This window comes from Streptomyces sp. NPDC003042 (genome assembly GCF_053591315.1).
Map to the genome: position 1 here is coordinate 1 of NZ_JBSFTP010000044.1, position 55,216 is coordinate 55,216.

Sequence of the window (55,216 nt, forward strand, 5' to 3'; positions counted from 1 at the left end):
GCGGCGTCCTCGGAGAGGTCGTAGCGGGCGAGTTCGGTGCCGCCCGCCTGGTTGACGACGCGGATGAAGGCGTTGCGGACCTGGCCGAAGCTGTGCCCGCGGCTCTCGGCCTCGTGGATCGAGACGGGGAAGACGATCTTCGTGACCTCCGCGGGGACGGGGGCGAGGTTGACCTTGATGACCTCGTCGTCGCCCTCACCCTCTCCGGTGAGGTTGTCACCGGTGTGCTCGACCGAGCCGTCCGAGCTCTTGAGGTTGTTGTAGAAGACGAAATTGCCGCTGGAGGCGACCTTGCCGGACTCGCCGACGAGCAGCGCGCTGGCGTCGAGGTCGTAGTCAGTGCCGGTGGTCGTGCGGACGTCCCAGCCCAGGCCGACCAGTACGGCGGTCAGTCCCGGAGCCTCCTTGCTCAGCGAGACATTGCCGCCCTTGGAAAGACTCACACCCATGTCGCATCGCTCTCGTGTCCGGGCACCGGAACGCGGTGGTCCCGGGGTGCCAGGTGTCGGAGCCTGAAATCTACATTAGTGTAGAAATATCCCGCGGCTGCCCCACGCTGATACGGATCAGTACGATGAACCGCCCGGCGACAGTCGGCGGGGCCAGAGAGCGGGAGGGCGACGGCATGGCGGACCAGATCAAGGGCGGCGCCGAGCAGCATTCCCGCAGGCGGGGCCAGGGCGAGCTGGAGGCCCAGGTACTGGCCGCTCTACATGCGGCGCCGGGGCCGGCCAACGCGGCCTGGGTGCAGGAGCACCTCGGCGGTGGCCTCGCGTACACGACGGTGATGACCATCCTGACCCGCCTGCATGCCAAGGGTGCTGTCGCCCGGAAGCGCGCGGGCCGGTCCTTCGAGTGGACGCCGGTCGCGGACGAGTCGGGTCTGGCCGCGCTGCGGATGCGCAAGGTCCTGGACGGGGAGCCGGACCGCGAAGCGGTACTGGCCAGCTTCGTCACCGCCTTGTCGCCGGGCGACGAGCGTGTACTGCGGGACCTGCTGGCCCAAACGACCGACGAAGGGGAAGACTGACGGGCATGGGGGTCTTCGTCTTCCTGCCACTGGTACTGCCCTTGACCGCTTGGCCTGTCGCGCGTCTGGCCGAGCATCACCTTCACCCGCGCGCGGCCACCTGGCTGCTGACGGGCGTTGCCTCCGTGCTCGCGATCTGCAGCACGCTGTGCCTGGCCCTGCTGATGGTGGTCGGCACCGCCCAGCTGCCGGGGAACCCGCTGCCTGACGGCTGGTCGGATCCGGAAGTCCGCGAGGCGGTGCCGTACGACGAGATCGCGGGCAAAGCCGCAATCCCCGCGCTGATCGCGGTCGTGGCCGCATGCGCCCGGGCCGCCTGGCGGCACCACCGGGTGCTCCGCCGAGCCGGGCGTGCACTGGCCGGACTGCCCGCAACGCCGGTCGCGGTACTGCCCGACGAGGCCCCGTACGCGTACGCGCTGCCGGGCAAGCGGGACCGAATCGTGGTCACGACGGGGATGCTGGCCTCTCTCAGTGCGCCCGAGCGCCGGGCTCTGTTCGCCCACGAGCGTGTCCATCTGACCGCGCGTCATCACCGGTTCCTGCTGGCCGTGCAGCTCGCTGCCCGGGCGAACCCGTTCCTGCGCCCGCTGCGGACGGCCGTGATGTACACCGCCGAGCGGTGGGCGGACGAGGAGGCGGCCGCTCGCGTGGGCAGCCGCCGCACCGTGGCCCGGGCAGTCGGCAAGGCCGCTCTGGTCTCACGCGGCACCCCGATCCCCACCCTCGCCACCCTCGCCGCCTCCGGCCCGGTACCGCGAAGGGTGGCGGCTCTGCTCGGCCCCGCACCGGCCGCATCCCTGTGGCCGCCCGCCTTCACCGCAGTGGGCCTGGCCACCTGGGGAGCGGCTGCCGGCACCACCGTCTCGGCGCTGTCCTCAGCGAATTCGGCGGTCACCCTGTTCTTCATCCTTCAAGCCGCCACCCCGCTCTAGCAGAGCCGGAGAGGGCCTGCCGCATGGGCGGCAGACCCTCTCCGTGCTCATGTGGCTCAGAGGTCGAACTCGTGGGGCGGCAGGTCGAGGGTGAAGCAGGCTTCGCGGACAACGGCCTGCTCGGTCTTGTCGAAGTCGCCGTCGGCGCCGCCGATCACGATGCCGATCTGGATGACGGCACGGGCCTCGGCCGGCTTCTTCTTCGCCTTGGCGACCTCCTGGAGGACGCTGACCTTGCCGAAGTCGAAGTCGGCGGTGAGCTTGTTCAGGTTCTCGTCGAAGCGGCGCTGAAGGTCGGTGGCGTCGAAGTTCTGCAGCACCTCGTTGGTGGCGATCAGCTGGGCGACCCGCTGCCGCTCGGAGGGGTCGATGGTGCCGTCGGCGGCGGCGACGAGGGCGCACATCGCCATGCTGGCGTCGCGGAATGCGCCGCTCTTCAGGTCGTTCTTCTTGGAGTTGAGCTGGGTCTGCATCGTCGATGCGGATTCCTTGATGCGATCCCACAGGGCCACGAGAACTCCATGTGCGTCAGGGGGCGGTCCAGCTGGGGTAGCTCTCGAACCGCCACGATTTCTACAGTTATGTAGAAACTACCAGGGCGACCTCTGGCGCCTCAGGCCTCTTCGTCCGTTTCGCTCTCTTCGTCGTCGCCCTCGAAGAAGTCGCCGACCTCGTCGACGACTTCTGCCGCGACCATTCCGCCGACGACTCCGACCGCCAGGCCGGCAGCGCCTGCGGCGACGACGGTTCCCATGCCGGGGCCCGAACGGTGGTGGCCGTGGCCGTGGCCGTGCTCGTCCTTGTGTGCGTGACTGCCGTACGCGTCGCCGGGTTCGTGCGGCGCGGGGACGGTGCGAGTGCCATGACCGGCCGCCAGCTGGCGCATCCAGCCGTCGACTTCGGCGTTCCAGTCACGGCCTTCGACACCCGCGTGGCTGATGGTGAAGTGGGTGAGGGCGTCATGTCCGGACGAGAAGAGGCCGCGGGGCTTGTCGGCTTCCAGCACGACCTCCATGCCGCCCGGGTTCGCCAGGAAGCTCAGCTCGATCTCCCGCATGGCGTGAGCGTACTGCGGGGCCGGCGTGAGCTCGATCTCCTGATAGAAGGGCAGTTGCTGCCCCGTGCCGCCGATGCGGCCGTATTCGAGGTCGGCGGACTTGAAACCGAAGCCGAGCTGCCCGAGGGCTTCCAGGATGGCCTCCTGCACGGGCAGGGGGGCGACCGTGAGCGGGTCGAGGTCGCCCTTGTCCTTCGCGCCGGCCACGCCGAGCTCGGTCCGCACGCCCAGGGCGATGCCGAGCGGCTGCCCGTAGAGCTCGGTGACGGGGGTCTCCCAGGGCAGCGTGAGCGCGAACGGCACGCTGCACTCTTCGCCTTCACCGAGGCGGAAGCCGCCGCCGACGTTGAAGCGGTCGAAGATGACGGCGCCTTCGTGTTCGCCGTCGCTGGTCTCGGCCTCGACGCGGGCGACGAGTTCGAGGGTGATGTGCTCGATGTCGAAGGCGGCTTTGCCGCCCTTGAGTCGTACTTCACCGGCGAGGTGGCCGCCGGGCAGGACCGCGCCGGGGGCCAGGACCGTGTCCACGGTCGGGCCGCCGACGCCGATCGAACCGAGCAGTCGCTTGAACACCATCGTGGCGTTCACTCCTTCATGGTGCGGATGGATCCGTGAAGCGAGGCCGCCGTGTCCCGTGCGGGATACGGCGGCCTCGACTGGTCTTACTTCGCGGTGCCCTCCAGGGCGGCGAGCGCCTGGGCCCAGCGGACATACTTCAGGTCGGCGAGGTCGGCGACGGTCTTGACGCCGAACGCCTTCTGAAGGTGCTCACCCTCTTTTTCCGAGACGCCCTTGAGCGCGGACACGGGCGCGGCAAGGATCTCGGGCAGGGTCTTCTCCGCCCACGCCTTGTCCAGCACCTTGGTCAGATCGATCGAAGCCATCTCTTTCCCCTCCCGGAACTGCACAACAGATCTGCGCACAGCTCCGCCAGGGCAGCACGGAATGACCCAGCCCGCTCTGGCGTTATCTACACGCATGTAGAAGCATAGGAGCATCGAGGCGATCTCAGGGAGCGCATGCGCAAGGTTGGCCGGGAAGGGCCGGAAGGCGCCTCCGTGCAGAGCTCCAGGCCCCGACTAGCCAGGGGCTTTACTTATCCTTTACCGTGGTCTAGCGGATACTGTCCCGCCCACGACCAGCAGACCGGACCCACCTGGGGCCGCCGATTGAAGAAGGAGCAGCAGACCCGCAATGGGTGAACCTCCCAGTACGAGCCGTGCCACGCCTTGCCCGCAGATTCTGAGCCGGGGAGCGGGGGTGGCACGGTGACCGAAGTCCTCCTGCTGCTTCTCGCGCTGGGTCTGACGCTGGCGTGCGCGGTGTTCGTCGCCGCCGAGTTCTCTCTCACCACGGTCGAGCGCAGTGAGCTCGAACGAGCCGCTGCGGCCGGTGAGCGGGGCGCCGAGGGCGCGCTGAAGGCCGCCAAGCGCCTGACTTTCCAGCTGTCCGGTGCCCAGCTGGGCATCACCGTGACCTCGCTGGTGATCGGCATGCTCGCCGAGCCGTCCGTATCCGCCCTCCTGCGCGGCCCGCTGCAAGCCGCCGGGCTGCCCGCCGGGGCCATCTCCACCACCGCGACCCTGCTGGGCGTGGCCCTGTCCACGGTCGTCCTGATGGTGGTCGGCGAGCTGGTCCCGAAGAACTGGGCCATCTCGCACCCGCTGGCCGTCGCGAAGGTCGTCGCCGGCCCGCAGCGCGGCTTCACCGCCGCGTTCACGCCGCTGATCCGACACCTGAACAACACCGCGAACCGCCTGGTACGCCGCTTCGGCCTGGAGCCCGCCGAGGAGCTGGCCTCCGCCCGGACCCCGGAGGAGCTGGTCGCGCTCGTCCAGCACTCCGCCCGCCAAGGCGCCATCGAGGCCGACTCGGCCGAGCTGTTCGTCAAGACCGTGCACTTGGCGGAGCTGACGGCGGAGAACGTGATGACCCCACGGGTGGACGTACAGGCCCTGGAGGCCCACGCCACCGCGGCCGACGCCGCGAACCTGACGCTGGCCACCGGCATCTCCCGCTTCCCGGTCTACCGCGACACCCTGGACCACGTGATCGGCACCCTCCACATCCGCGACGTCCTCGCCCTGGAGGAGGAGAAGCGCGACGGGATCCCGGTCACCGACCTGATCACGGCGCCTCTGCTCGTGCCGCACTCCCTGACCGTGGACCGGCTGCTCGGACGGCTGCGCAAGGCCCGCACCATGGCCGTGATCATCGACGAGTACGGCGGCACCGCGGGTGTCGCCACCGTCGAGGACATCATCGAAGAGGTCGTCGGCGAGGTCCGCGACGAACACGACCCGATCGAGGTTCCCGACCTCCTCAAAGGCCCCGAGCAGGACGGCCGCAAGGTGTGGGAGGCCGACGGGAGCGTCCGTCTCGACGAGCTGGAGGAGATCGGTCTGTCCGCGCCGGAGGGCCCGTACGAGACCCTGGCCGGCCTGATCGCCACCCGCCTGGAGCGCATCCCCGCCGAGGGCGACACCGTCACCGTCGACGGCTGGGAGCTGTCCGTACTCGACATAGAGCACCACCGGGCCGACCGGGTGTCGATCACCGCGCCCGCCGGTTCCACCACCACCAAGGAGCAGGGCCGATGACCGCGATCCAGTTGCTGATCGGCGCCTTCACCCTGATCACCAATGCCTTCTTCGTCGGCGCCGAGTTCGCCCTGATCTCCGTACGGCGCAGCCAGATCGAACCGGCCGCGCTGAAGGGCGACCGGCGGGCGAAGGCCACCCTGTGGGGACTTGAGCACCTCTCCGCGATGATGGCGACCGCCCAGCTCGGCATCACCGTCTCCTCCCTCGTCCTCGGCGCGGTCGCCGAACCGGCCATCGCGCACCTGCTGGAACCCCCGTTCCACTCCATCGGCGTGCCCGAGGTGCTGATCCACCCGATCGCCTTCGTCATCGCGCTCACCCTGGCGACCTACCTGCACATGCTGGTCGGCGAGATGGTGCCGAAGAACATCGCGCTCGCCGCCCCGGCGCCGACCGCACTGCGCCTCGGCCCGCCCCTGGTGGCCCTCACGCGCGCCCTGCGCCCGTTCGTCTTCGGCATCAACGCCTTCGCCAACGCCCTGCTGCGGCTGATGAAGGTCGAGCCGAAGGACGAAGTCGGATCCGTGTTCACCGACGACGAACTCGCCCGCCTGATCAAGGACTCCAGCGCCGCCGGCCTCCTCGCTCCGGAAGACGGCGAACGCCTTCAAGACGCCCTGGAGCTCGGCACCCGCCCCGTCGGCGACGTCATGACCCCCCTCGACCGGGTGGTCACCGTCGCACACGACATCACCCCCCAGGGACTGGAACGGACGGCCGCCAGCCACGGCTTCTCCCGCCTGCCGGTCACCGGACCCGGCGACGAGATCCTCGGCTACCTCCACATCAAGGACGCCCTCGGCGCCGCCGACCGTACCGTCCCCTTCCCCCGCTCCTCCCTGCATCCGATCACCAAGGTCGCCCTCGACACCCCGCTCGACGACACCATGACCGCCATGCGCGCGGCCGGAACCCACCTGGCCGCAGTCACCGGCAACAAGGGCACCGTCATCGGCTTCGTCACCATGGAAGATGTACTCGAAGAACTCGTCGGATCCGCCCACGCCCCCGACGCCTGACCCGCCCAAGCACGATGGCCGGCACCCACACGGGGTGCCGGCCATCGGCCTGTCTCACCTTCGGGCTCAGCCCAACGACAACCACGATCCGCACCGCGCACGCCGCGAGCACCGTGCCGGAGGCGGCCATGCCGATGACCAGCCCACGCGTGCTCTTGGGAAGACGCTCCGGGAGAGTCACCTCCTGAGGGCGCCTCGGATCGTAGATCACCTCAAGACGGCCCCCGACCCGCACCGGCGGGAAGACGAACGGGCCCACCGTGTACTGCCGCGCGGGACCACCCTGGGGCGTGTACTCCAACAGCAGCATCGAACCCTGCGCGACCTGGCCCACGTTCACACAGACGGCAGAGGTTCGTACCCCCCGCTTCAGCAGCGGGCTCGAGTGGACGTAGATACCCAGCGAGATCCCGAAAACCACGAGCCCTAGACACCGGGATGCCTCCGAACAGATGCCCAGGCTAGTACGGACACTCGTTCGCCCGGCGGCCGCCTCCTCGGGTGATCGCGAAACGACCAGCAGCCGTCACACGCCGACGGGCAAGCGCCCACAGCGGCCACCAACGAACGACTGCGAGCGTAGCCACCACAAGCAGCCATGCCTACCGCTGTCCGAATCTTCATCGCTGCCCGCCAACCGCTTGAACCCCCTCCAGCCCCGCAAGGCGAGGGCCGATTGAGAGCATGCCGGAGGGGCCTTCGCACGGTGGGGAGTTCAGGTGCCGCAACAGCTAAACGAACGTCAACAACAGGTGCTGCAATGGGTCGGCCGAGGATGCCCTGACGACGTATGGGAAGGAACCGTGCACAAGCTCAGCTGCCAAGCCCTACGAAGCCGGGGACTGGTTGGCAGCGCGCCCGCCGCCGCAATCAGCGACGGCGGAACGGACCGATTTTCTTCAAGTCTCCGCAAAGTCAGACCTCGGATACTGCGCTCAGCACCCAGCGCGACCTGCGCGATCGCCTACCTGACCCTGCGTCAGGACGAGCGTCATTTCAGCGTCAAGATATCGCCCGTAACGCCCACAGCGCACATAATGCGCACCGGCAAACCTGCAGGTCAGGCGGCCTTTGCAAGGGGTTCGAGGATCGCCACGCACTCCACGTGGTGCGTCATCGCAAACATGTCAACAGAAAACAGGTCGAGGAAAACAGCAGGTCAGCGACGCGTGCGACGCAAATCGGATTCAAGATCAATGTGCATTGCGTGCGCTATGCGCGCTACGCGCACACTCTCGACGCACGCCAGGCCCCCGCAGGGGGCCTCCGGGATCGACCGGCAAAGAGCTCGCCGTATAGCATTTGAAATGCTATATATGTCCCATGGCTGACGACGACACCGACTTTCCGCCCGGCGACGGCCCCACCAGCGGCATCTCCGTCTCCCTCACGGCCGGCACCCTGCAAGCGATCCGTAAGCGGGTCGGCAAGCGGGGTGTGTCCGCGTTCTTGGAGAAAGCCGCGCAGCGGCAGATCGAGCGGGACAACCTGGACGAGCTGATCGCCGACTTTGACAAGAACCTCGGCCCCGCCGACCCGGAGGCAGTAGCCGCCAAGCGGGCGAAGCTCACCGGCGGCACCTCCTCCGATGCCGGGGCGGCCGCGTGAGCGGCACTCTGATCCTGGACAGTGAGGGCCTGGCCAAGGCCGTGCAGCGCGACCGCGAAGTCCACGAGTGGCTCACCGCCGCCCGCGACGCCGACCTTCCGGTGATCACCTCGGCCGCGGTCCTCGTCGAGGTGATCCATCCCCGCATCAACGACGCCGCGCTGAAGTGGACGCTGTCCCGGCTGCGAGTCGAGTCGGTCACCCAGGCCCTCGCCCAGTCCGCCGCCGGCCTGCTGCGCACGGCCGGGCTGCACGGTCATAAGTACGCCATCGACGCCATGCTCTGCGCCACCGCAATCGCCCAGCCGGGCCGCGTCACCATCCTGACGTCCGACGTCGAGGACATCACCATGCTCACCACCGACCACATCCGTGTGACCGCCGAGAAGATCTGATCCCCGCCGCTGCACCCGCGTGGTTCGGCGGCGGGCCAGCAGCTCGCCGATCTCTGCCTTGAGCGCTTCTGCCTCGGGCTTCGTCCTGTGCACGAGCACGATGAAGTCGTCGGCGTAACGCACGAGCCGGAAGTTCGGCCGCCCCATCCTGCGCCGGTATCGCCGACGCCAGGGCGGAGTCATCTCTGCGTCCCAGATCCGCGAGAAATGCCGGTCCAGGACCGAGAGATAGATGTTGGCCAGCAGCGGGGAGGCGACTCCTCCTTGCGGAGTGCCCGTGAGGGTCTCCGCGAATCCGCCATGCATCTCGACAACCCCGGCCCGCAGAAACGCGCTGACCAGCCGCAGAACCTTGCGGTCCTTGACGTGCTCGGCCACCAGGTCCATCAGGACGTGATGGTCGACGTTGATGCCCCTATGGATGTCAAGCGGCGTCTTGGGCTGGTCCCGTGCGGTCTGCCACGGTGGTCTTGGGGACGATGATTTGGTAGATCTCGCGTGCGACGTACCGCTTGAGGCAGCGGATGATCTCGCGACGCGTCTTGCCCTCCGCGAGGCGTCGCCGCATGTATTCCTGGGAACGATGCCGGTGCCCGGAGCGACTGGACAGGCGAAATGGGGCGTATGAGCGAGGACGCGTTAGAAGCAGCACACCAGGCCTACCAGTCGGCGCATGAGGCGCTGCACGCCGCCCGCCGAAAACTGGCCCAGGCCGTCCTGGACGCCTACGCGAACGGCGAGCCGGTCGGCCGGATCGCCGAACGCACCGGCCAGAGCACCACCACTGTCTGGAACACCCTCGCCGCCCACGACATCACACACCACACCCGCATCAACGGCTCCACCTGACAGCCGCCGGTTCCTTCCGAGCTCGGCGCACAGGCCGCCGGACGAAGTCCGCGGCCTGTGAAGCCGGTTTGCTGGTGTTCGGTCAGAAGAGCGCCAGGCCTTCGCCGCTGGTGTCAGCTATGACGGGCCGGGGTTCGGCAGGGAGGCCGTCCAGGCGGTCGGGACCGGCTTCGGCCGCCACAGCAGGGGCGGTCTCGGCCAGCCAGGTGCCGAACCGCTCGACGGCCTCCCGGTAGGGCACCCGTGCCAGGACGCGGTGCTCACCAGAGGGGCAGAAGTCGACGGAGACGGTGAGCAGGCAGGAGCGAGGTGTGTTCTGACTGCCCGTCCACGAGACGCGCAGCACTCCGCAGGGCTTCCGCCCGCGGGACCCAGGGTGGGTGGGGCGCAGGGTGCGGGTGGCTGTGTGGGCGGTCCATGCGGCGAGGTGAGGCAGAGGCAGAGTAGTGCGGGTGCGGCAGCCCGGACAGCGGTGCCAGTGGCGCAGCCAGCCGACCGCGTCGGTCTCGAAGAGGCGATGGTAGCGGCTGGCGACGCGGATGTCGTTGTCGTACAGGTGGTCGGGGCGCTCCAGTGTGTTGCAGGACGGGCAGATCGGGGCGCGGACGTAGCCGTGTTCATGGCAGTGATCCAGCACAGCAGCCGGCACCGTACCGCAGACGGCACACACCCACCCGGCCACCTGGCGGGACATACCCGGCTTGCGGCTCAGCACCGAGTACAACTGACCCCGCAGCTCCCCCGTATACGGGCGCTGCGGGATGGCTGGACCGTTCACGCCCGGCGCGGACTGGCTGTCGGTGGCTCGGGGACCCCGGCGGTCCTGTTCGGTGACAGCTGTCTCCGCCTTGCCGACCCGCGTGGTGTGCAGCCACTCGGCTTCGGTGTGCTCGGCCGTGTCCAGCAGCCTGACCACGGCACGCGGAAGCCACCACGACCGCTCCACCCTGTCACGGGACCGCTGCACCAGCAGCCGCCGCCAGTCGACCCCCGCCAGATGAGACCACGGTCCGGGCTCGTGGCCGGCCTGCCGTCCGGGATGATCTGCCTCTTGCAGTTCCCAACTGATGCGCCGGCGCCAACCACGCAGCGTTCCACCCGGGCGCTCCTGCTCTGGCACACCACGGAACGGACCGATGCGGACCAGATCCAGGGCGTCCACCTCCACCGCGTTCCAGGCCGCCGCCGCCCGGCGCACCTCAGCCGCCGGAACACTCCACCAGCCGTCCTCCGCCATCACCAGCTCCACCACACACGCACCGAGCAAGACATACCGCCCCGGCCGGACATCAGAAGGAAAGCAGGTGAATACTGCGGAAGTCGTCGGTACCGCGCTACCGGCCGTCAGGCTGGCCCACACACTGTCGGCGGCGGCCGGAGTGACCAGATGATCTGCCCGGCCCGGGGCAACACGCTCGGCCATACCGAAAGACTAACGACCGGCACCAGCACACCGACAGCCAGTGCCTGGTTCTGGTGCCGGGAGAGCCGCCTGGCTAGCGGCGGGTGCCCAGTGCTGACGGATGATCTTCTCCGTGGACTTCCGCCCACGACCAGCATGAGCACTCCGAGCAACAATCACACCAGCCCTTTGACCTGCGACTTCAGGTTGGCGGAGGCTCCATGAACCGCGAACACATAGACGAGCAAGGACTCCGTACCGGATGGGCGCGAAGGCCGACCGCTTCCAGGGCCACGATCCCCCGGCCGGTCGAGGCCGCAACCGCCCGGTCGTCAGGCAGCAGCTGCGGCCCGTGCTCGCCGCTCAGCTCCGAACCCTGGCTGCCTCCGGGATCACTGGAGGTCGTCGAGAGCAGTGCCAGTGTGCACAGGCCCGGGTCGGCCACCTCCCCGCGCTGCGGAGGCGTACGCTCCACCGCTCGCAGCAGCAGGCCGTCGGCTTGCACCACCTTGCTGGTACCGGCCACCGCCGACGCCGCGAGTGCGGGCGCGGCGGTGTCCGCGTCGGACAGCACGGTCGTCGAGGAGTCCAGCCCGCGCAGGTCGATGCCCGGTTCGGCGACGATCGCCGCCTGGTCCAGCAGCTCCTCCAGGTGCTGTCCCAGTTTGCGGTTTGTAGAGCCGGATCACCAGCCGCAGCCTGGGATTGAGCCGTCGCGCCAGCAGAGCCGCCCGCAGGTTGGTGTCGTCGTCCTCGTAGACCAGCGCCAGTGCGGCGGCCTCGGTCACTCCGGCGGCGGTGAGCACGTCCTCGGCCGGTGCCGCGGCCTCCACCACGCGCAGCTCATTGACCGCGGAGGGCGGCTCGCCGGGTGCCGCGGGCTGTGGCCTGGCTGTCGGCAGTCGGCAGTCGGCCCAGCAGCCCGAAGCCCAGCCCGTGAGCGGGACTCCGTACGGAAACGGGCTGACCCGGTACGGATTCGCCGGCCGCGGGCACCACGAGGGTGACGTGCTCGCCGTACACGTTGCGCAGCTCGGCCGCGAGCCGGTGGGCGAGCCCGTCGTCGCCGCAGACGACCATCTGGCCCGGCGTGTCCGCACGGGGGTGGGGCAAGGGAGTCGAAGGCACGCCCCAAGGATGCACCCTGAAGCCCTCCCATCGGATATCCAACTGCGCTCCCCACCCTAGTGTTTGGGTCGCCTGCTCTCTTGGCCGCGATGCTGTCGTGCCGGTGTCCTTCGAGAGCTCCTGCCTGACCCTGGCACTGTGGCCTCTGGAAGGATCGTGTCTGGTCATACCTGGGCCGATCCTGCCCGTGCTGAGATCCCCGTGCATTGCCGGGTTCCAGCAGCCCTGATGCCGGTTGCCGCCTCACCAGACCGGCATGCCACCCTGGTCCGGCATCGAAGGCGCGTCAGGGGCGCGTCAGGATCGGGGTGGGGTCATGGCAGGGCTGACGGCTGCGGAGCAGTATCTGACCGGGTATGCACGAATTCTTCGTGACGCCTGTGCCACCGGCCGGCGGCTCAGCCGCAGCGAGCGGGACGCCCGCCGGTCGCAGGGCGAACGGGCGGCGGAGGAAGGCGCGGGCCTGCGGGAGCTCGTGCGCGCCCATCTGGCTGAGGCCCAGGTTGTGCAGGTCACGCTGACGGCTTCCGGGGCGCGGCAGTTGCTCGCTGTCGTGGAGCAGGCGGTGGACGCCTTCGCGGAAGGCTTCGAGCGGGCCCAGCGCCTGGCCGTGCGCCAAGAGGAGGCCGCGCGAAGGGAGTTCATCGACGACCTGCTGTACGGTCGCAGCGACCTGGGCCGGCTGGCCGAGCGAGCGGAACGCTTCGGGCTGCGCCTTTCGCAGAGCCATGCGGTCGCCGTCGCCATCGGACCCGAGCCCTATGGGGACGGCTATCCCGTAGCCCGCGGCATAGAAGCGGCTGTCCTGGCCCGCTTCGGGAACCGGCATACCCTGCTCACGACGAAGGACGGCCGGCTGATCTGCGTGGCCCCCGGTGATCAGGGTGACGTGCTGGCCTTCTTCGCGAAGCAGGCGTACGCGGCCACCGACGGCGGCCGGGTCGCCATCGGCCGCGCCCACCCCGGCCCCGGCGGCGTTGTCCACTCCTACGAGGAGGCGCTCAACGCCCTGGATCTGGCCCACCGGATGGAACTTGAGGAGCCGGTGCTGCACGCCGCCGACCTGCTCGTCTACCCAGTCCTGACGAGGGACCGGCAGGCCATGGCCGACCTGGTGGAGAGCACGCTGGGACCCCTGCGGCAGGCCCGTGGCGGCGCGCAGCCGCTGATCGACACCCTCAACGCGTATTTCGACAGCGGCTGCGTGGCGACCGACGCGGCCCGCCGGCTCTCTTTGAGCGTGCGCGCGCTGACGTACCGACTGGAGCGCATCCACTCCCTCACCCACGCCGATCCCGCTGACCCCCGCCACCGCTACACGCTCCAGACCGCCGTGATCGGAGCCCGGCTCCTGGGCTGGCCCGGCACCTCGGCCTGACCGTCACGGCTCTCGGCGTCCCCTCCTCGACCGGGCTGCGGACCAGCGCCTGCGCAGCCAGTCGCCGACCTCACCGAGACAGGTCAGCAGAGCGGCGCTCGCCGCACACGCCGCGAGGGAAGCGGTCCGGTCAGCAATCAAGCTGATGACCCAGAGGAGCACGGTGACCATGGCCCACCACGCCGTCAGTGAGATGACCTGGGAACGTGCTTCGTGCCGGTTCACGGCTCTCCTCCGCTCCGCTCGCGGTGCTGGACGGCGAGGACCGCGAGCACGGGGAAGGCCACTGTGGACCAGACGATCGGGTGCAGCCAGTAGGGCCCGTCGAGCCAGATCAGCATCCACAAGGCGGCGAACGCGTCCGCGATCAAGCCCATGGCGATCCACCACGACACCCGCAGTGCCCGGGGGTGGCCAGTCAGACAGCGGTCAGTACGGCGGAGCCACCACCAGGCCGCCGCCAGGCCGAGCCCACCCATCACAGAGCACACGAGCCCCAAGGCGATGGCGTAGAGGGGCGCCCCTTGAGGGCTGTCGCCGGTCACCTGGACGAGTTCCCGGCCGGAAACGGCCGTGATCTCACCGCGCCAGACGTGGGCGGTGACCTGGTCGCCGACGCGCAGCCGCCGCAGGAGCGGCTCGTCGCTGTCGAGGTCCACGTGCCTCCTGCCATGGGCCTGGTCCTGACCTTGGCCCAGTAGCTGGCCCCGCGCCCGCCTTGGGTATGGATCTCCACCACGGTGTACGGCGCGGTCCGTACGCATTCCTCTTCAGGGAGCGCCTGGGGCGTGGTGCACGGGCGGGCCGATGCATAGGCGTGCTCGTCCGCGACGGTTCCGGGAAGCACGGCGAAAAGGACGGCGGCCACCGCGACACCGCCCAGCCCGCCGAGGAAGGCCAACACCCCCCTGGCGTGCAGGCGCCGTCGGCGGCGGGCGCGTGTCCGCTCGCCGCGACTCCTCTTACGGCCGGACACGGCTCGTCTCCCGGCCGGTGGTGACCGGAGGGTGGGAGGGCCGGGGCGAGCCGGCTGCGGGGATGCCGGCGAGGTCGTCGACGTGGAAGAGGCGGGCGATGGGGACGTCGGTGCTGCTGTGGGCGATGATCGAGAAGGCGATGCAGATCGCGATGAGGGTGTACGCCTCCTTGCCCTGCGGGATGCCGGCCTGCAGGACCAGCAGGCCGTAGACGACGGATGCGAAGCCCTTGGGGCCGAACCAGGCGGCGACGAGCTTCTCCCGCCGGTCCAGCCGGGTGCCGAGCAGAGACAGGAGCAGCGAGGCCGGGCGGATCAGCACGATCGCCAGAACCACGGCCACGTAGCCTCCCCACGGCAGGTCGCCGAACAACTGCGGTGTGAGCAGGGCGCCGAAGACGAGCAGGGCGGCGAACTTCGCCAGTTCCGCCAGGGCCTCGCCGAGCGGCTCGAAGACCGTCTTGGCCTCCGGGGATACGGCGGCCAGGACGGCGCCGGCGGAGAAGGCGGCCAGGTAGGGGTTGGCGTGCGTGAGGTGGCACAGCCCGTACAGGATGATCCCCGTCGCCAGCGGCAGCAGCGGCTGGAGCTTCGGCTCCGCCCCCAGCAGCCGCAGTCGCACCAGACCTGCGACCGCCAGCGGGAGCACGATCCCGAAGACGAGCCCCAGCCCGAGCTCCATGCCGATCACGGGAATGGAGGCCTGCACCTGGCCGGAGGTCGGTCCCGCTACGGCGATGAGGATGAGGACCACCGGCAGGGCGAGGCCGTCGTTGATGCCGCTCTCCACGTTGAGCAGCTGGCGCAGCTTCGCGGGCACTTCCTTGCGGCCCACGATGGCCGAGGCGAACACCGGGTCCGTCGGCGCCAGTACCGCACCCACCAGGAAGGACGTAGTCCAGTCCAGCCCGACGAGGTAGTGGGTGATCAGCGCCATGCCGGCCATGGCCAGCGGCATCCCCAGCCCCAACGCGCGGGCCGGGTTCTTCCAGTTCTCCCGCAGCTTCGGGAACGAGACATGCATGCCGTCGGTGAACAGCACCGCGAACAGGGCCAGATCGGCGGTGACCGCCACGATCGGGCTGTCGGCGGTGATGTGGATCAGCCCGAGGAACCCGTCGCTCACGAGCGCCCCGCCCACCAGGAACAAGAGCGAGGTCGAGAGCACGGTGCGGGCGGCGAGTCCGGAGAACAGTACGGCGATCAACAGCGCCACACCGAAGACAGCGACGAGCACCATGGCAGAAGCCCCCGATTCGAGAAGAGATGTGTCCTGCGATCGCCGCCCGGACTTACGGGCGCCCCACCGGTTACTTTACGTATCCCTTACGCCGTCTTGACGGGTCTCTGACGGCAGTCCGGACGTCCATACATTGCCGGACTCCGGCATGAACGCGTCACTTACCGGCTGCCTATCTTGGGCGTACGCATCAGAGAGGTGTCAATGAACGGAAATCCGCTGTACCACGGCATCGCCCTCGCGGTGGGCACACTGCTCGTGCTTCCCTTTCCGCTGGCGATGCTCAACGGCTGGACGCCGCGCGGGTTTCGGGGGCGGCGGCTCGCGATGCGTCCCTACGCCTGGGCCGTCCTCTGTGTGTATGCCCTCATGCCGCTGAACGCCGTCCCGCGCATGCTCGACGCGCCCTCGGGCGTCGTAACGGTCTGCACGGGTCTCGGCTTTGCCTTCATCGTGGCGGCCGGAGCGTGCTTCCTCCGCGCCGAGTGGACCTCTCGCCGTACGAACTCGAGAGCGGAGGGCTGACCGCGATGCCCGGCGACAGACTCCTCTCATGGGCACGGCGCAATCTCACGGAATCCCGTCTCGCGGCCGCTCTGGTGATCGTGGGTGCCCCCACGACGCTGGCCGGCGCCGTGCTGTACGTCCTGCCCGGCCCCGGCTTCCCAGTACTGATCATCGGCCTTGCCGCCCTCATCACGGGCCTGGTCATGCTGGGCTCACGAACCGGCCGCGGCTGAGCCGACAGGAAGACGACCTCGGTGCTCCTGTCGGTCGCGCGCGGTCGTTCGGCACGGTGCCGCTCCGTCGCACGAGGGGACGACCTCGGACGGTCGCAGGCCCGGTTCTGCATCACCGGGGGCGGGTAGACCACCAGTAGCAGGACCACCTCGAGACCCCGGCGAGGGCCAAGGAGGTACTGCGGTATGCCGAGAAGCCGCTCGCCGTCATGGGCCCGGGGCTGCGCCGAGGCGCTCCTGGTTGCTCTGGCCTGCCTTCTCGCTCTTCCAGCTACAGGATGGCGCAACCGCAGACGACCGTACTGGCGACTCGCGTCGACGGCGCGGTCACGCCGGTCGTCGCCGATCACCTCGAAGAAGGAGTGGGTCGGGCTGAGCGTGAGGGTCACGCCGCTCTCCTGATCGAGATGGACACCCCTGGCGGGCTGCTGCAGTCCACCAGGGAGATCGTCCAGGACTTCTACGGCTCCGACGTACCGGTCGTCGTCTATGTCAGCCCCTCGGGTGCGCGGGCGGCTTCGGCCGGCGCCTACATCACGATGGCCGCGCACATCGCCGCCATGGCGCCGGGCACTCATATCGGCGCGGGTACGCCGGTGACGGGCGAGGGTTAGACGGCGAGCGACAAGGTGGTGAACGACTCGGCTGCCTTCGCGGTCTCGATCGCCGAGCGGCGCGGGCGGAGCGCCGCCTTCGCCGAGGACATGGTGCGCAAGGGTACGGCGGTCTCCGACCGCCAGGCTCTGGCCGGCAAGGTGATCGATCTCCTCGCGCCTTCGCGTGACGTCCTACTCGCTGACCTGGATGGCCGTCGGGTGGTGATGGGCCCCGGGCAGGAAGTGACGCTGCGGACAGCCGGGGCACAGGTCGTCTCGCACGATCTGGGGTTCTTCGGTGAGCTGCGGCAGCTGCTGGCGAGCCCCGAGCTGGCCTTTCTCTTCCTGTCGATCGGCACACTGGCCGTGATCTACGAGTTGGCCAGCCCGGGGATGGGGTTCGCCGGGGTCACGGGGGCGATTTTGCTCGTTCTCGGATTCGTCGCGCTCAGCGTGCTGCCGTTCAACGTCGGAGGGCTCCTGCTCCTCGCACTCGCGGCCGCTCTGTTCATCGCCGAGGTCTTCACCCCGGGGGTCGGGGTCTTCGCCGCGGGAGGCACCGTTGCGCTGATCTTCGCGGGGGTGCTGCTCTTCCGCGGCGAGCTCGCTGTCGATGCGGCCGTTGTGTGGCCCACCGCCCTGGTGGTCGGAGGCGGCTCGCTCCTCGCCGGTCGTCTCGCCTGGCGGGCCCGCAGGGCACCGCCTTCGACCGGAGACGACCTGCTCCTGAGCCGCGAGGCGGTCGTACGACGCGCGGCCGACGGCATCGGCCAGGTCCTGCTCGAGGGCGCCTGGTGGACGGTCCGTGGCAGGGAAGCGCCGGTAGCCGAGGGGCAGCGCGTCCGGGTCGTGGCCCGGGACGGCCTGGATCTGATCGTCGAGAATGCCGAGCCCGACGCCGACCCGCACACTGAAGAGGAGGGCCTGCCATGAACGCGACACTGATCGGAATTGTTGCCGCCGCGGCGATCGCGCTTCTGCTGGTGATGGCCGCTGTGAAGATCGTGCCCGAGTACGAACGAGGTGTGGTCTTCCGGCTCGGCCGCATCATCGGCGCCAAGGGGCCGGGACTGTTCCTGATCATTCCCGTAGTGGACCGCATGTTCCGCGTCTCGCTGCGCACGGTGACCATGGACATCCCGCCGCAGGACGTCATCACCAAGGACAACGTCACCGTGCGGGTGAACGCGGTGACGTACTTCAACGTCGTCGACCCCAACCGCTCCGTCCTGGCGATCGAGGACCACATCAAGGGAACTTCTCAGATCGCCCAGACAACGCTGCGCAGCATCCTCGGCCAGGTCGACCTGGACGAACTCCTGATCAACCGGGACGAGATCAACCAACGGCTCCAGCAGATCATCGACGACGTGACCAACCCCTGGGGCGTGAAGGTGACCCTGGTCGAGGTCAAGGACGTCGAGCTGCCCGAGGCGATGCGGCGCGCCATGGCACGGCAGGCGGAGGCCGAGCGTGACCGCCGCGCCAAGGTCATCCACGCCAAGGGCGAGTTCGAGGCCGCCGAGACGCTGGCCCAGGCCGCCCAACGGCTGGAAGGCCACCCCGCCGCCATGCACCTGCGGATCCTGTCCACCATGGCCGAGGTCTCGGCCGAGCGGAACTCCACGCTGATCTTCCCGCTCCCCATGGAGATCCTCCGCCTCGTCGACATGCTGCGACCGGCGGACAGCACACCGCCCAACGCCCCGGCAGTGCCATGACTCCCTTACCCGGTGAGTCTCTTCCGTAGCGCCCCGTCCCCATCCGAGCGATTGCGGTGATCGGTATGACTCATCCGATGGATGACCGGCGCATCCTCGCCGAGATCGAACAAGGACTGGCCGAGGAAGACCCGCGCCTCGCCGCGCTGATGGACGAGCTCAATCAACAGTTCGCCGACGGTCCGGACAGAGGCAGGCACAGGGACAGTCACGAAAGCGCGCCGCGGCGGCGTGACTGGCGGGTGGTGGCCGGGGTCATCTTCCTCGTCGTCGCCGTGCTCGGCTTGTTCCTCACCGCTGCCCTCCAGGGGACGTCGCAACCGGCCGACGTGGACGATAGACGACCGCCCGTCCGCGCGGCGGCCGCGCTCTTCGACCCCGCGCCGTGACCGCGGTGTCGCGGTCGGCCAGCCGGACGAGAACATGTCACGGGTGTGGTTGTACCTCGGTGCGACGGGCATGGTGGTGGGGAACACCCCTCTATGGGAGGAGCACCGATGCGCGCCCGTGATCTGGCCGTCCCGTGGGCCACCGTGCCCCTGGACGCAGACGCCGCGTCAGCGGCACGCCTGCTCATCGCCGAACGCCTTCCAGGCGTGCTGGTCCTGGACAGCCAGGGGCAGCCGTACGCCGTCCTCACCGGCGACCGGATGGTCAGGATGCTCGTCCCCGGATACGTGCAGTCCGACCAGATTCTGGCCGCGGTGATCGATGAACCCCACGCAGACCGGCTCGGCGAGGGACTTGCCGGGAGGCAGATCGCGGACTGCCTGCCCTATGGCCCGCCCTTCCTTCCGGAGGTCGAGCCCGACGCCACGGCAGTCGAGATCGCCGATGCGATCGCCCGTACGCGCAGCCCGCTCGTCGCCGTGATCGAGCACGGACCAGGCCGACGCCGGCTGCACGGGGTGATCACGGCGGCGCAGCTGCTTGAACGCCTCCTCACGGCAGCCGAAACCGTCTGACGCCGACGGGCGCGCGAGGTTCAGCCTGCGGGCGGTCGGCCGCCGATGGTGAACGCGACCAAGACCCCCGCCACCAATGCCCAGGGCAGGGCCAGTGCCCCGGCCGACCGCCAGCCGGCCAGAGCGAGGACAAACGCCACCGCCGCCCCGACCCCCAGGGCGCGACGATCTCGCAGAAAGAGCCACTGCCGACGCCCGGCCCCGGGATCTCGCAGCTCGGCGACCGCCGTCCTGATGACCAGGGCGGGGATGACGATCGCCAGCCCGAGGAGCGTCGTGCCCACCGGCCCTCGCCTTCGTGTCAGTCGTTGGCGCCGGTCGCAGGGGTTCGCTGGTAGATGTCGGGGATGCCGTCGGCGTCGGCATCATTGGTTTCCTCCTCGTACAGGCGCCGGTAGATCTTGTTCCGGCGCCGGAGCAGGACGGCGGCGAGCACGGCCGCGGTGAGGGAGGCGATCAGGACGGCGGCCTTGACGTGCTCGCCGACTGCGGCGCCCGGGAAGGCCAGTTCCCCGATGAGGAGGGCGACGGTGAAGCCGATGCCGGCCAGGACGGAGAGGCCGAGGACGTCGGCCCAGGCGAGGTCGGGGTTGAGCCGGGCGCGGGTGAAGCGGGCGGCGAGGTACGTGCCGAGGAAGATGCCGAGGATCTTGCCGACGACGAGGCCGACGACGACACCGAGCGGTTCGGGGCCGGTGAAAACCTCGGCCAGCGCGTCCCCCGAGATGCTGACACCGGCCGCGAAGAGCGCGAAGAGCGGCACGGCGACGCCTGCGGAGAACGGGTGCACCAGGTGCGAAACACGGGCCCCCGGGGAGGCGGCCTCGCCCTTGTCGCGGGTGGCGCGCAGGATCAGGCCCATGGCGACGCCGGCGACGGTGGCGTGGATGCCGCTGTTGTACATCAGGGCCCAGATCGAGATGCCCAGCGGGACGTACCACCACCAGCCGCGCACCCGGAACCGCTGGAGGACGTAGAAGACGACCAGTCCGGCGAAGGCCCCGCCGAGCGCCCAGAGGTTCAGGTCGGAGGTGAAGAAGAGCGCGATGATCAGGATGGCACCGAGGTCGTCGACGACGGCCAGCGTCAGCAGGAAGGCCCGCAGGGCGGCAGGCAGGTGAGTGGAGATGACGGCCAGGACGGCCAGCGCGAAGGCGATGTCGGTAGCCATGGGGACGGCCCAGCCGTCCAGGCTGCCGCCTCCGGCCGCCGCGGTGACGGCGTACAGCGCGGCGGGTACGGCCATGCCGCAGAGGGCGGCGATGACGGGCAGGGCAGCGGTGGCGGGAGTACGCAGCTCGCCTACGACGAGTTCACGCTTGAGCTCGATGCCGGCGACGAGGAAGAACACCGCCAGCAGTCCGTCAGCCGTCCAGTGCCCCACGGAGAGGTCCAGGCCGAGTGCGGGTATGCCGAAGTGGAAGTCGCGTATCTGCTCGTACGCCTCGCTCCAGGGGGTGTTCGACCAGACCAGCGCCACCACTGCGGCGGCCAGCAGCACCATGCCGCCGATGGTCTCGGTGCGCAGGGCTTCGGCGACGGCTTGACGCTCGGGCCAGGGCAGCAGCCCGAACAGCGTGCGCTGGCGCGGTGCGGTCATGACGGGGGTACCTCCGGGGCGTCGGCAGGAAATGGGCACACGGCCCCTAGGACGCCGACCAGACTTCCCGGCACACCCCGCGCTGCGGCACGGTGGCCGTCTTGACGCGTTCTTTACACCCTATCGGCCATCCGCTGATGCCGCCAGGTGGCTCCTCACCTGCAAAAACAAGGTGAGCGGGTCCGTACACACCAAGGCGCGAGGTGTGTACGGACCCGCTCAGGAGCCGGGCCGCGGGGGCGGTCAGCCGGTGGTCTTCACCGGCTCCTGGTCTTCGTCCTCGTCGGCTTCGGTGTCTTCGCCGGCGTCGCGGGCACTCCGCGATCCGGCGAGGGGTGGTGCCGAAAAAGGAGTTGGTCGGTGGTTGCCCGGTACGGGCGGGCAGCTGAGGCGACACGAGCAGGCTCTCAGGGTCGTTGCCCGGGTTCGTCCCGGGCCGCGTGCCGCCCTCCGGGGAGGGCGAGTAGGTGGCGCGGGTCCGTCGCGCGGGTGATGGCGCTCTCCACGGCGGCCACACGGTCGGCGAGCAGGCCGAGGGCGGCGACCGCCCGGGTCAGCGGGTCGTCCTCGGTGGAGCCGAGGGCCTGGGCGCGGACGTATGTGGTGGCGATTTCGGTCCAGCGGGCTGTCTGGCGGGGCGTGAGGTTGCCCCGCAGCAGGCCCAGCTTGAGGAGGTTTGCCTCGGCTCCTGTGGTGAGGGTCTGGGCCTCTGCGGTGTAGTGGTCCTCGATGACGGCGGTCAGCTCGGTGTCGTTCATGACCGGAGAGATCCGGGCAGCGATCTTGTTCATGTTGCGATAGGAGCCCTGGAGCTGGAACGGCGGTTCCGTGCGGCTCGCGTCACTCTGGGCCGCGGAGGCGATGTAGGCGTCGTTGACCGCGAGGACGGTCTCGCGGGCCGTGAGCAGGTGCCGCAGGACCCCCAGGATCCGGTCCACCTCCGCCGGGGCGTACGGGTGGGTGAGGCGGTCTCGGCGGGCGGTGGGGTCGCCGGCGGCGAGCCGTACGAGGAGGTCCAGGTCGGCGCGGTCGCGTCCGGCGAGCGGGGCGAGGACCGGGTTCGAGGTCAGGGCGTTCTCGACGAAGCTGAGTGCGAAGGCGTCCTCCTTGCCGGTCAGGACGTCGCCGAGGTTCCACACGTCGGCGCGGTTGGCGAGCATGTCGGGGATGCGGAAGCGCTGCCCGGACTCGGTGTAGGGGTTGCCGGCCATGCAGACGGCGAAGCGCTTGCCGCGCAGGTCGTGCCCGTTCAGGGTGCGGGTCGCGTCGCAGAGCGGGATGAACTTCTGCAGCAGCTCCGGCGAGGTGTGCTGGATGTCGTCCAGGTAGAGCAGGACGTTGTTGCCCGCGGCGAGGGCGAAGGCGATCTTCTCCAGTTCCCGGCGGGAGGCGGCGTCCGGGGCCTCGGCCGGGTCGAGCGAGGTGGTGTGGTGGCCGAGGGCGGGCCCGTCCACTTTGACGAGGAGCAGCCCGAGGCGTTCGGCGACGTACTCGATGAGCGTGGTCTTGCCGTAGCCGGGCGGTGAGACGAGCAGGAGCAGACCGTTGCTGTCGGTGCGCTTGGCGTCCCCGGCCGCGCCCAGCTGCTTGGCGAGGTTGTCGCCGATGAGGGGAAGGTAGACCTCGTCGACGAGCCGGTTGCGGACGAAGGAGGACATGACCCGGGGCCGGTACGTGTCGACGCGCAGCTGAGTGCGCTCGGAGGCGAGGAGGGCGGCGCGGCGCTGCTGGTAGGCGCGGAAGCCCGGGACGGCCGTGCTCGCGAAGTCGGTGGTGCGGGCGAGGAACTCGTCCAGGCGCAGGACCAGGGAGCGCCCGGTGATCCGCGGGTGGGCGCCGAGGAGCCCGGTGACGGTCGCGGTGGTCTCGCCGGTGGCGTCGTAGCGCTTCAGCGCCGGGCACAGTTCGACGGCTGCGGCCTCGGCGATGTCGCCCGCATCGATGTCCTCGCCGCAGGCCGCCGCGTAGGAGGTGAGCCAGCCCTCGACGAGGTGCCGGCGTACGGCCAGATCGGGGAGGGCGGCGAGGTCCTCGTCGTACGGTGAGGTGCCCACGCTGCGACGGAACTTGTCCAGCAGGGTGCGGGCGGCGGCGGATACCGCGAATCCGGCCGGTCCGGAGGTCAGCTCCTCGAAGAGGTATTCGGCGGAGCGAGCCGGATCGGTCGCGCCGGGCGTGAAGGTGTGGATCGCTTCGGCCAGTTCGTTCTGGACAGTGCCGATCGCCGGAGCGAGCCCGAAGGTTGCGCGGGCCCGCGCCAGGGACAGGGCGCGACGGGTGAAGGAGTCGCGTTCCTGCTCCGCCGTGCCGTGGGCCCAGAAGAGGGTGGCGGCCGCGCGCTCGGGCGGCGGGTAGCGCAGTAGTCCGGCGTTCTCGTGCAGGCGCAGCAGCACGCGGAGTAGGGCGGCGGCGTCGTGGTCGTGGACGCCGCGTTCGTATCCCTCGTCGTACGCGGCTTCGGCGGCCCGCTGCACGAGCCCTTCCAGGTCGGCGTCGGCGAGCGTCTCGGCTCCGTGCTCGGCCAGCAGCCGTGCGGCCAGGTACTCGGCGCGGTACACCTCGGGCGACTCGGAGGGCAGTGTCCGGGCCCAGTAAGGCCGGCTTGCGGCGAACTCCGGGTCGGTGACGGGGCGGCGGTAGTCGGTGCCGGTCAGAGCGAATGCCAGGCCGTCCGGGTGGGGTACGAGTGTCAGCTCGGGGGCCTGGCCGGTGACGGCGAAGCGGTGGCGGCCCAGACGGATCGTCTTGCCGTCGGCTTCGAACAGCTCGCTGCGGTCACGCAGTGCACGTCCGGCTTCCTGTCGGGCGGCCAGCAGGCGGCCGTCCAGTTCCTCCGCCCGTACCTGGTCGCCCAATGCGCGCAGTTCGTCCGCCGTGCGCCGGACCTTGGCCGCCATCGGGTCGGAGGCGAAGTACGTGTTGACCTCGTCGAGGCTCTCCAGGGCCGACGCCCGGCGGGCAATGGTCTCCAGCACGCGGCGCGCGGAGTCGGCCAGGGCCTCGGCGCGCCGGGCGCGGGCGTCCTGGAGGGTCTGCCGGCGCGCCGAGAAGGCGTCGTGGACCTCGGTCCGCTTCTCCGCGATCTGGGCGAGGAAGCCGTCGTGCTCGGCGAAGCGCGATTCCAGGTTCTCCAGCTGGAGCAGCAGGCGTGCGAGCTGGGTTTCGCAGTCCTCGGGCGTGGCGGCCGCGGCCAGCGCGCCGGTGACGGACTGGCCCAGCAGCGCGGACTCGGCCGCGAACCCGGCTCGCCCTTCCCGGTCGAGGAGCTCGCCGCGGCGGGCGGCGAGGGTGGCGCGGGCCCGGTTCACGGACCCGAGGATCTCGGCGATCCGCTTGAGGATCGCGGTGCGCACGGTCGCGTCGCCGACCTCCAGGCCCGAGACGACCTCGGCGAGAGTCTGCAGGCCGAAGGTCCGCTCCTCCAGCCGTTCGCCGACCGGGGCGGCCTCGGCCACGGTGGTGATCGCCTCGGCGTCGGCGGTGAACTGTTCGGCCTCGGCTGCGTAGCCGGTGAAGGCGTCTTCGCGCTGGAGGAAGGCCACGGCCCGCTGCGCGGCGGAGGCGATGTCTGCCGACACGTCTGCGGTCAGGGCCTCGATGGCCGCGGTATCGGCGTACCGCATCTCCTTGAGGGTGACCAGGTGTCCCTGCGCCCGGCGCAGTTCGGTGATGCGGTCGATCCACTCCTCGGCGGTGGCCGGGGCTTCGCCGCGGATGCGGCGGACCAGCCGGGCGATGGCCTGAGCGGCTTCGGCGAGCGCGTCCGCGGCCTGCCGGGTGAGGGCCTGGACGCATCCGAACTCCTCCAGTACCTGCTCAGCGGTGGACCGGACCTCTTCCAGCGGGCTGTGCAGGTCCCCGGTCTCCGGGTCACCGAGCCAGGGAAACCGGTCGGCGGCCCGGACACATGCGGCGAGCAGCGTCTCGTACACCGTCCCGGTGGGCGCGGCTCCGGTCTCGGTGGCCTGCCGGGCGATGGCCAGGCAGTCGGCGATGCCCCGGACCAGGTCGGCGTTGCCGATGCGGGTGAGCGGTCCGTTGCCCGAGGAGATGGGGTGAGTGTCGGAGGTGTAGGGGGTGTGCCAGATCTGCACGGGGTGCATACGGGCGGGCTCGGCGGCATGGGCACGCAGGACGACGAGGGTTCCGTCGTCGAAGAGGGCGTGGCCGTGGCAGTCGATCGGGGTGGCGACCTCCTTGCGGATCAGGTTGTACGGCAGCAGCAGGCCGCGTCCCTCGGCGCGGGCGTGGAAAGCGAACAGCACGTCCTCGCCGTTGGGGGAACGCACGGCCCGCTCGAATTCCAGGTCCGTCGTGTCCGTGTCGAAGGTCTTCACCGTGCCGGAGGTGAGGCAGTAGCCGCCGGGGAAGACGATGCCCTGGTCGTCCGGAAGCCGGCGGCAGGACTGGCCGATGCCGTCGAGGCGGACGACCGAGTTCGTGACGGTGTTGAAGACCAGGTGGCGCCGGGTCTCCTCCTTGTACGGGCGGATCCGGAGCAGGATCAGCGCACCCACGGTGGCGTACGCGACCTCCGCGTCCGCGAGCGACTGGAGCGGCTCGTCGACCGGCTCGCGGTGGATGCCCTCGCCGGTCTCGGTGTCGTTCTCGGTCTTGACGGTGAGCGCGCCGCCGACCGTCGAGACGAAGAGCCGCCCGTCGATGGAAGTGTGCGGGTGGCGGCCCAGAACATGGTCGTCCCGGGTGGTCTCCCGCCACTCGACATCGTGGGCGGGCGGGAAGACATGGTCGCGCTCCCCTTGGGCATCGAGGAACCGTGCCTCGCCGGCGGGGGTGAGGGACCAGCGCAGGACCCGGATGTCCTCGGTCTGCTCACCGGTCTGGAAGACGGCCAGGAGCTTGCCGTCGACGCGGCGGAGCTGGAGCAGCCGCGCGCCCTGGTAGTAGCGGTGCAGTGCACCGAACTCCCTGAGGAAACCGGGGTCGTCGAGGAGTCCGGGCGCGGCTTCGTCGGGGAGCGGGTTCAGGTCGCGGTCGTACAGGGCCAGTACGTCCCCGACAGACTTCTCGGGCCCCTGACCGGAGGAGCCGTTGTAGCCGAAGAGCAGCAGCTCGCCGACGGCGACGATGTCGCGCGGTGCCCGGTTGTCCTCGGTGCGCAGGCGATCGGAGCCCGACAGGGTGAGCCCGGACCCGCCGAACTCTGCGATCCGGGCGGTGTTGAGGCCCTCCGTGCGCCGGGCCAGCTCACCGGCCTGTGCCGAGAGTCGGTCGCGCAGCACCTCGTACGTCCCCGCGTCCATCGCCGTGGCCGTGGTCATGTGCTCCAGCTCCCTCGTGTACAAGATGGTGTGCGGTTGCGGAGCCGCCGCCCCCTCCGCGGCGGCTCCGCAACCTGTTTGACCGCACCCCCGTGGCGGTCAGCTCTTGGCGGTGCCGTTGAGGACGGCACCCGTCGGCCCGGCGAGGTTGCTCACCGGGAGGTCGGCCAGCCCCAGCTGCCGTGCCTTGGCCATCAGCTCTTCCAGCTGCCCTGATCCGGTCGGCATGAGTTTCATCAGCAGGGCCGAGACGGTCAGGTTCTGCACGTCGGAGGTCGACACTGAGCCCAGCACCTTCGTCAGGTCCTCGGTGAAGGAGCCGGAGCCGTCCAGCCACGGCCCGGCCAGCGCCTGCGCGGTCTGCGAGTTCTCCATGAACCCGTCCACCGCACGGCCCATCGACATCGCCCCGACGATCCGGTCGAAGAACGCCGACTCGCCGCCGATGATGCTGATGTCGGCGCTCTCCAGACCCGTCGCCAGCACGGTGGCCTGAGCCTCCGCCACCTGCCGCTGCGCATCCAGCCCGGCGAGCCGGATCTCCTTCTCCGCCTCCAGCCGCAGTCGGTACTCCTCGTGCCCGCGCGAGGCCTCGTCGAGGGCGGCCATGGCCGCCGCCTTCTCGGTCAGGCCCTCGGCCTCCGCTTTCAGCTTCTCGCCGATGGCGACGGCCTCGGCCAGCGCCATCTCGCGGGCTCCGTCGGCCTCCGCCTTCAGCCGCGCCGTCGTGGCCCCGGCCTCCGCGCGGCCGGTCTTCTCGATGGCGTCCGCTTCCTTCTCCCGTACGGCGACGGCGGCCAGGCCCTCGGCGGCGGCCTCGGCCTGGATGCCCTCGGCAAGGCGGATCTTGGCGCGGGCGTCCAGGTCGGCGGTCTTGTTGCGGGCCTCCGCGAGGGTGAGCTCCTCGGCCGCCCGGTGCACGGCCGCCTGCTCCGCCGCCTCTGCGGCCTTGATGTCCTTGACCAGCTTCTCCTGGGCCTCGGCCTCGGCGCCGATGACGATCGCCTGCCGGGTCCGCTCGGCTTCCTCGACCATCCGCAGCCGCTTGATGGACTCCTCCTGCTCGGCGACCGTACGGTCCACAGCGATGCGTTCGCGGACGACCTCGGCGATGTCCCGCTTCTCGGTCTCGACCTCCTTGTCGGCGGCGATCCTCGTCAGCTGTGTCTCCCGCTCCCGCGCGATGACCTCCAGCAGGCGGTCCTTCTCGATCCGCTCGTTCTCGATGGCGATGACCCGCTCGCGGTTCTTCTGCGCGACGGCCACCTCACGCGCCTGGTTCTCGCGCTGGATGCCGAGCTGCTCCTCCGTCTTCAGGAAGGCGCTCTGCGCCCGCAGCCGCTCCTCCTCCACGACCTTGGCGGTCTCCGCCTCCTCCCGCGCCCGCACCGTCTCGATCTCACGGCGCTGCTTGCTCTCTGCGTCCGCCTGCCGGCGCTCCAGCTCCAGGATGGCCTCGCGGGCGTCGACGTTCTGGCGGGTGAGTTCCTTCTGCTCGTGCTGGCGGAACTCGTTGGTGCGCACGCTCTCGACCGCTGTCAGTTCGGTGATCTTGCGAATGCCCTGGGCGTCCAGGATGTTGCCGGCGTCGAGCTGGGACAGCGGTGTCTGCTCCAGGTAGTCGATCGCCGCGTCCTCCAGGCTGTAGCCGTTCAGATCGGTGCCGATGACGTGGATGATCCGGTCGCGCAGTTCGTTGCGCATCGTGTAGAGGTCGGTGAAGTCGAGCTGCTTGCCGACCGTCTTGAGCGCCTCGGAGAACTTGGCGTTGAACAGCTCCTGCAAGGTCTCCCTCTCGGAGGCCCGCTGGGTGCCGATGGCCTGGGCGACCTTGATGACGTCCTCGACGGTCTTGTTGACCCGCACGAAGAACGAGATACGGATGTCGGCGCGGATGTTGTCCTTGCAGATCAGACCGTCGCGGCCGGTCCGGGAGATTTCGATGGTCTTCACCGAGATGTCCATGACCTCGGCCTTGTGCAGCACGGGCAGCACCACCTGGCCGGTGAAGGTCACGTCGACCTTCCGCATCTTGGAGACGATCAGCGCCTTGCCCTGCTCGACCTTGCGGAACAGCCGGGTCACGACGATCAGTGCGGCGATCGTGAGGACGAGGACGACGAGGACGAGCGTGCCAAGGCCCATTGAGATGGCATCCATGAGAAATCCCCACGTGAGAAGTGGAAGCTGAGAAGCCCGGGAAGGCAGAAGGAGCGGCCGATCAGCCGCGTGGGTCGAGCACCGCGTCAAAGGGCGCGACCCAGAAGAACTCGCCGGCGTCGTCGTACGCGTAGAGCAGCGCGGTACTGCCGAGCGTGAGCGGATCACTGCCGTACTGGCGGACCTGGACGAGCGCGGTGGAGCCGTCCCCTGCCGTGACCTCGGCCTGGCCGAAGCCCGCGTCCACCCGCCCCGTGCGGATGATGCAGGTCAGGCCGACGAAGTCCAGCCGGGACGGCCCGGGTTCGTCGGGGAAAAGTTTCGTCAGCGGCCGTACGAGCACGCGCGTCACGCGCCACGACAAGAACAGCGAAGCGAACATCAGGACAGCGCCGAGGAAATGGACCAAGGTGCCAGGCCACCCCGTACGGGCAAGAAGCACCGCCCCGGAGAGGCTCGTGAACCAGGCCACGGCGACCAGCAGCGAGGCGGACACCGTGACGGGCACACCGCCGATACCCAGAGCGCCGCCACCGGCATCAGTGTCGAAGCCGTCGTGATCCGCTGCCCCGCACAGCACCAGCAACCAGAACCCGAGGACGACAACGAGGGCCGCGGTGAACAGCACGGTGGGGAAACCGAGTGCGGCAGCGATGAACTCGTCCACGCGTCATCCCCTCCCAAGGCGTCACGGCCGGGCACCCCCATCGGGAATGCAGGTTTCCGGTTTCCGGCACAGGGTTCGCACCCCCTCCGGCCTCAGCCCATCCTGCCCTTCGCGTACGCCCATCCACATTGCCGGTGATCGGCAATCTTTACGCCCCTTTGACGCCGTCGGCGTGGTATCGGGCGGCGCGCAGTAACGTTAGTTCCTAACGTCAGTTAGGAACTAACGAAAGGCGGTGGGTCATGCCCTCAACGACGGTCGTGATCGTCGGGGCCGGGCCGACGGGACTGGCCGCGGCCTGTGGACTGGGCGCCGCGGGAGTGTTCGTCCGGGTGCTGGACAAGGCGCCTGGGCCGGCGGTGACGTCGCGGGCCCTGGGTCTGCAGCCTCGCGGGGCGGAGGTCCTCGACCGTCTCGGGGCGCTCGGCGACCTGCCCGAGCGGTCGGTGCGGATCGCGCACGTCGTCACGTACGTCGACGGCATGCCCTTGGCACGGCTCGCGGTGGGGCAGCCCACGAAGCTGGTGACCAGGCCCGGGCTGCTGATGTCCCAGGCCGAGGTCGAGGCCCGGCTCCGGGACCGCTTGGCCGCAATTGGCGTCGAGGTCGAATGGGGTCGCGAGCTGCTGGACGTATGCCAGACCACCGACCGGGTCGCCCTCCACTTCCCCGATGGCGAGCAGCGGGCCGACTGGCTGGTGGGATGCGACGGTGCGCACAGCCGCGTACGCAAGGCCGCCGGCATCGGCTTCCCGGGTGTGCCTGTCGTCGAACGCTTCCTGCTCGCCGATGTGACGGCCCGTCTGCCGATCCCGCGGGACACGGTCGCGGTCTGGCTGCGTGGAGACACGATGCTCGGGGCGTTTCCCCTCCCGGGCGAGGACGTGTGGCGGCTGATGGCGCCCGCGCCGGCCGGATCCGCCGCGGACCCGATGCCGACGCTGGCGGAGCTGCTCCTGCACGAGGCGGGCATTCCCGCCGGCGCCGTGCGCGAGGTGCTGTGGACCTCCACGTTCCGCATCCACCGGCGCCTGGCCTCGTCCTACCGCCAGGGCAGGATCCTGCTCGCCGGCGACGCCGCCCACATCCACAGCCCCTTCGGCGGCCAAGGAATGAACACCGGCCTGGGTGACGCCGAGAACCTGGCCTGGAAGCTCGCCCTGGTCGCCGCCGGCCGTTGCGGTGACGGCCTGCTCGACACCTACGAGGCCGAACGCAGACCCATCGCACGCGAGGTACTGGCATCCACCAGCGCCATGACCGGCATGGTCCTCGGGCAGACCGCACGGGCGCGGGCCCTGCGCGATCACCTCTTCGTCCCCCTGCTGAACCGGCCCCTCGTGCAGCGCCGGCTCTGGGAGAAGTCCTCCCAGCTCACCCTCACCTACCGCCGAGGCCCGCTAGGGACCGGCCGTCACCTCCCCGGCTCCACCCCGTGGCCCGGCGACCGCGTACCCGACCGCGCCTGCATCCGCCGGGACGGCACCGCCACCCGCCTCTACGAAGAGCTACGCGCGGGCTGGGCCCTGCTCACTCCCGGAGCGGCCCGCGCCGACCACGAGGCGGTCGTCCGACGCCACCTCGGCGCGGACCGCGTCATCCCGCTCACCGTGCCGGAGAGCCGCCGGCACACCATGCTGGTACGACCCGACGCCCACCTGGCCTGGCGCGGAACATCGTCGGCCGCCCTGGACAAGGCGCTGACCCGCATACTCGACAACGGCACGAGGCAGTGAGCATTGAGAACATCCGGAGGCGGTAGACACATGAGCACGTCCCCCACGCCGACTCCCGGGCTGCGTGAACGGAAGAAGGCGCAGACCCGCCGGACGATCCAGGAGCAGGCCCTGCGGCTGTTCCTGGCGCAGGGGTACCAGAACACCACCGTCGAGGAGATCTCCGCCGCGGCCGGGGTCTCCCACATGACGTTCTTCCGGCACTTCCCCACCAAGGAAGCCGTCGTCGAATCCGACGACTACGACCCGCTGATCGCCCGGCTCATTCAGGAGCGACCGCCGCACGAGGACAGCCTCACCGCTCTCCGGAACGCCCTGAGCCAGGGCTTGGAGGCGGTGTACGCCACCGGCAAGGACGCCCTGCTCGTCCGCACCCGGCTCATCCTCGAGACGCCGGCCCTGCGCGCCCGCACCTGGGACAACCAGTACGCCACGCAGCGGCTCTTCACCGACGCCCTCCGATCACGCGCCCCCGACGAGAGCGACCTGGCCACCCGCGTCGTAGCGGCGGCAGCCCTCGCCGCCGTGACCACCGCCCTGGCCGCCTGGGTCGAAAGCAACGGCACCCTCGACCTGCCCGCCTTGGTCGACGAGGCGTTCCGAGCCCTGCGCCCAGCATGACGGTGCGGCACATGCCCACTGCCCTTCTGGCAGGCCGAAGGCAGCGGATCAGCTGAGCTCGGCAAAGGCCTCCACGGCACGGGTCTTGCCGGTGACGATGACGACGTCGCCTCTTTCGACCACAGTCTCGGCCGTGGCGTAGGCGAAGTCCTGGCCGGGGCGCTTGATGCCGACGAGGTGACGCCGTACTTGCTCCGTACGGCGCTCTCGCCGAGGGGGACGCCGGTGGCGGCGGCGGGGGCGATGGTCTTGACCAGGGCGTAGTCGTCGTCGAACTCGATGAAGTCGAGTATCCGTCCGGTGACGAGGTGCGCCACGCGCTCGCCCATCTCGTGCTCGGGCAGGACGACGTGGTGGACGCCAAGGCGCTCCAGGATCTGGCCGTGCTGGCGGCTGATGGCCTTGGCCCAGATGTTGGGGACACCGTCCTCCAGGAGGTTGGAGGCGATGAGGATGCTGGCCTCTATGTCGTTGCCGATGCCGACGACCGCGCTGGTGAACTCGTGTACCCCCAGTTGACGCAGGACCTCGGGGTCGGTGCAGTCGGCGACGGCCGTGTGGGTGAGGACGTCGCTGTGCTTCTGGACGAGGGCGGCGTCGGTGTCGATGCCCAGGACATCCCAGCCGCGGCGGGTGAGTTCGTGGGCCAGGGAGCTGCCGAACCGGCCGAGGCCGATGACGGCAACGCGCTGGTTGGTGGCGGCCGGGCTGCGGAGGTCCAGAAGACCTTGCGGCGACGGCGCAGAGAGTGCAGGTAGTTACCCAACGACGGGTCGCTCCTCGGGTTAGCTGATAGCGGCGGGTCCGCTCGCGCAGGGCGAGCGACGAGACGAGCGTGATCGGCCCGAGGCGCCCGACGAAAATGAGAAGGATCAGGATCAGCTGACCGGACACCGGGATGTCGGCGGTGATCCCGGTCGGCAGGCCGACCGTGCCGAAGTCGGATACGGCCTCGAACACCACGGCCTCGGCGGGGGCCTTGGTGACGGTCAGCAGGGCAAGGCTGGCGGAAATGACCAGGCCGCCGCCGGGGTGCTCTCGGTGGTGAGGGTGCCGATGCGCCGGCCTCGTGATCAAATCTGTCGGGCGGATACCCACACCGCCGCCACGGCTGCCAGAGCGAGGGCCCCGAGGGCTCCAGGTTCCCACGCGGCGGGGCCGGGGGTACGGGGTGGAACACCTGGGCGGGAGGCGTGTCGCCACGGGCTTCGAGTCGCCCAGACGTAGGGCCCTGTTGAAGAACGTGGTCGCGGTGTTCAGGCATTCCTGATTCCGGCACTGGGGGACGGCCATCTGTGCCGAACAACGGCAGTGATGCCGACTGATCCGCATGTGACGCTGACAGTGGGGTGGAGCCTTCCCGAGTCGGCGCCGCAGGTGGCTTCGTCACGGTTGCGGTCAAGGCGCCGAGCTGCGCCCACCGCACGGCTTCACGAGAAGACGCTGGCCGGAACCGATCCGAAAGAGACTGCCCAACCCATGTTCACGAAGAACCACGTCGCCCGGTCCATCGCTCTGTCCGTCATGCTCACGGCAGCTCTCGCCGGGTGCGGTGACGGGGACGGGCAGACACCCGACGCGGACGCGGTCGCTCTCATCAAGACCGCCAACACCCAGATGCAGAACGAGTCGTTCCATTCGACCGGAACCACCACCGCATTCGTCGGCGGCAAACAGGAGACATGGTCGGACCCGTCCCAGGGTCTCCACGTGGAGGTCACCGGCGGAGTGTCGGGCGACATCTACTGCAAGGACGGCACCTCCTACACCAGCGCCGACCTGTTCGCCGAGGCGCTGCGGCAGCGCGGCCAACAGATCACCGTTCCGCCGCAGCTCAGGTCCGCCTACGTGACCACCACGGCGGATCCAGGCTGCGAGATGTACTACGAGATCGCGGACACGGGGCGCCTGACACCGGACAAGGACCGGACCGTCGACGGCAAGCGGGCCACAGCCGTGGAAGTCACCGCGGGGAAGGCCAAGGACGTCTACTTCATCGAGAACAGCCGGCAGAGACTGCTGATGCTGGAGTCTCTGCGAGACGGGCGCACGAGCACCACGACCTACGACTCATTCGGGGAGAAGTTCACCATCACCCTTCCCGCCGCCGAGAAGACGCTGACCGTGGACGCCTTCCGCTCCCGGGTCACGAAGGGCTGAGCCGAGGGAGGCCGCTTCAGAAGCCGCTCGCTCCCTGGTTCAAGGCGGGAAGGGCTGAAGACTGACGGCGGGGGGACGCGTTCCTGCTGGTCGGCGTCGGGGAGGACTTCCCTGGACCGGGAAGGCGTCAGCAACCTGGCCAGAACCCTCGCGGACCAGGTGCAGTAGGCCAAGCCAGTCACGAGCTCTTCCGCCGAACTGGCGTCGCATGCAGTGAGGGCTGAGCAGGCTGTCGGATGCATCCAAGCGTCAGTCACTGACGACGACCATGCTGACCTGCGGCTTAGTAATTTCCCGCAAGGCCCCGGGTAAGCCGTAGGAGCGCAGCCCCTTCTCCAGGACGGCCAGGAAGTTCTCCGGTTCGGCCGGCGACGCCACCGACTCCGGTAGTCCCGCCCGCCTGATCCGCTCACGGAACAGCGCCTTGCCTCGCTTGTACTCGTGCGGCAGCTGCTCCATGAAGCGGACGATCCGCGGGTGTACGAGCGGGCTCACCGGCCAGACGCCGGCCCGCAGGAAGCCTGGGTTGTGCACCCCGAACGCCATCAGGGTCGGCACCGGCAGGACGGGGATGGGCGCCGGGTGCTCGTTCACCTCGGCCAGGGCGCGGACCGCCTTCGGACCGAGCCACGGGACGGGTTCATGCGTCGGCAGTTCCCCGCATCGGTCCTGGAGTGGTGGGCGTTGACCTCGTCTCCTCCGCTGCCGGTGAACATGACGTCGCACCGTCGGGTGGTTGCCTGGGCTCGTACGACGTCGAAGGCTTCTTGGTAGAACGCCCCTGCCGGATCATGCGGCCGGGGCCGACCGTATCGCCGTCGACCGACCGTTCTACTCGGGCAAACACAAGCCCGCGGGCCGCACGGACGTCATAGACGGACCGACAAGGGATACCAAGGAGCCGGGGGCACGGTCCGTGTTCCCTACCGCGGCCGGTGGGAGACGCTGTCCACAGGCCAGCAGGCCGTCAACCGGTCCCACGCGAAAATCCGGGCCCTGGTCGAGCAGGCCGTCGCACCCTCAAGTCCTGGCGGCTTCTCCGCAAGCTCCGCTGCTCGACCACCCGCATCACGAGCCTTGTTCAGGCTGTCCTCACCCTGCATCTGGCCAGCTAAGGCTGAAGATGAAAAAGGCTCACGGCGCTCCTCGCCACCCATGACCACGAGTACCTGTTCCCGGCCATTGGCGGCGGGCTGCTGGCCAACGCAAACTTCAGCTACTCCTACTGGCAGCCGGTCTCGCGCGGTCGACCGGCCTCCGAGGAGTTCGAGAGGGTCCGCCTGAACCAGCCCCAGCTGGTCACCTCCCGCCGTCCCCTTCCGGAGGTCCCTGCGACCGCGTACGCCGGGAAGCGGCTGTACCTGCTTCGTCACGGCGGCAAGGAGTGGCTGGACGAAGATCGACACAGTCGCATCGCCGTGGAGACCCGCATGGGCCACGAGGTCGCCGGCGTGGAAGGTCTCTACTCGCACGTTACCCTGACCATGGAGCAGGAGATCGCCGATTCGCTGCAAACCAGGTGGCTGCGCTTCGTGGCCAGCGAGGGAGAGCTCTGGAATGTGCCATCTCCCACTGCTCTCTGTTTCGATCTTGAAAAGTGGTGGAAACAGCAGGTCAAAGCCGCTCAGGACCTCGACGCATGAACTGGTTCATGAAGTTCATCTTCACCAAGAGCTTCATGCCGTTCGTGATCTACCGGATCGTGCTCGGCGTCGTCCTGTTCGTGCTGATCGGTACGGACGTGCTGAGCCCGCACGCCGGCGAGTCCGCCGGCTAGGCAGACCGCTGCGCACCCCCTTCGCGTGAACCGGAGGCCGCTCGGGAACGTTCCCGGGCGGCCTTCACGTCGTTGTTCGTGAGGAGTGTCGGTGACTGGAGCGGCCTGAAGGCAGAGGAGCAGGGGGTTTCCCATGAGTCGAGTGGTGCTGGAGCGGTTTCCGGCCGGAAGTCCGCGGGGAAGCTGGCCCGCCGAGGAGTACGCCGCGCAGCGGTTGCGCGAGGGCGTACCGGCGGAGGTGGTGATGGACCTGGACAGTGACGCGTTCCTGGTCGTGGTGCGGCAGCGGGAGGCGCATTCCGGCCGCTGACCGCCCGTGGCGAGATCCGGGGACCGCACGCCCCTTGGCCTCGGGCGCCCGCACCCCCACACTGACCCGATGACGCAGCGTGTGGACCTGGCGGCGGTAATGGACCGGCTGGCCATCGACGAGGTGGTCTCGGGGTACGCGGCGGCCGTCGACGACGGTGACTGGGCCGCCTACCGCGGCCTTTTCACCGCGGCCGGGCGGGCCGACTACCGCTCGGCGGGCGGGGTCGAGGGACCGGCCGCGGAAGTCGCCGACTGGCTCGCCGAGACCATGGCGCTGTTCCCGGTGCGTCAGCACCTCATCGTCAACCGGCTGATCACACTGGAGGAACTGGACGGTTCCCCCGGGGACTCGGCGCGCGTCCGGGCGGACTTCCTCAATCCGATGCGGCTGGCCGGGGACGAACCCGATAAGGCCGTCACCGCCCCGAACTTCGTCGCCGCCGGGCGCTACGCCTTCACGCTCGCCCGCACCCGCGACGGCTGGCGGCTCACCGGTGTCACCGTGCACGAGAAGTGGCGTCACGTCTCGGCCTGACCCGCGGCTCGGCGGATGCGGTCCCACACTGGAAGCGGAGGCGCGTCATGCTCGCGAAGCGGACCCGGTGGTGGCGTGCGGCGGCCTCGGTCGCCGCCGGGGCGCTGCCGTGCCTCGCCTTCCCCGGCCCCGCGCTGTGGTGGTTCGCCTACGTCGCCCTCGTGCCCTGGATGCTGCTGCTGCGCTCCGCCCCCACCGGGCGGCGTGCGGCTCTGGAGGGCTGGCTCGGCGGCGTGGGCTTCGTCATCGCCGTGCACCACTGGCTGCTGCCCAGCCTGCACGTGTTCCTGATCCTGGTGGCCGCTCTGCTGGCCGTGCTGTGGATCCCGTGGTCCGTGCTGGTACGGGCGCTGCTCGGCGGGGCACCGTCGGCGGGCCGGGCCGCGGCCTCGCTGGTCCTCGTACCGGCGGGGTGGCTGCTGTCGGAGCTGGTCCGGTCGTGGCAGGGGCTGGGCGGGCCGTGGGGGCTGCTGGGGGCGAGCCAGTGGCAGGTGGCGCCGGCGTTGCGGCTGGCCTCGGTGGGCGGGGTGTGGCTGGTGAGCCTGCTGGTGGTGGCGGTGAACTGTGCGGTGGTGCTGCTGGCCGTGGCGCCCCGGGCGCGGGTCGCGGCGGTGGCCGGGGTGGCGGGGTGTGCCGTGCTGACGGGGCTGGTGTCGCTGTGGGCACCACGGCCCCAGGTGTCGGGGAGTCTGCGCGTGGCCGTCGTACAGCCGGGTGTGGTGGCCGGGGCGGACAGCGTGGATCGGCGGTTCACGGCCGGGGAGCGGCTGACGCGGACCGTGACGGGGCAGCATCCTGACCTGGTGGTGTGGGGAGAGAGCGGTGTCGGAGCGGACCTGGCGGCCAGGCCCGACCTGTCCCGGCGGCTGGCGGCCCTGTCGGCGGAGGCCGGCGCGCCGCTGCTGGTCAATGTGGACGCGCGGCGCTCGGACCGGCCGGGGATCTCCAAGAGTTCCCTGCTGATCGGGCCCCAGGGCCCCACGGGCGAGCGGTACGACAAAACGCGGCTCGTGCCCTTCGGCGAGTACATACCGGCCCGTTCGGTGATGGGCTGGGTCACCTGGTTCGGCAAGGCGGCGGGCGAGGACCGGATCCGCGGCGAGGGCCCGGTGGTCATGGACCTGCCAGGAGGTCCGCGCGTGGGGCCCCTGGTGTGCTTCGAGTCCGCCTTCCCCGACATGAGCCGGCATCTGACCCGCCAGGGCGCCGGCCTGCTCGTCGCGCAGTCGGCGACCTCGTCGTTCCAGGACAGCTGGGCCCCCGCCCAGCACGCCTCGCTCGCCGCGCTGCGCGCGGCGGAGAGCGGCCGCCCGATGGTGCACGCCACCCTGACCGGCGTCAGCGCCGTGCACGGCCCGTCGGGTGAGCGGATCGGCCCGGCGCTGCCCACCTCGGCGAGCACGGCGGCCGTGTACGAAGTACCGCTCGCCCGGGGCACGACCCTCTACGTCCGTTTCGGGAACTGGCCGGCGGCGGCCGCCCTGGCTGCCCTGGCGGTGTACTGCGTGACGCGCGGCGCCCGGGCACTCGGGCCGCGGGTCTTCAGGCCCGGGAAGCCCGCTCCAGAGCCGTCAGCACCACCCTCTCGCACAGCTCGTGGGTGAGCAGGGCGTCCCGGGCGCTGAGCGTCCTGCCTGCCGCGACGGCCTCCAGGAAGGTGTCCACGACCTGTTCGATCCCGCGCTGGCGGGCCACGGGCACCCAGTCCCCGCGCCGTCGAACGGTCGGCTGGCCCTTGTGGTCGATGATCTCCGCGAGGTTGACGACCTGACGCTTGGAGTCCTGCCCGGAGACCTCCAGGATCTCCTCGGTGGATCCGGACAGCCGGTTCATGATGCCGAGCGCGGTGAATCCGTCGCCGGACATCTGGAGCACCACCTGGTGCATCAGCCCGTCGCGCACCACGGCACGGACGTCGATGTGGTGGGCCTCGCCGGGCACCAGGAAGCGCAGCGTGTCGACGACGTGGATGAAGTCGTCGAGCACCAGCGTGCGCGGGTCCTCGGGGAGCCCGACCCGGTTCTTCTGAAGGATGATCAGCTCGCGCGGGTGGTCGGCGCACTGGGCGTACCCGGGCGCGTGGCGGCGGTTGAAGCCGACGAAGAGGGAGACCCCGCGCTCCTGCGCCAGCTCCACCAGGCGCCGGGAGTCCGCCAACTCGTAGGCCAGCGGCTTGTCCACGTACGTCGGGACGCCCGCGGCCAGCAGGCGCGCCACGATCTCGGGGTGGACGGCGGTGGGCGCGTGCACGAACGCCGCGTCGAGCCCCTGCGCGAGCAGCGCGTCCAGCGTGGTGTGCCGCCGCTCCGCGGGGATGTGGTGCGTTTCGCCGATCCGCTCCAGCGTGGCGGGAGTACGGGTCTGCAGGTGCAGCTCGACTCCGGGACGGGTGGTGAGGACGGGCAGGTACGCCTTCTGGGCGATGTCGCCGAGTCCGATGACGCCGACCTTCACCGGGAGCCTCCTGGTTTGTTCCTTGGGGGGACGCCGGAAGCTTAATCCCTGGTGGGCGGGGCCGCGTTCGACAAGGATGTGACCATGACTGCCACTGGATCCCATCGTGCCGAGCCCTCCACCACCGCGAACGAGCGGGACATGCTCGACGGCTGGCTCGACTACCACCGCTCGACCCTCGTCTGGAAGTGCTCGGGCCTCGCCGACGAGCAGCTGCGCCGGGCCGCGCTCAAGCCCTCCGAGCTGACTCTGCTGGGCCTCGTACGGCACATGGCGGAGGTGGAGCGGTACTGGTTCCGGGAGATCATGCTCGGCGAGGACCTGCCCGAGCTGTACTCCACCGAGGACAACGTGGACGGGGACTTCCACTTCACCGACGAGGACACCTGGGTCTCGGCCGAGCAGGTGTGGCAGACCGAGGTCGAGCTGGCGCGGCAGGCCGTGTCGGGCCGCTCCCTCGACCTGCTGTCGGATGCGGCCAGCCACCACCGCGGTGAGGTGTTCAGCCTGCGCTGGGTCTACACCCACATGATCGAGGAGTACGCGCGCCACAACGGGCACGCGGACCTGCTGCGCGAACACCTCGACGGCGCCACGGGCGAGTAGGGCTGCCCTCCTCCCTTCTGTCCGCTGTCCGCCGGACACCGCTTCCCCGTCACCCGTGCGGGGTGAATATCGGCTGCGGGTTTTCGCAACGGGGTCCTCGCACAGCAGAGTTGCGCGGGTGCATCCAACCCGAACCACGACAACGCTGCTGCTCGGAGTCGCCTGTGCCGTCTCGGCTGTCTCCGGCTGTGTGAGTGTGAGCCCCTCCCCCGCCTCGCAGCCTGGGGCGGCCCCCTCCGCGGGAGCTCCCCCGCGACACCAGCCGCGCGGCGGGCCCGGAGCCGCCCCGGTGGTCGTCCGCGCACCGGCCCTGGAGGCCCTGGAGGCGGCCCCCGAGCGGTCGGCGCACCCGGCGGCCTCCGCCCCGGCCCGCCGCTCCGAGCAGCGCCGGGGGCCCGGCGCCTCAGGAGGGCCCGTGGAGGCCGCGCCGCCGGTCCCGGACATCCCGGAGCCCCGGCAGCCCGGCCGGCGGCCCGAAGGGCGCCCTGGGGACCGGCCACAGCCCGTCCGGCCCGACGCGAAGGTGCCGCGCGAGCTGATCCGGGAGCTGCCGGTTCGCCCCGCCGACGTGTGCGCGCTGGGCCGCCGGCACGGGCGCTGGGACCCGGACAGCCCGGAGGCCCGTATCTGCGCGGGCGTCCACGGCGGCTGAGCCGCCTCCCCGCACCCCGCTCGCGCCGCGCTCTACGGGGACTGTTCCGGGAACGGCCGGGGGCTCTCGCCCGATTCCGCCGCGAGCCGCCGCTCCAGCCGGGCGATGGCGGCCCGTACGCCGTTCCCGTATCCGTCGTCGGACAGCGCGCCGGTGGCCGCCCGGGCCCGCGCGAGGTGGACCCGGGCCGCCTCCGGCCTGCCGAGTTTGACGTAGTCGGCCGCGAGACTGAGGTGGAGCGACGGGTAGAAGGCGCGCACCGCCGGATGGGGTCCGGAGCGGCCGCGGGACACCTCGCGGCCCTCTCGGCCCTCGCGCCCCTTGCGGCCGAGCCCATCGGCGGCGCTCAGGGCCCGCAGGTCCCAGGAGAGTTCCTCGGCGGGGTCGTCCTGGGCGTCGGCGAGGTAGTGCGCCAGCGTGCAGCGGTGGAGGGAGCTGCCCTCCTCGCCGATCTCGGACCAGATCTCGCCGAGCCGGTTGCGAGCCTCCTCGCGGTCACCGGCGTGCAGCAGGATGACCGCCTGGCCGATCCTGGTCATGACGGCGTCCTCCGACGCCTCCTGCTGCTGCTCCGTCACCGCGGCCTCCGGCTTGCTTGCCCTGCCAGACCTGCTCCGGTCTGATCATCAAGAAGCTAACCGGAGGCACCGGCTCTGGCGCCGAGGCGCGGGGTGGCGTCAGCCCAGGTTCGGGATGCGCCAGTCGATCGGCTCATGGCCCTGGGCGGCGACGGCCTCGTTGATCTGCGTGAAGGGCCGGGAGCCGAAGAACTTCTTGGCCGACAGCGGCGAGGGGTGGGCGCCCTTGACGACGACGTGCCGCTCCTCGTCGATCAGCGGGATCTTCTTCTGGGCGTAGGCACCCCAGAGGACGAAGACGACCGGGTCGGAGCGGTCCGACACCGCGCGGATCACCGAGTCCGTGAACTTCTCCCAGCCCTTGCCCTTGTGCGAGTTGGGCTCGCCCTCACGGACGGTGAGGACCGCGTTGAGCAGCAGGACGCCCTGCTCGGCCCACGGCATCAGGTACCCGTTGTCGGGGACCGGCAGGCCGAGCTCCTCCTTCATCTCCTTGTAGATGTTGCGCAGCGAAGGCGGGACCTTGACCCCGGGCCGCACGGAGAAGCACAGGCCGTGCCCCTGGCCGGCGCCGTGGTACGGGTCCTGGCCGAGGACCAGCACCTTCACCTGGTCGAACGGCGTGGCCTCCAGGGCCGCGAAGACCTGCTCGCGGGGCGGGTAGACCGGCCCGTTCGCCCGTTCCTTCTCGACGAACTCGACGAGTTCCTTGAAGTAGGGCTGGTCCAGCTCCCCACCGATAGCGGGGAGCCAGGACTCGGGCAGCATCTGGGTCACGTCGACAACCTCCGGTACAAGTTCGTGCAACTGCTCAGAACCTACCCGGGGGCACTGACAACGCCGCGAGGCGGCCGCCCGTCCGCCGCCGTCACCAGCTGGTCTTGCGGTACAGCTCCCACATCTGCATGGCGGTCTGCGGGTCCAGGGACCGCTCGGCGCCCGCGATGTCCTCGCGTGCTCCCACGTACAGCTTGCCCTGCCACAGCGGCAGCAGCCGGACGTCCTGGGCGAAGATCTGCTGGGCCTGCTCGAACTCCTTGATGCCGGCCGAGCGGTCGCCCTCGCGGCGGGACTTGGGCAGCAGCTCATTGAGGATCTGGGCGGGCTCGTACGGGGTACCGACCGCGTTCTCCTTGCCGACGAACGGCGCGATGAAGTTGTCCGGGTCCGGGAAGTCGGGGAACCAGCCTCGGCCGAAGATCGGGTACTCGCCGTTCTTGTAGCCCTCCTGGAAGACCTTCCAGGGCTGCCCGCGCAGGGTGATCCTGAAGAGGTCGCTCTCGTCGAGCTGCCGCTTGATCTCGGTGAACTCGTCCGCGGTGGAGGCGCCGTAGCGGTCGGTGGTGTACCAGAAGGTCAGTTCGACGGGCTGGGTGATCCCGGCGTCCTTGAGGATCTTCCTGGCCTCGACGACGTCCGGGGCCCCGTACTTGTCGTAGAAGGGCGTCTTGTGGCCGACGACCCCCTTGGGGACCATCGAGTACAGCGGCTCGGCCGTGCCCTGGTAGACCTTGGTGACGAGCGCCCCGCGGTCGATGACCTGGGCGATCGCCTGGCGCACCGCGAGCTTGTTGACCTGGGGGTCCTTGGGGTTGAAGACCAGGTAGCGGATCTCGGCGCCGACGTTCTCGACGACCTGGACGCCCGCGTCGTTCGACGCGGGGCTCTGCAGGTCCTTGATCTCCGGGGCGGACAGGCCTCGGTAGGTGGCGTCGATCTCCTTGGCCTTGAGCGCCGCCACCATCTTCGGAGAGTCCGTGAAGTAGCGGATCGTGACGCCGTTGTTGCGGCGGTTGGCGAAGCCCGTGTAGCTCTCGTTGCGGCTGAGGACCGCCTCGCCGCCCTCCTTGTAGGAGTCGAGGACGTACGGACCGGAGCCGACGATCCCGGTCTCGGACCGCACCTTGCCGGCGGGGTACTCCTTCGGCGCGACCAGCGAGGCGGCCGGCGAGCCGAGCACGTACGGGAAGGTCGCGTCCGAGACCTTGAGGTGGAAGACGACCGTGAGCGCGTCCGGCGTCTCGATCCGCTCCAGGTTGCCGAAGAGGTCCTTCGGGCCGACCCGGTCACCGATGGTCCGGATCCGGTCGAGGGAGTGCTTGACGGCCTTGGAGTCCAATGGCTCGCCGTTGGAGAACTTCAGGCCCTTGCGCAGGGTGCACCGGAACGCCTGACTCGCGGAGTCGGTGAACTCGCAGCTCTGGGCCGCGTCCGGCTGGGGCTTGGTGCTGCCCGTCGGGAACGCGAGGAGGGTCTGGTAGATGTTCCGGTACAGCTCCCACGAACCGTCCCAGGCCGCCGCGGGGTCGAGGTTGCTCGGTGCGCTCGTGGTGCCGACGACGATCCTCTTCGCGTCGTCGCCACCGTCATCCGAGAACAGACCGCAGCCGGCGAGCAGGGATATGGACGCAAGGGCCGCAGTGATCTGCAGGCATCTGGTCCGGTTGAACACGTGCACGCTCCTCGATCAGCCAGGGGTGCGGCAGACCCTACCGCAGAGCCTCACAAATCCAATGGGCAGGTTTCGTGAGGCACTTGACCGATTACGTGCATGTTCGGTACGCATTCGCCTCCCCCTGGGAGGCAAATGCGTCCGATTATCGGTCAGTGCACCCCGGCATTGAGAAACATTCCCCCGTCGACGACGAGAGTTTGCCCCGTGATCCATTCCGCTTGTGCAGATGTCAGGAATGCGACGGCGCCTCCGATGTCGGCGGGGACCCCGAGCCGGCCGAGCGGGTAGGCGGCCGCGGCCTCCTGCTCCCGGCCCTCGTAGAGCGCCTGCGCGAACTTCGTCTTCACCACGGCGGGCGCGATGGCGTTCACCCTGACGCCCGGCGCCATCTCGTGCGCGAGCTGGAGGGTGAGATTGACCATGGCGGCCTTGCTCATCCCGTACGCGCCGATGAAGGGAGAGGCGGACAGGCCGGCGATCGAGGCGATGTTCACGATGGCCCCGCCGTTGTCCTTCTGCCAGGCGTGCCAGGTCCGCTGGGCGAAGCCGAGCGCCGAGATCACATTGGTCTCGAAGACCTTGCGCGCCACACCCAGGTCCAGGTCCGCGATCGGCCCGAAGACCGGATTGGTGCCCGCGTTGTTCACCAGGAAGTCGACGCGGCCGAAGGCCTCCATCGCGCGCTCCACGGCGACGGCCTGGTGGGCCTCGTCGTGCGCCTTCCCGGCGACACCGATCACCCGGTCCGCCCCCAGCCGCTCGACGGCCTCCTTGAGCGCGTCCTCGTTGCGCCCGGTGATGCAGACCTGGTCACCCCGGGCGACGAGCGCCTCGGCGATCCCGTAGCCGATGCCCCGGCTCCCACCGGTGATCAGCGCTGCCTTGCCACTGTCGATCGTTTCGTACGTCATGACGCACGCCCTGCCTTTCGTCAGTTGAGCGGGCCGCCGGCCACGTACAGGACCTGGCCGGAGACGAAGCCGGCGGCCTCGCCCGTGAAGAACGCGATGGCGTTGGCGATGTCGTCCGGGCGGCCCACGCGTTGCACCGGGATCTGGGTGGCGGCGGCCGCCTGGAACTCCTCGAAGCCCATGCCGACGCGGGCCGCCGTCTGGGCCGTCATCTCGGTGACGACGAAGCCGGGGGCGACGGCGTTGGCGGTGACGCCGAACTTGCCGAGTTCGAAGGCCAGGGTCTTGGTGAAGCCCTGCAGGCCGGCCTTGGCGGCGGCGTAGTTGGCCTGGCCCCGGTTGCCGAGCGCCGAGCTGCTGGAGAGGTTCACGATGCGGCCGAACTTGGCCTCCACCATGTACTTCTGGCAGGCCCGCGCCATGAGGAACGCACCGCGCAGGTGCACGTTCATGACCGTGTCCCAGTCGGTGTCGCTCATCTTGAAGAGGAGGTTGTCGCGGAGCACGCCGGCGTTGTTGACCAGGATGGTCGGGGCGCCGAGTTCGCGCGCGACCCGCTCGACGGCCGCCTCCACCTGGGCGCTGTCGGAGACGTCGCAGCCGACGGCCAGGGCCTTGCCGCCGGCCGCCGTGATCGCCTCCACGGTGTCCTTGCAGGCGGCCTCGTCGAGATCGAGTACGGCGACCGCCCGGCCCTCGGCGGCCAGGCGCACGGCGGTGGCCGCGCCGATGCCCCGGGCCGCCCCGGTCACGATCGCGACGCGCTGCTCGGTGGTGGACATGCTGGATCTCCTCGCCCTTGAGAAGCGGCGGCCCGAAGGTGAGCAACCGCTTAGTAGCTTCAGCTGAGGAGACGCTAGGAGCCCTGGCACTCCGTGTCAACGGAGCAGGCGTACGCGGCCCCGCCAGGGGCATCGCAACGGCGCCGCACCGGATGGTGGGCAGGGGGTCCGGCATCCGCCGGAGCCGCCGGTCAGCGGACCAGCAGATCCAGCAGCCGCTCCACCTCGGCGGCGGGGTCGGTCGTCAGACCGGTGTGCACCGGCCCCGGCTGCACCACCGTGCTGCGCGGGGCGATCAGCCAGCGGAACCGGCGGCCCGCGTCGTCGTCCGCCGCCTGCCCCGCCCGCTCGCCGCCCGCGCACAGCCCCTCGACCCCGTGCAGGGCGGCCCGTACCCCGGCCACGTCGGCCTCGGGGTCCAGGGCCAGGAGCTTCGCCTCGTCGAGGTGGGTGCGGGCGGCGACGTACGAGTGCGCCCGGCAGTAGACGATGACGCCGGCGTTGAAACACTCGCCGCGTTCCATCCGGGGCACCACGCGCACCAGCGCGTATTCGAACACGTCCCGCTTGGTCACTCTTTGCCGCTCTTCTTCTTGTTGATCTTGTGGGGCCATTCGGTGAGGCGGTCGGTGAGCCAGCCGGGCGGACCCGACGGGGCCTTCACCTCCGCCTTCATCGAGATCCTCTCGTGGATAGTGGCCGCGCGCGGCAGCAGTGCCTCCACATAGGCGCGGCGCAGCGCGTCCGTGGAGTCGAAGCCCGGCTCGTCCACCAGCCACTCGTCCGGGACGTCGGCGGTGACCTCGGTGAGCAGTTCCTCGGTGACCAGCGGCGCGAGCGCGGCCGCCGCGGCCTCGATGTCCGGGCCGACAGAGGCCAGGACGTGGTCGGAGGCGTTGTAGGGCTTGGCGGCCGCGGCCGCGGCGGTCGGCCAGTTGTGGTGCCAGATCATCGTGGCGCCGTGGTCGATGAGCCACATGTCCCCGTGCCAGACCAGCAGGTTCGGGTTGCGCCAGGACCGGTCGACGTTGTTGATCAGCGCGTCGAACCAGACGACACGCCCCGCCTCGACCGGGTCCGCCCGGTACGCGAGCGGGTCGAAGCCGATCGAGCCGGGCAGGTAGTCCATGCCGAGGTTCAGCCCGCCGCTGGCCTTGAGCAGCTCCTGGACCTCCTCGTCGGGCTCGCCGAGCCCGATGACGGGGTCGAGCTGCATCTGCACCAGCCGTGGGACCCGTAGGCCCAGCCGCTGGGCGAGGCGCCCGCAGATGACTTCGGCGACCAGGGTCTTGCGGCCCTGGCCGGCTCCGGTGAATTTCATGACGTAAGTCCCGAGATCATCGGCCTCGACGATCCCCGGAAGCGAGCCACCCTCACGCAGAGGCGTGACGTAGCGGGTCGCGATCACTTCGGACAGCATCCGCCCAGGTTACGGGGGTCAACGCGCGGGAGCCCACTGTTTGATCAGCGCTTCGGCCGTGGTGACGGCCGCGACCAGGGCGAGTGAGTTGCGGATCACCTCGGCGGTGCAGGAGGCGGGCACGCCGGCGATGGCGTCGGCCGGAACCACGACCTGGTAGCCGAGGTTGACGGCGTCGAAGACGGTGTTCGGGATCGCGATGTTGGAGGAGACCCCGGTCACGACGAGCGTGCGGACGCCGAGGTTGCGCAGCAGGGCGTCCAGGTCGGTTCCGGCCATCGGGGAGAGCCCGTGGAGCCGGCGGACCACCAGGTCCCGTTCGGCCACGGTGATGGGGGCCGCGATCTCCACGGCCCGGCTCCCGGCGAGCTGGCGTACGGGAAGCCTCCCGGCGGCCCGGAACAGCCGGGCGTTGGAGTTGGCCCCGAGCCCGTCCGACCGCCGTTCGGCGACGGCGTGCAGCACTTGCACGCCGGCCCCGCGCGCGGCGTCGACCAGCGCGGCCACCCGCCCCAGCATTCCTGAGTCCCGCGCCTCCTTCGCCAGCTCGGGCAGGGCGCTCTCCTCGCCGACGACGCCGTTCTGGCACTCGACGGTGAGCAGCGCGGTGGTGGCGGGATCGAGATCCGGCATGGCTCCCCCTGGCGTGGCGGCCGAAGAGCCCTCATGATTCCTGACACATAGTCAGATGTGAAGGGGTGCGGGACCGATGGACGAGACACGCGTGGAGAGCACTCGCTCGGACGGTACGCAGCGCAGGGGGCGTCGCATCATGATGAGCGACGAGGAGGTGGACGCCTTCCTGCGCGAGCAGCGGACCTGCCGGGTCGCCACGGTCTCCCCGGACGGGCGCCCGCACGTGGGCGCCCTGTGGTTCGCCTGGGACGGCAGCTCCCTGTGGCTGTACTCGATCACACGCAGCCGCCGCTGGTCCGACCTGCGCGCGGATCCGCGGATCTCGGTCGTCGTGGACTCGGGCGAGTCGTACGACGAACTGCGCGGGGTCGAGTTGTCCGGCACCGCCGTCTTCGTGGGCGAAGCCCCCCGTACCGGCGAGCCGTGCCCGGAACTGGCGGAGCCGGAACGCCTCTTCCCGCTCAAGAACTTCCGTCTCGAGGAGATGCCGCACGACGGCCTGCACGCCTGGATCCGCCTCACTCCGGAGTCGGTCGTGTCGTGGGACTTCCGCAAGATCTAGCCCCGGAGGATCCGGCGTCCGAAGATCCGGCGCCCGAAGATCCGGCGCCCGAAGACCTCGCCTCCGTCCTAGCTCTGGACGAGGGCCGCCGCCGCGTGCAGTGCCTTGACGGCGGCCCTGATGGAGGGCCGCCGTCCGGCGTCGGTGCGCCAGACGGCGTACACATGGCGCCGTACGGTGTCACACACCGGCAGCAGTCTGACCCCCGGCGGGACGGGCCCCCGGCCCAGCCGGGGCGTCACGCACACGCCCAGCCCGGCCTCCACGAAGGCGAGCTGCGTGTGGTGTTCCTCGGCGATGTACGCGATGCGCGGCTCGATGCCGGCGCCGCGCAGGGTGAACACCAGCCACTCGTGGCAGAACTGCCCCTCGTTCCACGAGATCCAGTCGTCGGCGGCGAACTCGGCGAGGGAGATCTGCCCGCGGTCGGCCAACGGGTGCCCGGCCGGGACCGCGATGTCGACCGCGTCGTCGAGGAGGTGCGCACGCGTCAGTTCGGCCGGCACCGGCATCCGCTTGTTGTACCAGTCGATGGCCAGGGCCATGTCGAGGTCCCCGCGCACGACGGCGGCCATGCTCGCCTCGGGCTCCTGCTCCCGTACGAGCGACCGCAGTTCCGGATGGCCGGCGCGCAGGTCGGTCAGCGCGTGGGGCAGCAGCCCGCGCATGGCGGTCGGGAAGGCGCCGATCCGCAACTCGCCCACCGCGCACCCCCGCTGGGCCTCCACGTCGGCCTGGGCGAGTTCCACCTGGGAGATGATGCGGGCGGCGTGATCGGCGAGCAGCCGCCCGGCGTCCGTGAGCCGTACGCCGCGCCCGTTCTTGGCGAGCAGCGGCTGGCCGACCTCCCGCTCCAGCTTGGCCATCTGCTGGGAGACGGCGGAGGTGGTCACATGAAGCCCGCCCGCGGCGCCGCTGACCGACCCGTGGCGGGCGAGCGCGTCGAGGGTGCGCAGCCGCTCTAGATTCAACATGTAAGCGATGCTACGTCGTCCCTTGCAGGAAGTCTCGCTTGTCCTACGAGATCACCCGCAGCAGAGTAGGGCGCATGAGCGCACCCGTCACCTCCCGCCCCGCCGCCTCCCCCGACCTTTCGCCCGCTCCCGCGACGTCCGCCCGGCAGAGCACCGGCACGCGCACGGGCACAGGCACGGGCACCTGCCTGGACTGGCGCCTGCGCTTCACCGTCCTCTCGGTGGTCTGGGGCTTCAGTTTCCTGCTGATCAAGGTGGGCACGGAGGCGTTCGCACCCTTCCAGGTCGCCCTCGGCCGGGTGTTCTTCGGCGCGCTGGCCCTGCTCGCGGTGCTGCTGGTACGCCGCGAGCCGCTGCCCCGCGGCCTGCGCACCTGGGGCCACCTCACCGTGGCGGCGCTGCTGTTGAACACCGTCCCGTTCTCGCTCTTCGCCTACGCCGAGCTGACCATCCCGTCGAGCCTGGCCGGCATCTGCAACGCCACGTCCCCGCTGTGGGGCATGGCGCTGTCGCTGGTCGCCCTCTCCGAGGACCGCCCGACGCGCCGCCGCTTCGCGGGCCTCGGCATCGGCTTCCTCGGCGTGCTGACGGTGCTCGGCGCCTGGCAGGGCTTCGCGGGCGTCGACGCCAAGGGCACCGCGCTCGCCCTGCTGGCCTCGCTGTGCTACCCCATCGGCTGGATCTACGTACGCCGCACCTTGGCGGGCACCCCGGGCTCGCCGGTGGCGCTGACCGGGGCCCAGCTCCTGGTCTCGACCGTCCAGCTGGCCGCCGTCAGCGCGGTCTTCACCTCCGCCCCGGCCTCCTTCCCGCTGTGGCCGACCCTCGCCGTGATCGCGCTGGGCGCCCTCGGTACGGGGATGGCTCTGCAGATGCAGTACGGCCTGGTGTCGGAGGTCGGCCCGACCACCGCGCAGATGGTCACGTACTTCATCCCGGTGATCGCCACCACGGCGGGCGTCCTGGTCCTCGGGGAGCAGCTGCACTGGAACACCCCGGTCGGGGCCGCCATCGTTCTGGCGGGCGCGGCCCTGACCCAGTCCCGCCGCCCCCGCCCCACCCCACAGAAGACCGCCTGAGGCCTGCTAGCCTCCGGACGATCATCACACCGCCTGGGGGCACCTCTTGAGCTTGGCCTTCGTCCTTCTGACCGCAGGTCCCCTCCGTCTCCTCGGGTGCGCTGCGTCGCGCTGAACGTCCGCGGATCGGCCGTGTCCCTGGAACGCCGGGCGGCGGCCAACGCGGAGCTGGCCATGCACGCCCGGGGGGACCTCGGCCCGCCCCCGCGGGTCATGTCCGCTCAGGTCTAGCGTTGCATGGCCACGGTGGTGGCCCTCTGCGGACTCGTCTTCACGCTGGGCGGGCTCCTGGAGCTCCGCTGACCCCCGGGGCCGACCCCGTCCGGCCCCGGGGGTCAGTCGAAGCGGCCGCCCGGTAGCGGCCGTACCGCCGCGGCGACGGCGTCGGCCAGGCCGGGCACCTCTCCCATCCCCAGCTCGGAGACGGTGATCCGCACGCCGGGCCCCGACTCCACGCGGAAGCGGGCACCCGGCGCGACCGCCCATCCCGCCGTCAGCAGCCGCGTCACCACCGCCGTCTCGTCGGCGACCGGCACCCACGCGTTCATCCCGCTCCGCCCGTTCGCCCGCACCCCCCGCTCCGCCAGCGCCGCGACGAGGCCGTCGCGCCGCTCCCCGTACGAGCGCGCCACCGCCGCCCGGTCCACCGCGCCGGAGGTCCACAGGTCCACCACCGCGTACTGGAGCAGCCGGCTCACCCATCCCGGCCCCAGGCGCTGCCTGCCCCGGACCCGGTCCATCGTCACCGCGTCGCCCGTCAGCACCGCGAGCCGCAGGTCCGGCCCGTACGCCTTCGCCGTCGAGCGGATCAGGGCCCAGTGCCGCGTGACACCACCCAGCGGGCACAGCGGCAGGGCCACGATCCCGTGCCCGTGGTCGTCGTCGATGACGAGCACGTCCGGACACCCGGCCAGCAGCTCACGCAGCACCTCCGCGCGCGCCGCGCCCACCACCGCCCCCGTCGGGTTCTGCGCTCGGGCCGTAACCACCAGGGCCCGGGCCCCCGCCGCCAGAGCGTGCTCCACCGCGCCCGGCACCGGGCCGTCGTCGTCCACGGCCACCGGGAGCACCCGCAGGCCCAGCGCGGGCGCGAGGTCCAGCACACTGCCCCAGCCGGGGTCCTCGACCGCCACCGCGTCCCCCGGCCGCAGGTGGGCGGCCAGCACCCGCTCGATCCCGTCCAGGGCTCCCGAGGTCACCGCCATGGCCCCGGCGGGGACCCCGTCCGCCTCGAAGTCGGCCCGGGCGAGGCGGGCGAGGTCGGGGAGCACCGGGTCCTCCCCGTAGCGGGTCGGCGCCTCGGCGTACCGGCGGGCGGCCGCCGCCAGGGCCCTGTCCAGGGAGGGCAGCAGCGACAGGTCCGGATTGCCCTGCGCGAGATCGCGTACGCCCTCGGGCACCGCCATCCGCAGCGCGTCGCGGGGCGCGGTCACCGGGCGCGCGCGCACCCGGCTGCCGCGCCGCCCGTCGGTTTCGATGATCCCGCGCTCGCGCAGCGTCCGGTACGCGGCGGCCACGGTGTTCGGGTTCACGCCCAGCGCACCCGCCAGCTCCCGCATCGGTGGCAGCAGCGCTCCCGGCGCCAGCGCGCCCGATCCCACGCCCGTTTCGACACTGGCCGCGATGTCCGATGCGCGACGCCCTGTGATCCGATAGTCTTCTAGCACAAAGCTAAGTATGCACTAGTACAACGGAGTCCGCATCATGACCGCCACGCCCGCCGCCTACGAGCCCACCGACCGCACCGTCCCCAGCCGCTCCCGTGACCGGGCGCGCTACGACCGCGAGACGGTGCACTCGATACTCGACCAGGCCTACGTCTGTCACCTCGGCTTCATCCGCGACGGCGCGCCGGTGGTCCTGCCCACCCTCTTCGGCCGGGTCGGCGAGAGCCTCTACATCCACGGCTCCACCGGCTCCCGCCCGCTGCTCGCCGCCGGCAAGGCGGACCCGGGCCTGCCCGTCTGCCTGACCGTGACGCACGTCGACGGCCTGGTGCTGGCCCGCTCGGCCTTCCACCACTCGCTCAACTACCGCTCGGTGGTCGTCCACGGCACCGCCTACGAGGTCACCGACGAGGCGGAGCGCCGGAGGGCACTCGACGCCCTGGTCGACCACGTGGTCCCCGGCCGCTCCGCCGACTCGCGGCCCGCCAACGCCAAGGAGCTCGCGGCCACGGCCGTGATCCGCCTGGACCTGAACGAGGTCTCCGCGAAGCTGCGCACCGGCGGCCCGAACGACGACGCCGAGGACCTGGACCTGCCGTTCTGGTCGGGCGTGGTCCCGGTCGCGCCGGCGTACGGCACTCCGGTCCCGGCCGCCGACCTGGCCCCCGGCATCGCCACCCCGGACTACGTCACCGCGCTCTGAGCCTCGGGAGCGGGCCGCGGCACCGGATCACCGGCCGGCCCGCCCGCAGGCCGTCGTACCTCGGCGCCGATCAGCGCGACCACCGCCGCCAGCAGCAGTACGGTGCCCAGCACGACCGCGCCGGTGAGCCGCTCCCCGAGCAGCCAGACGGCGATCACCGCCGCGCTCACCGGCTCGATCAGCATGATCACCGACACCGTCGCGGCGCGCACCGAGGCGGCGCCCGTGAAGTAGAGCGCGTACGCCAGCGCCGTCGGCACGGTGGCGACGTAGACCAGCAGCCACAGCACCCGCCCCAGTTCGGCGGTGTGCGGAAGCAGCCCCTCCATCGCGGCGAGCGGCAGCAGGCACACGGTGCCCACCGCCACCGACCACGCGGTGGTCACCAGCGGGTCCCCGCCCGCCCCGCGCCGTCCGAGCGACCGGGCCCGCAGGGTCATCGCGGCGTACCCGGCGGCCGAGAGCAGCGCCCAGCCGACCCCGGTCGGCCGTACCTGCGCGTCCCCGGAGCCCAGCACGAGTACGGCGAGCCCGCCGAGCGCACCGCCGACGGCGGCCACCCCGCCCCGGCCCAGCCGTTCGCCCATCCAGTACCGGGCGCCCAGCGCGATCAGCACGGGGCCCGCTCCCAGGGTGACCACGGTGCCGACGGCGAGGCCGGTCTCGCGCACCGCCGCGAAGTAGGCGGCCTGGAACAGGGTGAAGAGCAGCCCGGTCCCGATCAGCGAGGCCGCCGACGGCCGCCGCACCCCCGACGGACGCCGCCGCGCGCCCGGCCGGCGTACGGACAGCACCCCGAGCAGCACCACCAGCCCGCCGGCACACCGCCAGAACGACAGGGCGAGCGGGCCGAGATCACTGGCCAGGAAGAGGAGGGAGGCCGCCGCCCCGGCGGTGCCCCAGGCGGCTCCGGCGACGACGAGATACAGCAGACTGCGCCCGGCAGCGGGCGAATGGTTCGACACGAAAGTCTCCGCGCATGCGTGAAGGATGAGAGAAGCAGGTCATCGCTTCGCGGGCAGCGCGAACCCGCCCGGGAACTCCCGGGCCGGGTCTCGTCACATCTGGCAGCCGCCCGCGCTAGGCGGCGGGAGGGGGAAGCACAGTCGAAGGCATGGTCGGCAGCCTATCCTCTTGCCAGAGCTCAGGCGCGCGTGGTCTCCCGCTCCGGCGCCAGCGGATCAGCGAGGTCAGCCGTCCCCTTCGGGGCCGGCCGGGCCGGGCGCGAGGACTGCGCGATGAACGCACCGCCCAGCACCAGCGCCCCGCCCACGATCTGCGGGGTCGAGAGGTATTCGCCCAGCAGCACCCATGCCAGCACGGTGGCGATGACCGCCTCCAGGCAGGCCACCACACCCGCCACCTGGGGCGAGAGACTGCGCACCGACACCACCCCGGTGAGGTACGCGAAAACGGTCGCGATCAGCACCACCCAGCCCAGCAGGGCCAGGGCGGGCAGCATCACGTCGCCGAGCGCCGCGTCCCCGGCCAGCACCTGCCAGTCCATCCGCCAGGGCCGCGCGATCGCGGTCATCACGACGGCGCCGACGATCATGCCGTACGCGATCACGCCCAGCGGATCGGGCACGTCGTCCCCGTCGGTGCCCTGGTCCGCGAAGACGAAGTAGAAGGCCTGGCAGCAGGCCGCAGTGAGGCCGAGCAGCACTCCGAGCGGGTCCAGGCTCAGCCCGGCCCAGATCTCCACCACGCAGGCCAGCCCCACGACGGCGACCGCCGCCCCGGCCGCGGCCGCCCGCGTCACCGGCTTGCGCTGCACGAAACGGATCCAGCCGAGCAGCAGCGCCGGGCCCAGGTACTCCAGCAGCAGGGCCACGCCGACCGGGATCCGGGACAGGGAGGCGAAGTAGAAGGCCTGCACGCCCGCGACGGCGATCAGCCCGAAGCCGGCGAGCAGCAACGGCTTGCGCCGCACGAGATCGCGGTGCCGCCAAGCCAGCGGGGACAGCACCAGCGCCGCCCCGGCCACCCTCAGCCACACCACGTGCAGCGGGTCCAGACCCGCCTCGATCAGCGGCTTCGCCGCGACTCCGGAACCACCGAACGCACACGCCGAGATGAGGGCGAGGCCCAGTCCGGCGTTCTTCCCTGACGCTTGCATCGAGCCATCATGGCAGGGCCGGTCAGTACCGTCACGAGCGTGACGCCTGTTGAGACGGACCCGACATCCGGGTCTCCGACAGCCGTCACATCTGACAGGTCGTCAGCCTTGAATGTTCCGGCCGCCGGGACTACGTTCCGCCGCACGTACCCGACGAGAAGGGGTGGTCGCATGGCCGAAGTCACCGCGGAATCACGCATCGAGGCGCCCGCCGCGAAGCTCTGGGCCCAGCTGACGGACTGGGACGCCTACGGCGAGTGGAGCATGACCCACACCAGCTTCCCGAAGGGCGGCCCCGAGACCCTCGCGGTCGGGTCCACCTTCGCCGAGAACATGAAGATGATGGGCTTCCCCGCCGAGGTCCTGTGGACCGTTTCGGAACTGGAGGCCGAACGCCTCTTCGCCATCACCGGCAAGGGACCGATGGGCGTGGCCGTGCTCACCCGGTACACCCTGACCGCGGACGGCGAGGCCACCACGGTGCGCATCGACGGGGAGTTCACGGGCGCCGCCGTCTCGCTGATGGCGGGCAAGCTCAAGGACTCGGCCACCGCCGCCCTGAACGAGTCGCTGCGCAAGCTGGCCGGCCTGGTCGCCTGAGACCCTCGTACCGCGCCGACGCGCCGGTGCGCCGGGATCGGGGCGCGTACGTCACCGCGCCGGGCCCGGCCGCGCTCCTGCTCGGATCCGGCCCGGCGGCCGCCGTCGCAGCCGCTTCGCGTGCTCCCGTCCCCGTGCGACCAGTGACGAGGAGCACGCGAAGCACTCCACGCGGGCCAGGCCAGACACCACGAATTGGCCTTTGTCCGTGATCACGTAAGGCCCCTACCGTCGGGGCATGCGCATCCGAATCGTCGACGCCTTCACCGACCGCCCCTTCCGCGGCAACCCCGCAGGAGTCCTGCTCCTCGACGGCCCCTTCCCCGCGGACGCCTGGCTCCAGCAGGTCGCTGCCGAGGTGAACCTCTCCGAGACCGCCTTCGCCCACCCCCTGCCACCCGGCGGGGACGCCGACTGGGCGCTGCGCTGGTTCACCCCGACCGCAGAGGTCGACATGTGCGGCCACGCGACCCTCGCCACCGCCCACGTCTTGAACGAGAACGGCCTGGCAGCGAAAGACCCCGCC

At 70.5% G+C, this 55,216-nt stretch carries 55 protein-coding genes and 5 pseudogenes (1 of these 60 cut by a window edge); 31 read left to right on the top strand and 29 right to left on the bottom strand.

The window, feature by feature from the left end:
- Nucleotides 1-449, bottom strand: a 449-nt coding sequence (locus ACWDYJ_RS21340) for a TerD family protein (RefSeq protein ID WP_451567155.1), incomplete at its 3' end; no start/stop codon positions are given.
- A 176-nt stretch (nt 450-625) separates the two neighbouring features.
- Here ACWDYJ_RS21340 and ACWDYJ_RS21345 point away from each other — a divergent pair.
- Both ACWDYJ_RS21345 and ACWDYJ_RS21350 read left to right on the top strand, forming a co-directional pair.
- Nucleotides 626-1,030: a BlaI/MecI/CopY family transcriptional regulator gene (locus tag ACWDYJ_RS21345; protein ID WP_451567156.1), complete on the top strand. Its 405-nt coding sequence runs from the start codon at nt 626-628 to the stop codon at nt 1,028-1,030.
- 5 nt (nt 1,031-1,035) lie between these two features.
- Nucleotides 1,036-1,965, top strand: coding sequence for a M56 family metallopeptidase (locus ACWDYJ_RS21350; RefSeq protein WP_451567157.1), 930 nt, complete (start codon nt 1,036-1,038; stop codon nt 1,963-1,965).
- A gap of 56 nt (nt 1,966-2,021) precedes the next feature.
- Here the strand turns inward: ACWDYJ_RS21350 and ACWDYJ_RS21355 are convergent, their stop codons facing one another.
- From ACWDYJ_RS21355 to ACWDYJ_RS21365, 3 genes are all read right to left on the bottom strand, one after another.
- Nucleotides 2,022-2,477 (bottom strand): tellurite resistance TerB family protein, encoded by a 456-nt coding sequence (locus ACWDYJ_RS21355; RefSeq protein ID WP_451567158.1) that lies wholly within the window; start codon nt 2,475-2,477, stop codon nt 2,022-2,024.
- A 101-nt stretch (nt 2,478-2,578) separates the two neighbouring features.
- A complete protein-coding gene (locus tag ACWDYJ_RS21360) occupies nt 2,579-3,598 on the bottom strand; it encodes a sporulation protein (RefSeq protein WP_451567210.1) in 1,020 nt (339 codons plus the stop codon).
- An 86-nt stretch (nt 3,599-3,684) separates the two neighbouring features.
- Entirely contained in the window at nt 3,685-3,906 is a 222-nt protein-coding gene (locus ACWDYJ_RS21365; protein WP_451567159.1) for a hypothetical protein, read from the bottom strand.
- Nucleotides 3,907-4,290: 384 nt separating this feature from the next.
- Here ACWDYJ_RS21365 and ACWDYJ_RS21370 point away from each other — a divergent pair, with 384 nt between their 5' ends.
- The 4 genes from ACWDYJ_RS21370 (at nt 4,291) to ACWDYJ_RS21385 (ending at nt 8,647) form a co-directional block, all read left to right on the top strand.
- Complete coding sequence (locus ACWDYJ_RS21370) at nt 4,291-5,622, top strand: hemolysin family protein (protein WP_451567160.1); 1,332 nt, start codon at nt 4,291-4,293, stop codon at nt 5,620-5,622.
- Nucleotides 5,619-6,644 (top strand): hemolysin family protein, encoded by a 1,026-nt coding sequence (locus tag ACWDYJ_RS21375; protein WP_451567161.1) that lies wholly within the window; start codon nt 5,619-5,621, stop codon nt 6,642-6,644. The genes ACWDYJ_RS21370 and ACWDYJ_RS21375 overlap by 4 nt, the downstream gene beginning before the upstream one ends.
- 1,323 nt (nt 6,645-7,967) lie before the next feature.
- Nucleotides 7,968-8,252: a hypothetical protein gene (locus ACWDYJ_RS21380; protein ID WP_451567162.1), complete on the top strand. Its 285-nt coding sequence runs from the start codon at nt 7,968-7,970 to the stop codon at nt 8,250-8,252.
- Nucleotides 8,249-8,647: a DNA-binding protein gene (locus ACWDYJ_RS21385; protein WP_451567163.1), complete on the top strand. Its 399-nt coding sequence runs from the start codon at nt 8,249-8,251 to the stop codon at nt 8,645-8,647. The genes ACWDYJ_RS21380 and ACWDYJ_RS21385 overlap by 4 nt, the downstream gene beginning before the upstream one ends.
- 45 nt (nt 8,648-8,692) lie before the next feature.
- Here ACWDYJ_RS21385 and ACWDYJ_RS21390 read toward each other — a convergent pair.
- Nucleotides 8,693-9,232: pseudogene (locus ACWDYJ_RS21390) on the bottom strand (reverse transcriptase domain-containing protein); the annotation flags it as partial.
- 39 nt (nt 9,233-9,271) lie between these two features.
- On the opposite strand from ACWDYJ_RS21390, the gene ACWDYJ_RS21395 reads away from it, so the two are divergent.
- Entirely contained in the window at nt 9,272-9,496 is a 225-nt protein-coding gene (locus ACWDYJ_RS21395; protein ID WP_451567164.1) for a hypothetical protein, read from the top strand.
- Between the two features lie 82 nt (nt 9,497-9,578).
- Here ACWDYJ_RS21395 and ACWDYJ_RS21400 read toward each other — a convergent pair whose 3' ends face one another.
- The gene (locus ACWDYJ_RS21400; protein WP_451567165.1) at nt 9,579-10,919 is read right to left on the bottom strand and encodes an endonuclease domain-containing protein; all 1,341 of its coding nucleotides are present in this window, start codon (nt 10,917-10,919) and stop codon (nt 9,579-9,581) included.
- A 238-nt stretch (nt 10,920-11,157) separates the two neighbouring features.
- A pseudogene (locus tag ACWDYJ_RS21405) lies at nt 11,158-11,978 on the bottom strand (NAD-binding protein); the annotation flags it as partial.
- Nucleotides 11,979-12,342: 364 nt separating this feature from the next.
- On the opposite strand from ACWDYJ_RS21405, the gene ACWDYJ_RS21410 reads away from it, so the two are divergent.
- Nucleotides 12,343-13,404: a PucR family transcriptional regulator gene (locus ACWDYJ_RS21410; RefSeq protein WP_451567166.1), complete on the top strand. Its 1,062-nt coding sequence runs from the start codon at nt 12,343-12,345 to the stop codon at nt 13,402-13,404.
- 221 nt (nt 13,405-13,625) lie between these two features.
- On the opposite strand, the gene ACWDYJ_RS21415 is transcribed toward ACWDYJ_RS21410, so the two are convergent.
- Complete coding sequence (locus ACWDYJ_RS21415; RefSeq protein WP_451567167.1) at nt 13,626-14,063, bottom strand: hypothetical protein; 438 nt, start codon at nt 14,061-14,063, stop codon at nt 13,626-13,628.
- Nucleotides 14,064-14,366: 303 nt separating this feature from the next.
- Nucleotides 14,367-15,620: a cation:proton antiporter gene (locus ACWDYJ_RS21420; RefSeq protein ID WP_451567168.1), complete on the bottom strand. Its 1,254-nt coding sequence runs from the start codon at nt 15,618-15,620 to the stop codon at nt 14,367-14,369.
- A gap of 204 nt (nt 15,621-15,824) precedes the next feature.
- Here ACWDYJ_RS21420 and ACWDYJ_RS21425 point away from each other — a divergent pair, with 204 nt between their 5' ends.
- From ACWDYJ_RS21425 to ACWDYJ_RS21455, 7 genes are all read left to right on the top strand, one after another.
- Nucleotides 15,825-16,145, top strand: coding sequence for a hypothetical protein (locus ACWDYJ_RS21425; RefSeq protein WP_451567169.1), 321 nt, complete (start codon nt 15,825-15,827; stop codon nt 16,143-16,145).
- Between the two features lie 5 nt (nt 16,146-16,150).
- Nucleotides 16,151-16,360, top strand: coding sequence for a hypothetical protein (locus ACWDYJ_RS21430; protein WP_451567170.1), 210 nt, complete (start codon nt 16,151-16,153; stop codon nt 16,358-16,360).
- Nucleotides 16,361-16,638: 278 nt separating this feature from the next.
- Nucleotides 16,639-16,974, top strand: coding sequence for a hypothetical protein (locus tag ACWDYJ_RS21435; protein WP_451567171.1), 336 nt, complete (start codon nt 16,639-16,641; stop codon nt 16,972-16,974).
- A gap of 18 nt (nt 16,975-16,992) precedes the next feature.
- Nucleotides 16,993-17,889: an NfeD family protein gene (locus ACWDYJ_RS21440; protein WP_451567172.1), complete on the top strand. Its 897-nt coding sequence runs from the start codon at nt 16,993-16,995 to the stop codon at nt 17,887-17,889.
- Nucleotides 17,886-18,677 carry a slipin family protein gene (locus tag ACWDYJ_RS21445; RefSeq protein WP_451567173.1) on the top strand — a complete coding sequence of 264 codons (792 nt, stop codon included), beginning with the start codon at nt 17,886-17,888 and terminating at the stop codon, nt 18,675-18,677. The genes ACWDYJ_RS21440 and ACWDYJ_RS21445 overlap by 4 nt, the downstream gene beginning before the upstream one ends.
- Nucleotides 18,678-18,754: 77 nt before the next feature.
- Nucleotides 18,755-19,066 (top strand): DUF3040 domain-containing protein, encoded by a 312-nt coding sequence (locus tag ACWDYJ_RS21450; RefSeq protein WP_451567174.1) that lies wholly within the window; start codon nt 18,755-18,757, stop codon nt 19,064-19,066.
- A gap of 108 nt (nt 19,067-19,174) precedes the next feature.
- Complete coding sequence (locus tag ACWDYJ_RS21455) at nt 19,175-19,642, top strand: CBS domain-containing protein (protein ID WP_451567175.1); 468 nt, start codon at nt 19,175-19,177, stop codon at nt 19,640-19,642.
- Between the two features lie 20 nt (nt 19,643-19,662).
- On the opposite strand, the gene ACWDYJ_RS21460 is transcribed toward ACWDYJ_RS21455, so the two are convergent.
- The 5 genes from ACWDYJ_RS21460 to ACWDYJ_RS21480 all read right to left on the bottom strand — a co-directional run bounded on the left by ACWDYJ_RS21460 (nt 19,663) and on the right by ACWDYJ_RS21480 (nt 29,351).
- Complete coding sequence (locus ACWDYJ_RS21460) at nt 19,663-19,926, bottom strand: hypothetical protein (protein ID WP_451567176.1); 264 nt, start codon at nt 19,924-19,926, stop codon at nt 19,663-19,665.
- Between the two features lie 17 nt (nt 19,927-19,943).
- Nucleotides 19,944-21,242, bottom strand: coding sequence for a Na+/H+ antiporter NhaA (gene nhaA / locus ACWDYJ_RS21465; RefSeq protein ID WP_451567177.1), 1,299 nt, complete (start codon nt 21,240-21,242; stop codon nt 19,944-19,946).
- Between the two features lie 407 nt (nt 21,243-21,649).
- The gene (locus ACWDYJ_RS21470; protein WP_451567178.1) at nt 21,650-26,524 is read right to left on the bottom strand and encodes a DNA repair ATPase; all 4,875 of its coding nucleotides are present in this window, start codon (nt 26,522-26,524) and stop codon (nt 21,650-21,652) included.
- Nucleotides 26,525-26,623: 99 nt separating this feature from the next.
- Complete coding sequence (locus ACWDYJ_RS21475) at nt 26,624-28,684, bottom strand: flotillin family protein (protein ID WP_451567179.1); 2,061 nt, start codon at nt 28,682-28,684, stop codon at nt 26,624-26,626.
- Nucleotides 28,685-28,745: 61 nt separating this feature from the next.
- Nucleotides 28,746-29,351, bottom strand: coding sequence for a hypothetical protein (locus ACWDYJ_RS21480; protein WP_451567180.1), 606 nt, complete (start codon nt 29,349-29,351; stop codon nt 28,746-28,748).
- 242 nt (nt 29,352-29,593) lie between these two features.
- On the opposite strand from ACWDYJ_RS21480, the gene ACWDYJ_RS21485 reads away from it, so the two are divergent.
- Nucleotides 29,594-31,087, top strand: coding sequence for an FAD-dependent monooxygenase (locus ACWDYJ_RS21485; protein ID WP_451567181.1), 1,494 nt, complete (start codon nt 29,594-29,596; stop codon nt 31,085-31,087).
- Nucleotides 31,088-31,117: 30 nt separating this feature from the next.
- On the top strand, nt 31,118-31,708 hold the full coding sequence (locus ACWDYJ_RS21490; protein ID WP_451567182.1) for a TetR/AcrR family transcriptional regulator: 591 nt from the start codon (nt 31,118-31,120) through the stop codon (nt 31,706-31,708).
- A 398-nt stretch (nt 31,709-32,106) separates the two neighbouring features.
- On the opposite strand, the pseudogene ACWDYJ_RS21495 reads toward ACWDYJ_RS21490, so the two are convergent.
- A pseudogene (locus tag ACWDYJ_RS21495) lies at nt 32,107-32,430 on the bottom strand (potassium channel family protein); the annotation flags it as partial.
- A 757-nt stretch (nt 32,431-33,187) separates the two neighbouring features.
- Between ACWDYJ_RS21495 and ACWDYJ_RS21500 the strand changes: the two are divergent.
- The gene (locus ACWDYJ_RS21500; RefSeq protein ID WP_451567183.1) at nt 33,188-33,868 is read left to right on the top strand and encodes a hypothetical protein; all 681 of its coding nucleotides are present in this window, start codon (nt 33,188-33,190) and stop codon (nt 33,866-33,868) included.
- 249 nt (nt 33,869-34,117) lie between these two features.
- On the opposite strand, the gene ACWDYJ_RS21505 is transcribed toward ACWDYJ_RS21500, so the two are convergent.
- Entirely contained in the window at nt 34,118-34,462 is a 345-nt protein-coding gene (locus tag ACWDYJ_RS21505; RefSeq protein WP_451567184.1) for a hypothetical protein, read from the bottom strand.
- A 211-nt stretch (nt 34,463-34,673) separates the two neighbouring features.
- Between ACWDYJ_RS21505 and ACWDYJ_RS21510 the strand changes: the two are divergent.
- The 6 genes and pseudogenes from ACWDYJ_RS21510 to lnt form a co-directional block, all read left to right on the top strand.
- Nucleotides 34,674-34,983 (top strand): annotated as a pseudogene (locus ACWDYJ_RS21510) (transposase family protein); the annotation flags it as partial.
- 303 nt (nt 34,984-35,286) lie between these two features.
- Complete coding sequence (locus ACWDYJ_RS21515; RefSeq protein ID WP_451567185.1) at nt 35,287-35,511, top strand: hypothetical protein; 225 nt, start codon at nt 35,287-35,289, stop codon at nt 35,509-35,511.
- A 2-nt stretch (nt 35,512-35,513) separates the two neighbouring features.
- Nucleotides 35,514-35,645 (top strand): annotated as a pseudogene (locus ACWDYJ_RS21520) (undecaprenyl-diphosphatase); the annotation flags it as partial.
- A gap of 133 nt (nt 35,646-35,778) precedes the next feature.
- Complete coding sequence (locus ACWDYJ_RS21525) at nt 35,779-35,955, top strand: hypothetical protein (protein WP_451567186.1); 177 nt, start codon at nt 35,779-35,781, stop codon at nt 35,953-35,955.
- A 69-nt stretch (nt 35,956-36,024) separates the two neighbouring features.
- Entirely contained in the window at nt 36,025-36,492 is a 468-nt protein-coding gene (locus ACWDYJ_RS21530; RefSeq protein WP_451567187.1) for a nuclear transport factor 2 family protein, read from the top strand.
- A gap of 47 nt (nt 36,493-36,539) precedes the next feature.
- Complete coding sequence (gene lnt / locus ACWDYJ_RS21535; RefSeq protein ID WP_451567188.1) at nt 36,540-38,096, top strand: apolipoprotein N-acyltransferase; 1,557 nt, start codon at nt 36,540-36,542, stop codon at nt 38,094-38,096.
- On the opposite strand, the gene ACWDYJ_RS21540 is transcribed toward lnt, so the two are convergent.
- Nucleotides 38,035-38,946 carry a Gfo/Idh/MocA family protein gene (locus ACWDYJ_RS21540; RefSeq protein ID WP_451567189.1) on the bottom strand — a complete coding sequence of 304 codons (912 nt, stop codon included), beginning with the start codon at nt 38,944-38,946 and terminating at the stop codon, nt 38,035-38,037. The two genes, lnt and ACWDYJ_RS21540, sit on opposite strands and share 62 nt — an antisense overlap.
- A gap of 84 nt (nt 38,947-39,030) precedes the next feature.
- On the opposite strand from ACWDYJ_RS21540, the gene ACWDYJ_RS21545 reads away from it, so the two are divergent.
- Both ACWDYJ_RS21545 and ACWDYJ_RS21550 read left to right on the top strand, forming a co-directional pair.
- Nucleotides 39,031-39,552: a DinB family protein gene (locus tag ACWDYJ_RS21545; RefSeq protein ID WP_451567190.1), complete on the top strand. Its 522-nt coding sequence runs from the start codon at nt 39,031-39,033 to the stop codon at nt 39,550-39,552.
- 289 nt (nt 39,553-39,841) lie between these two features.
- Complete coding sequence (locus ACWDYJ_RS21550) at nt 39,842-40,204, top strand: hypothetical protein (RefSeq protein WP_451567191.1); 363 nt, start codon at nt 39,842-39,844, stop codon at nt 40,202-40,204.
- Nucleotides 40,205-40,236: 32 nt separating this feature from the next.
- On the opposite strand, the gene ACWDYJ_RS21555 is transcribed toward ACWDYJ_RS21550, so the two are convergent.
- The 8 genes from ACWDYJ_RS21555 to ACWDYJ_RS21590 all read right to left on the bottom strand — a co-directional run bounded on the left by ACWDYJ_RS21555 (nt 40,237) and on the right by ACWDYJ_RS21590 (nt 46,983).
- Nucleotides 40,237-40,743: a hypothetical protein gene (locus ACWDYJ_RS21555; protein ID WP_451567211.1), complete on the bottom strand. Its 507-nt coding sequence runs from the start codon at nt 40,741-40,743 to the stop codon at nt 40,237-40,239.
- Between the two features lie 138 nt (nt 40,744-40,881).
- Entirely contained in the window at nt 40,882-41,550 is a 669-nt protein-coding gene (gene ung / locus ACWDYJ_RS21560; RefSeq protein ID WP_451567212.1) for a uracil-DNA glycosylase, read from the bottom strand.
- Nucleotides 41,551-41,650: 100 nt separating this feature from the next.
- Entirely contained in the window at nt 41,651-43,234 is a 1,584-nt protein-coding gene (locus tag ACWDYJ_RS21565) for an ABC transporter substrate-binding protein (protein ID WP_451567192.1), read from the bottom strand.
- Nucleotides 43,235-43,386: 152 nt separating this feature from the next.
- Nucleotides 43,387-44,148 (bottom strand): SDR family oxidoreductase, encoded by a 762-nt coding sequence (locus ACWDYJ_RS21570; protein WP_451567193.1) that lies wholly within the window; start codon nt 44,146-44,148, stop codon nt 43,387-43,389.
- A gap of 20 nt (nt 44,149-44,168) precedes the next feature.
- The gene (gene fabG / locus ACWDYJ_RS21575; protein WP_451567194.1) at nt 44,169-44,930 is read right to left on the bottom strand and encodes a 3-oxoacyl-ACP reductase FabG; all 762 of its coding nucleotides are present in this window, start codon (nt 44,928-44,930) and stop codon (nt 44,169-44,171) included.
- A 191-nt stretch (nt 44,931-45,121) separates the two neighbouring features.
- Nucleotides 45,122-45,505: a DUF3037 domain-containing protein gene (locus ACWDYJ_RS21580; RefSeq protein ID WP_451567195.1), complete on the bottom strand. Its 384-nt coding sequence runs from the start codon at nt 45,503-45,505 to the stop codon at nt 45,122-45,124.
- Entirely contained in the window at nt 45,502-46,350 is an 849-nt protein-coding gene (locus tag ACWDYJ_RS21585) for a HipA family kinase (protein WP_451567196.1), read from the bottom strand. Before ACWDYJ_RS21585 ends, ACWDYJ_RS21580 begins: the two co-directional genes overlap by 4 nt.
- An 18-nt stretch (nt 46,351-46,368) precedes the next feature.
- Entirely contained in the window at nt 46,369-46,983 is a 615-nt protein-coding gene (locus ACWDYJ_RS21590) for a cysteine hydrolase (RefSeq protein ID WP_451567197.1), read from the bottom strand.
- A 76-nt stretch (nt 46,984-47,059) separates the two neighbouring features.
- Here ACWDYJ_RS21590 and ACWDYJ_RS21595 point away from each other — a divergent pair, with 76 nt between their 5' ends.
- A complete protein-coding gene (locus ACWDYJ_RS21595) occupies nt 47,060-47,548 on the top strand; it encodes a pyridoxamine 5'-phosphate oxidase family protein (RefSeq protein ID WP_451567198.1) in 489 nt (162 codons plus the stop codon).
- Nucleotides 47,549-47,616: 68 nt separating this feature from the next.
- Here ACWDYJ_RS21595 and ACWDYJ_RS21600 read toward each other — a convergent pair whose 3' ends face one another.
- Nucleotides 47,617-48,522 (bottom strand): LysR family transcriptional regulator, encoded by a 906-nt coding sequence (locus ACWDYJ_RS21600; protein ID WP_451567199.1) that lies wholly within the window; start codon nt 48,520-48,522, stop codon nt 47,617-47,619.
- Between the two features lie 74 nt (nt 48,523-48,596).
- Between ACWDYJ_RS21600 and ACWDYJ_RS21605 the strand changes: the two genes are divergently transcribed.
- Complete coding sequence (locus tag ACWDYJ_RS21605) at nt 48,597-49,601, top strand: DMT family transporter (RefSeq protein ID WP_451567200.1); 1,005 nt, start codon at nt 48,597-48,599, stop codon at nt 49,599-49,601.
- A gap of 335 nt (nt 49,602-49,936) precedes the next feature.
- On the opposite strand, the gene ACWDYJ_RS21610 is transcribed toward ACWDYJ_RS21605, so the two are convergent.
- Nucleotides 49,937-51,268 carry an aminotransferase class I/II-fold pyridoxal phosphate-dependent enzyme gene (locus tag ACWDYJ_RS21610; protein ID WP_451567201.1) on the bottom strand — a complete coding sequence of 444 codons (1,332 nt, stop codon included), beginning with the start codon at nt 51,266-51,268 and terminating at the stop codon, nt 49,937-49,939.
- A 37-nt stretch (nt 51,269-51,305) separates the two neighbouring features.
- On the opposite strand from ACWDYJ_RS21610, the gene ACWDYJ_RS21615 reads away from it, so the two are divergent.
- Nucleotides 51,306-51,971, top strand: coding sequence for a pyridoxamine 5'-phosphate oxidase family protein (locus ACWDYJ_RS21615; RefSeq protein ID WP_451567202.1), 666 nt, complete (start codon nt 51,306-51,308; stop codon nt 51,969-51,971).
- Here the strand turns inward: ACWDYJ_RS21615 and ACWDYJ_RS21620 are convergent.
- Nucleotides 51,953-52,936, bottom strand: coding sequence for a DMT family transporter (locus tag ACWDYJ_RS21620; protein ID WP_451567203.1), 984 nt, complete (start codon nt 52,934-52,936; stop codon nt 51,953-51,955). The two genes, ACWDYJ_RS21615 and ACWDYJ_RS21620, sit on opposite strands and share 19 nt — an antisense overlap.
- 179 nt (nt 52,937-53,115) lie before the next feature.
- Entirely contained in the window at nt 53,116-54,090 is a 975-nt protein-coding gene (locus ACWDYJ_RS21625) for an EamA family transporter (protein ID WP_451567204.1), read from the bottom strand.
- A 171-nt stretch (nt 54,091-54,261) separates the two neighbouring features.
- Here ACWDYJ_RS21625 and ACWDYJ_RS21630 point away from each other — a divergent pair, with 171 nt between their 5' ends.
- Both ACWDYJ_RS21630 and ACWDYJ_RS21635 read left to right on the top strand, forming a co-directional pair.
- Nucleotides 54,262-54,690, top strand: a complete 429-nt coding sequence (locus tag ACWDYJ_RS21630; RefSeq protein WP_451567205.1) for a type II toxin-antitoxin system Rv0910 family toxin — start codon at nt 54,262-54,264, stop codon at nt 54,688-54,690.
- A gap of 238 nt (nt 54,691-54,928) precedes the next feature.
- Nucleotides 54,929-55,216, top strand: the beginning of a protein-coding gene (locus ACWDYJ_RS21635; RefSeq protein WP_451567206.1) for a PhzF family phenazine biosynthesis protein. The gene runs 546 nt beyond the window's last position; only the first 288 of its 834 coding nucleotides appear in the window; the start codon lies at nt 54,929-54,931; the stop codon falls past the right edge of the window.

Bases quoted from the DNA above. Each gene is read 5' to 3' on its own strand.
- ACWDYJ_RS21345 (WP_451567156.1), top strand. From the start codon at position 626: ATGGCGGACCAGATCAAGGGCGGCGCCGAGCAGCATTCCCGCAGGCGG.
- ACWDYJ_RS21350 (WP_451567157.1), top strand. From the start codon at position 1,036: ATGGGGGTCTTCGTCTTCCTGCCACTGGTACTGCCCTTGACCGCTTGG.
- ACWDYJ_RS21360 (WP_451567210.1), bottom strand. From the start codon at position 3,598: ATGGTGTTCAAGCGACTGCTCGGTTCGATCGGCGTCGGCGGCCCGACC.
- ACWDYJ_RS21365 (WP_451567159.1), bottom strand. From the start codon at position 3,906: ATGGCTTCGATCGATCTGACCAAGGTGCTGGACAAGGCGTGGGCGGAG.
- ACWDYJ_RS21375 (WP_451567161.1), top strand. From the start codon at position 5,619: ATGACCGCGATCCAGTTGCTGATCGGCGCCTTCACCCTGATCACCAAT.
- ACWDYJ_RS21380 (WP_451567162.1), top strand. From the start codon at position 7,968: ATGGCTGACGACGACACCGACTTTCCGCCCGGCGACGGCCCCACCAGC.
- ACWDYJ_RS21395 (WP_451567164.1), top strand. From the start codon at position 9,272: ATGAGCGAGGACGCGTTAGAAGCAGCACACCAGGCCTACCAGTCGGCG.
- ACWDYJ_RS21400 (WP_451567165.1), bottom strand. From the start codon at position 10,919: ATGGCCGAGCGTGTTGCCCCGGGCCGGGCAGATCATCTGGTCACTCCG.
- ACWDYJ_RS21410 (WP_451567166.1), top strand. From the start codon at position 12,343: ATGGCAGGGCTGACGGCTGCGGAGCAGTATCTGACCGGGTATGCACGA.
- ACWDYJ_RS21420 (WP_451567168.1), bottom strand. From the start codon at position 15,620: ATGGTGCTCGTCGCTGTCTTCGGTGTGGCGCTGTTGATCGCCGTACTG.
- ACWDYJ_RS21425 (WP_451567169.1), top strand. From the start codon at position 15,825: ATGAACGGAAATCCGCTGTACCACGGCATCGCCCTCGCGGTGGGCACA.
- ACWDYJ_RS21430 (WP_451567170.1), top strand. From the start codon at position 16,151: ATGCCCGGCGACAGACTCCTCTCATGGGCACGGCGCAATCTCACGGAA.
- ACWDYJ_RS21435 (WP_451567171.1), top strand. From the start codon at position 16,639: ATGGCGCAACCGCAGACGACCGTACTGGCGACTCGCGTCGACGGCGCG.
- ACWDYJ_RS21445 (WP_451567173.1), top strand. From the start codon at position 17,886: ATGAACGCGACACTGATCGGAATTGTTGCCGCCGCGGCGATCGCGCTT.
- ACWDYJ_RS21450 (WP_451567174.1), top strand. From the start codon at position 18,755: ATGGATGACCGGCGCATCCTCGCCGAGATCGAACAAGGACTGGCCGAG.
- ACWDYJ_RS21455 (WP_451567175.1), top strand. From the start codon at position 19,175: ATGCGCGCCCGTGATCTGGCCGTCCCGTGGGCCACCGTGCCCCTGGAC.
- nhaA (WP_451567177.1), bottom strand. From the start codon at position 21,242: ATGACCGCACCGCGCCAGCGCACGCTGTTCGGGCTGCTGCCCTGGCCC.
- ACWDYJ_RS21470 (WP_451567178.1), bottom strand. From the start codon at position 26,524: ATGACCACGGCCACGGCGATGGACGCGGGGACGTACGAGGTGCTGCGC.
- ACWDYJ_RS21475 (WP_451567179.1), bottom strand. From the start codon at position 28,684: ATGGATGCCATCTCAATGGGCCTTGGCACGCTCGTCCTCGTCGTCCTC.
- ACWDYJ_RS21485 (WP_451567181.1), top strand. From the start codon at position 29,594: ATGCCCTCAACGACGGTCGTGATCGTCGGGGCCGGGCCGACGGGACTG.
- ACWDYJ_RS21490 (WP_451567182.1), top strand. From the start codon at position 31,118: ATGAGCACGTCCCCCACGCCGACTCCCGGGCTGCGTGAACGGAAGAAG.
- ACWDYJ_RS21500 (WP_451567183.1), top strand. From the start codon at position 33,188: ATGTTCACGAAGAACCACGTCGCCCGGTCCATCGCTCTGTCCGTCATG.
- ACWDYJ_RS21525 (WP_451567186.1), top strand. From the start codon at position 35,779: ATGAGTCGAGTGGTGCTGGAGCGGTTTCCGGCCGGAAGTCCGCGGGGA.
- ACWDYJ_RS21530 (WP_451567187.1), top strand. From the start codon at position 36,025: ATGACGCAGCGTGTGGACCTGGCGGCGGTAATGGACCGGCTGGCCATC.
- lnt (WP_451567188.1), top strand. From the start codon at position 36,540: ATGCTCGCGAAGCGGACCCGGTGGTGGCGTGCGGCGGCCTCGGTCGCC.
- ACWDYJ_RS21545 (WP_451567190.1), top strand. From the start codon at position 39,031: ATGACTGCCACTGGATCCCATCGTGCCGAGCCCTCCACCACCGCGAAC.
- ACWDYJ_RS21555 (WP_451567211.1), bottom strand. From the start codon at position 40,743: ATGACCAGGATCGGCCAGGCGGTCATCCTGCTGCACGCCGGTGACCGC.
- ung (WP_451567212.1), bottom strand. From the start codon at position 41,550: ATGCTGCCCGAGTCCTGGCTCCCCGCTATCGGTGGGGAGCTGGACCAG.
- ACWDYJ_RS21570 (WP_451567193.1), bottom strand. From the start codon at position 44,148: ATGACGTACGAAACGATCGACAGTGGCAAGGCAGCGCTGATCACCGGT.
- fabG (WP_451567194.1), bottom strand. From the start codon at position 44,930: ATGTCCACCACCGAGCAGCGCGTCGCGATCGTGACCGGGGCGGCCCGG.
- ACWDYJ_RS21585 (WP_451567196.1), bottom strand. From the start codon at position 46,350: ATGCTGTCCGAAGTGATCGCGACCCGCTACGTCACGCCTCTGCGTGAG.
- ACWDYJ_RS21590 (WP_451567197.1), bottom strand. From the start codon at position 46,983: ATGCCGGATCTCGATCCCGCCACCACCGCGCTGCTCACCGTCGAGTGC.
- ACWDYJ_RS21595 (WP_451567198.1), top strand. From the start codon at position 47,060: ATGGACGAGACACGCGTGGAGAGCACTCGCTCGGACGGTACGCAGCGC.
- ACWDYJ_RS21600 (WP_451567199.1), bottom strand. From the start codon at position 48,522: ATGTTGAATCTAGAGCGGCTGCGCACCCTCGACGCGCTCGCCCGCCAC.
- ACWDYJ_RS21605 (WP_451567200.1), top strand. From the start codon at position 48,597: ATGAGCGCACCCGTCACCTCCCGCCCCGCCGCCTCCCCCGACCTTTCG.
- ACWDYJ_RS21615 (WP_451567202.1), top strand. From the start codon at position 51,306: ATGACCGCCACGCCCGCCGCCTACGAGCCCACCGACCGCACCGTCCCC.
- ACWDYJ_RS21625 (WP_451567204.1), bottom strand. From the start codon at position 54,090: ATGCAAGCGTCAGGGAAGAACGCCGGACTGGGCCTCGCCCTCATCTCG.
- ACWDYJ_RS21630 (WP_451567205.1), top strand. From the start codon at position 54,262: ATGGCCGAAGTCACCGCGGAATCACGCATCGAGGCGCCCGCCGCGAAG.